Here is a 57,671-nt window from a genome sequence, read left to right on the forward strand (position 1 = left end):
CGACGGCATGTTCTCCGCCATCGGGACGGTGGCGATGACGTCGAGCGGCAGACCGACCTTGGCGGCGAGCACCACCGTGGCGATGACCGCTGCCGCACCGCCCATGTCCGAGGTCATGTTCTCCATGCCGGCAGCAGGCTTGATGGAGATGCCGCCGGTGTCGAACGTGATTCCCTTACCGACGAGGGCAACCTTCTTCGCGCCGCGCTTGCCTCCCGAGTGCGTCAGGCGCACGAGCCGAGGCAGTCGGGACGATCCCTTGCCCACTCCGTGAATGCCGCCGTAGCCACCCTTCTCGAGGGCTTTGTCGTCGAGAATCTCGACCTCGAGGCCGGCCGCCTTGCCCAGCGCCTTGGCCTGAGCCGCGAACTCCTCCGGGTAGAGATGGCTGGGCGGAGTGTTGACGAAATCCCTTGCGACAGCCACTGATTCGGCTATCGCGATCGACCTCTCCAATTCGCGCTTGGCATCCTTGGAGCGAGTGTCGGGCACCAACAACTCGATGCGAGTCACCGGAAGCGCAGACGGCTTCGGTGCCGAGAGAGCCGACTTGAACTCGGCGAACTGGTACGCGCCGAGGAAGAAGCCCTCGGCAGCCGCACCCAGATCGAGCGCCGAGAGCGTCGTGGCCGCCGTCTCGACACCGGACAGCGCGCGAGCCGCGGTGCCGGCCGAGTGACGAATGCGTTCACTGTCGATGTCGGCGGCGTTGCCGAGGCCCACGGCCAACACACTCGCCACGGCCAGACCGGCCGGAGCCGGAATACGCACTACTTCGTCGGCCTTGCCGGTGGCACCGACGGCTTCGAACGCGTCGAGCAATTCGGTGGCGATCGCATCGTCGGAAATGTCGTCGGTGATGGAGAGTTCGAGGCCGTCGTCACTCGTGCTCAATGCGACGACGAGTACGTCGACTTTCTTACCGAGCTTGCCCGCGAGAACCAGGTCGGGTCCGAGAGTGCGGGTGAGCGTCGAGGGGGAAGGCACGTGGCTGCTCCTGTAGGGGTTGACGTGTATGTCCCTCGATCCTAATGACGGTCGGCGGCGTCGACGATCGAGGGACGTACCGGGGCGACCGACCTGAGACGCTCCGCAAGGTGAGCTAGCGTGGCCGCCATGACCGACACCGAGTTGATCGAAGGACCACTCCACGCCGTGCACACCGAACTCGGCGCGACGTTCGCACCGTTCGGTGGATGGACCATGCCGGTCTCGTACGCCGGCGTCGTCGTCGAGCACACGGCAGTGCGTGAAACGGTGGGTCTGTTCGACGTCGGCCACCTCGGCAAGGCGTCGGTGACCGGCCCCGGGGCCGCCGCATTCGTGAACTCCGTCCTCACCAACGACCTGGCCAGGATCGAACCGGGCAAAGCGCAATACACGCTGTGCTGCACCGAGTCCGGTGGCGTCGTCGACGACCTGATCGCCTACTTCGTCTCCGACGAGGACGTGTTTCTGGTACCCAATGCTGCGAACACGGCAGCTGTGGTCGACGCGATGGCTGCCGCTGCCCCCGCCGGGGTCTCGGTGGTGAACCGGCACCGCGAGTTCGGAGTGCTGGCCGTGCAGGGGCCCAAGGCGTCCGAGGTTCTGCAGGAACTGGGTCTACCGACCGATATGGACTACATGGCATTCGAGGACGCCACCTGGAACTCGCTGCCTGTCCGGGTCTGCCGCACGGGTTACACCGGCGAACAGGGCTACGAGCTGATCCCGTCTGCCGACGACGTGAAACCGTTGTTCCTGGCGCTGCTGGCTGCGGTGCGGTCTCGGGACGGTCAGGTGTGCGGGCTCGGAGCGCGCGACACGCTGCGCACCGAAATGGGGTACCCGCTGCACGGACACGAACTGGCGCAGGACATCTCGCCCCTCGAAGCACGATGCGGCTGGGCGATCGGGTGGAACAAGGACTCGTTCTGGGGCAAGGACGCATTGACCGCCCAGAAGGCAGACGGTCCGGCACGGATTCTGCGCGGGCTCAGAGCTCTCGATCGCGGCGTTCTACGCCCCGGTCTCACCGTGCGCGCGTCGGGACGCGATCTCGGAACGACGACCTCCGGCACTTTCTCGCCCACTCTCAAGGTCGGTATCGCCCTTGCACTCCTCGACGCGCAGGCCGCTCCCGCGGTGGGTTCGGAGGTCGAGGTCGACGTTCGAGGCCGCGCCCTGCGCTGCGAAGTGGTCGCACCGCCGTTCGTCGTCGCCAAGACCAGGTGACCGCGTGAGACCGCCACGAACCCCACGATAGGATTCCCGGCATGACAGGTGTTTCCGAATTCACGTATGTGCAGCATCCTTCGCCCGCAACCTCCGCGGCGCGTGACGCGGTACTTGCTGCGCCCGGATTCGGAAAGCACTTCACCGACCACATGGTCAGCATCGACTACACCCGCGACGGCGGCTGGCACGATGCGAGGATCACCCCGTACGGTCCGATCGAGCTCGACCCCGCGGCGATGGTCCTGCATTACGGCCAAGCGATCTTCGAGGGCCTGAAGGTCTACCGCCAGCCCAACGGCGATCTGTCCACGTTCCGGGTGCAGTCCAACGCCGAACGATTCCGTACCTCGGCCAAGCGGCTCGCCATGCCCGAGATGCCGGACGAGTTGTTCATCGGCTCTATCGAGAAGCTGCTCGAGCTCGATCACGAGTGGGTCCCGGCGGCGGGCGGCGAGGACGCGCTCTATCTACGGCCCTACATGTTCTCCACCGAAGCCGGTCTGGGCGTGCGCCCCGCCGACGCGTATCGCTACATGCTGATCGCCTCACCCGCAGGCGCGTACTTCCCACGTGGCGTCAAACCGGTGAGCGTGTGGTTGTCCACCGAATACGTCCGCGCAGCACCGGGCGGCACCGGTGCCGCGAAGTTCGCAGGCAACTACGCCGCCTCCCTCCTCGCGCAGGCGCAGGCCAGCGACGAGGGCTGCGATCAGGTGGTCTGGCTCGACGCCACCGAGCGCCGATACGTCGAAGAGATGGGCGGCATGAACCTGTTCTTCGTCTTCGGCTCGGGTTCCGACGCCCGGTTGGTGACGCCCTCGCTGTCCGGATCGCTGCTTCCCGGAATCACGCGCGACTCGCTGTTGGCCTTGGCGACGGACTCCGGCATCCCCGTCGAAGAACGACGGATCTCCACCGACGAGTGGCGCAAGGGTGCCGAAGCGGGCGAGATCACCGAGGTGTTCGCTTGCGGCACAGCAGCTGTCATCACCCCGGTGGGCAGCGTCAAATCCACCGACGGTTCTTTCGAGATCGCAGGCGGAGAACCCGGTGAGATCACGCTCGCACTGCGAGACACCCTCACCGGCATCCAGCGCGGCACCTTCGCCGATACCCACGGCTGGATGACCAAGCTCCGCTGATCAGCTGCCGATCAACAGGCCCACCGCGGCCGACGCCGTAGTGGTCTCGATTGCGGCACCGAGAACATCGCCCGAGAGGCCACCGAAGCGTCGGACGCAGTGTCGAACGGCAAACACCGACAGTGTCAGGACCGCGACGACGACCAGCGGCCCTTGCCAGGGTCGATCGGGTTGCGCGAAGACCGACGCAGCTGCTGCCGCAATCACCCACAGCGTCAGGACGGCGTTGGACTGCGTTCCGGCCACGAGGGCGCCGAAGCCGCCCGACGTCGATGCGTCGATTCCCTTGCGGCAGGCCAGGACTGCCGCCACCCGGGCAGTCACCGCGACCACGACGACAGCCCACCACAGTCGCTCCTGCGCGAGTTGACCCAGACTCGCGGCCTGAATCGCCGACGTCAAAGCGATGGCCGCCACCCCGAACGGTCCGGCACTACCGGACTTCATGACCTCCCGCGCACGTTCGGGCGGGCCGTAACAGCCGAGCCCGTCGGCGGTGTCGGCCAACCCGTCGATATGCATCCCGCGCGTCAGCAGCGCGGCGGCGGCAACGGCGATGAGGCCGCACAGGATTGCCGACAGCCCGGCAACCGTCGTCGCCCACAGCAGTGCCGAACACACGCACCCGAGGACGAGACCGACCAGGGGAGCGTGCGCTATCGCGCGACCGGCGCGGATCCTGTCGACCTGCGACGGGCCACGCACGGGCAGCACCGTCAACCACGAGAACGCGAGCACCAGACCCTCGGCCCGCAGCCTCACGGTCAGCGGACTTCGGGGTCGCCGGTGCTGACGCCGGCGTCGGCGAACGTTGCCATCGAATTCAACGTGTCGACTCCCGCACGAACGAGCGGCAAGGCCGTCAACGCGCCGGAGCCTTCACCGAGTCGCATCGACAGCTCCACCAACGGCTCGAGTCGCAAGTGCCGCAAGGCAAGTGAATGGGCGGGCTCGGCCGAACGATGCCCGGCGACCCACCAGGCGCTGGCACCGGCCGCACCGTCCTCCGCCACCAGTGCTGCTGCTGTGACGACGAGACCGTCCAGGATCACCGGGGTACGCCGATGCGCCGCCTGCGCGAGGAAGCCGGCGAGGGCAGCGATGTCGGCACCACCGGCCACCCGCAGCAGGTCGGTGGGATTCTTGGCGACCGGCCGAGCCCGCCGCATCGCGTCCCGGATCGCAGCGGTCTTCCTGATCCACCCGGCGTCGTCGATTCCGGTGCCGCGGCCGACGGCAGCGACCGGTTCGGCATCGGTGAGGGTGGCGATCAATACGGTTGCGGGCGTGGTGTTTCCGATGCCCATGTCGCCTGCGACGAGAAGGTCCGCACCAGCGTCGACCTCCTCGTCCGCGATGGCAGCGCCGGCGGCGACGGCGGCGCGCACCTCGTCCTCGCTCAGTGCGTCCTCGCGGTCGATGGAACCACTCGAGCGCCGAATCTTGAAGGCCGACACCGACGGATCGGTGTCGGCGTCGACAGCGATGTCGACCACCCGAACAGTGGCCCCGGCGATGGTCGCGAGGACGTTGACCGCAGCACCGCCCGCGCGAATGTTCTCGACCATCTGCGCCGTGACCTCGGGCGGGTAGGCGGACACTCCATGAGCGGCGACGCCGTGGTCGCCGGCGAAGACGACGACACGGACGCGCTCGAAGGACGTCGGCGGACTGACGTCTTGGCAGGCGGCGATCCACTCGCCGAGCGTCTCGAGACGGCCGAGGCTACCGGCCGGCTTGGTCAACCGACCTTGCCGCTCGGCAGCTTCGTACCGCGCGGAATCGGACGGCGAAGGCACCGGTCGAAACGGTGAGGCTGCCGGGATCTCGTCCACAGGAGTTGTCACACTGGGCCTTTCGCGGTCAGGGAATCCGCCGGTGGTTCTTTGAGGGTCAGCGCGAGGCCCGCGACGACCAGCAGAACCCTGTCACACACGTGCGCGAGACGCGCATTGAGGACACCGAGCTCGTCACGGAACAGTCGACCCGAACGCGACTCGGGAACGACGGACATGCCGACCTCGGGGCTGACAATCACGAGAGTCGACCTGCAGTCCGAGACCGCCGCGATCAAGTCGTCCACGGCCGGAGCAATCGTCCCGCGAGGCAGGTCCCAGGCCGCTGCGTCGTCGAGCATTCCCGTCAGCCAGGTGCCCAGATCGTCGACCATCGTGGTGCCGCCCCAGGGCTGAGCCACCACCGCCGCCAGCCCGGTGACGGTTTCGACCGTGGTCCACTCGGGCGGACGCGACGCACGATGGAGTTCGATGCGCTGCTCCCAGTCTTCGTCGGACGCATCGCGCTGTCCGGTCGCGACGTAACGGACCGGGCGGGTCGTGACCAACGATTCTGCGTGCGCGGACTTACCGGATCTGGCTCCGCCGAGGACGAGCGTTCGAGACGGCACGGCCACCGACGTCAGACGGCCTCGCCGGCGCTCACTCGCGGCTTGGGGGCACGCATCTTCCGAATCTGCGACGCCCGTACGAAGGCGTACCAGCCGATTTTGAAGCCGCCGTCGGGAGTGTCGGGGAACCGGACGCGAATGCGGTTGTTGATCATCTTGCCGAGGTAGATGCCCTCGCCGACCATGAACAGCATCATCACGAACATGCCGAGAGTGACGTACTGCTGTACCTGCGGCTGCAGGAACAGCGCAAAGATGAGAATGAGAGCGAGCGGCATGAACAAGCCGACCAGATTGCGCCGCGCATCGACGATGTCGCGAACGTAGGCACGCACCGGGCCCTTGTCGCGAGGCAGCAGATACTTGTCGTCGCCCGCGAGCATGCGCGCCCGACGCTCCGCAGCTGCTGCACGCCGTTCGTTCGAGGCAGCCTTACGGTCTTCCTTGCTGCCCTTGTTCGCCTTGCGGCGCTCTCGTGCCTCTTTGCTCGTCAGGGGAGCCGGAGCGACCGGCCCGCGGCGGCGGGCCTCGGCGTCACGGCGCTTGGGGGTCGGTCGGCCTTTGCCGAGAGACACCGGCGAGGTCGCCTCGCCGGCGGACACAGTCGACTCGGGCTCGTTCGAGTCCTGTCCGTCCGAATTGTCAGAGTTTCCACGGCGTAGCAGCTTCACGCAACCAGAGTATGGGATGAGCGGAGGCACTCGAACACCGGCCAGGTCAGCGGCGCAGCACCGGATGCTGTTCGGGCACTGCGGTCCTACACTTCCGAGAATGCGAGTGATGATTGCGCCGGACTCCTTCGGGGACACCCTGACAGCCGCAGATGCAGCCGCCGCCATTGCCAGAGGATGGGCGGGCGTCCGGAGCGGTGACGAGCTGGAACTGGCACCCCAATCCGACGGTGGACCGGGGTTCGTCGAGGTACTGGCCTCGCGTATCGGCACAATCCACGTCGCCGACGTGGACGGACCGCTCGGGACGCCGGTGCAGGCCCGCTGGCTGCTCGACGGCACGGTGGCGTACATCGAATCGGCTCAGGCCTGCGGGCTGCACCTCGTCGACGGTCCGCTGACTCCGCAGTCGGCGCTGAAGGCGAACAGCTACGGCGTCGGCCAGCTGCTGAGCGAGGCGTTGAACAGTGGTGCCACGTCGATCGTCGTCGGACTCGGCGGGAGCAGTTGCACCGACGGCGGACGAGCGATGATCCGCGCACTCGGCGGGCTGGGGTCGGCAATCGAACGGTTCTCGGGAATCGACCTCGTCGCCGCGTCGGACGTGGAGAACCCCCTGCTCGGCGATGCCGGTGCTGCTCGGGTGTTCGGGCCGCAGAAGGGTGCCGATACCGAGACGGTCGAGCGACTCGAAGAACTGAACGCCGACTGGGCTGCCGTTCTGTCGGCTGCGGGCCACGACGTGGCAGACCGTCCCGGTGCGGGTGCCGCGGGCGGGATGGGGGCGGCCCTGTTCGCCGTCGGTGGCAGGCAGGTGCCGGGTGCTGCCGTGGTGGCGGAACGAACCGGTCAGCGGGAACTCCTGGACTCCGTCGACCTGGTGTTGACCGGGGAGGGAAAGTTCGATTCGCAGTCGCTGCGAGGCAAGTTGGTGACCAGAATCGCCGCTGCAGGCGGTGCCACCGGAATCGAGACCGTGGTGCTCGCCGGCCAGGTGACGTTGAGCAAGGACGACTTGGCGTCGGCCGGTATCTCGGCCGCTCACTCGATCAGCGAGTTCGCCGGGTCTGTGGAGGTGGCCATGACCGATGCGGCCAATCAGCTCGAAAAGCTGGCCGCGCACGTGGCGGGGAGTGCTGTTGCCGGGCCCTCGAACAGGGGCGGCGCGCGCAAGGAATAGAGCAACCCGGAGTACGGTTGAGTTTGTTCACGGGTTTGGTACGACTGATAGGGAGAGCCCATGACCGTTTCGAATGAGACCACAACGACCGAAACCACGGCGCACAAGGTCACCATGACGGAGACCGCTTCGGCCAAGGCCAAGGCGTTGCTGGATCAAGAGGGCCGCGACGACCTCGCGCTGCGCATCGCTGTACAGCCCGGTGGGTGTGCAGGACTGCGCTATCAGCTCTTCTTCGACGATCGAAGCCTCGACGGCGACCTCGCGGTCGACTTCGGCGGCGTCACCCTCGCAGTCGACCGGATGAGCGCTCCCTACGTGGAGGGTGCATCCATCGACTTCGTGGACACGATCGAGAAGCAGGGCTTCACGATCGACAACCCGAACGCGACCGGATCGTGCGCGTGCGGCGACTCGTTCAACTGAGCTGACTCGCTCTCGACTGTGACCGATACACGTATTCGTGTATCGGTCACAGTCGTGTCTGCTCGTCGATCATCCAGAACTTCACTCCGAAAGGCCCTTCTTCGTGACTCTCGCGGTATCCGGCTCGATTGCAACCGACCATCTGATGCGATTCCCCGGTCGGTTCGCTGAGCAGATCGTCGCCGATCAGCTCGCGAACATTTCGCTGAGCTTCCTGGTGGACGACCTGGTCATCCGTAAAGGGGGAGTGGGCGGAAACATCGCCTACGCGCTCGGGGTCCTCGGCGGCTCTCCGCTCCTCGTCGGAGCCGTGGGGCCGGACTTCGCCGAGTATCGGACCTGGCTCGAAGAGCACGGAGTCGATTGCAGTGGCGTCAGCGTGTCTGCCACCGCGCACACGGCACGCTTCGTCTGCACCACCGACGAGGACATGGCGCAGATCGCGTCGTTCTATCCCGGTGCCATGAGCGAAGCCCGCGACATCTCCATCGATGCGCTGGCCGCGCAGCACAAGCTCGATCTCGTGCTGATCGGGGCCAACGATCCGGATGCGATGACCGCCCACACGGACCAGTGCCGCGCAGCAGGTGTTCCCTTTGCCGCCGACCCGTCCCAGCAACTCGCGCGACTCGACGCCGCACAGGCCACCGACCTGATCGACGGGGCGGCCTACCTGTTCACCAACGAATACGAATGGGCACTGCTCAAGCAGAAGACCGGGATGTCCGACGCCGATATCGCGGACAAGGTGGACCTGCGGGTCACCACGCTGGGCAAGCGGGGCGTGGACATCGTCGAAAAGGGTGGGAAGCACACCCACATCGGTGTCGTGCCCGAGACGAGCAAGGTCGATCCCACCGGAGTGGGCGACGGGTTCCGTGCCGGGTTCCTCACCGGCCACCTCGCCGGAGCGAGCATCGAACGAGCTGCTCAGCTCGGTTCTCTGGTTGCCGTGCTGGTCCTCGAGACCACCGGAACGCAGGAATGGAGTCTGAACCGCGACGACGCGATCAAACGCCTGAGCGCGGCGTACGGTGCCGAAGCCGGCGAGGAGATCGGCGCGTTGCTGCCCGCCTGAGATCGGCTCCCCTCAGCGGGATCAATGCGGCTTTGTTGCAATCTGAGCAACTGAAATCCACATTGATCCCGGGGAGACGGGTGTACCAGTCAGATGTTGACCGGGTACTCCGGCTCGGCGATCTGCGGCACGATGCGCTTCTCCACGAAGATCCCGTGCCACACCATGAAGATGAGCAGCGTCCACAGGCGACGGCTGTGATCCGATTTGCCTGCCCGATGGTCGTCGAGCATGGCGACGATGGCTGCCTTGTTCAGAAGGTGATCGGTCTGTGACTCGGCGATCTGCTGGTGAGCCCAGTCGAAGAGTTCGGTACCGCGCAGCCAGTGGCGCAGTGGCACCGGAAAACCGAGCTTGGCGCGGTGCAGCACATGACCGGGAACGATGCCTTCCAGCGCCTGGCGCAGCGCGTATTTGGTAGTGCTCTTGGTGATCTTCTGGTCCAACGGCAACTTCTCCGCCACGCGATAGACCTCGGAATCGAGGAACGGGACGCGCAGCTCGAGCGAGTTCGCCATGGTGATCTTGTCGGCCTTGACCAGAATGTCGCCGCGAAGCCAGGTGAACAGATCCAGATGCTGCATACGAGCCACGGGATCCCACCCCTGCGACTGCGCGTAGATGGGCGCGGTGACGTCCTGATGCGTCCACTCCGAACGGAACTCACGCAGCACCGATCGCAACTGCGCGTCGTTGAAGCTGCGTGCGTTGCCGTAGTAGCGCTCCTCGAGGGTCATCGATCCTCGGTGCAGCAAGCTCTTGCCGCGCGTGCCTTCGGGAATGCGCTCGCTCAACGATCCGGCTGCGCGGCGTAGAAATGCGGGTAGAGACTCGAACGGCTTCAACGACAGCGGCTCGCGGTAGATGGTGTAGCCGCCGAACAGTTCGTCCGCACCCTCTCCGGACAGCACGACCTTGACGTGTTTGCGAGCTTCTTTGGCGACGAAGTAGAGCGGTACGAGCGCCGGATCGGCCACCGGGTCGTCCAGGTACCAGACGATCTCGGGAATGGACGCCGCGAACTCTTCAGGTCCGACCACTTTCACGATGTGCCGAGCACCTATCGCGGCTGCCGACTCCGCTGCAACGTCGACCTCGGAGTAACCCTCGCGCTCGAAGCCGGTCGTGAAGGTGATCAAGTTCGGATTGTGTCGAATCGCCAGTGCCGCGATGGCCGTGGAATCGATGCCGCCCGAGAGGAAGGAACCGACGGTCACGTCGGCTCGCATGTGCTTGGCGACCGAATCTTCGAGCGCCTCGGCAATCTCCTGGTAGCGAGCCTTCTCGCTGCCGGGAGCGAAAGGCTTCACCGGGAACGTCGGTGTGAAGTATCGGGTGATCTTCGGCGGCGTACCGGGGGAGAGGGTGGCGTAGCAACCCGACTCGAGCCGCCTGATCCCCGCGTGCAGCGTCTCCGGTTCCGGGACGTACTGAAGCACGGTGTAGTGCTCGATGGCCCGCGGGTCGAGATCGAGCTCGACGCCCAGCAGCTCCATCAGTTCGAGAACGCTCTTCTTCTCACTGCCGAACGCGGTTCCACCCGGGCCCGTGGCGTAGAACAGCGGCTTGATGCCGAAGGGATCGCGCGCGATGAACATCTCGCGCGTCTCGGTGTCCCAGATGGCGAAGGCGAACATTCCTCGCAGACGTTGCACGGCGGCAGCGCCCCAGTAGTGGAATGCCGCAACGATCGATTCGCTGTCACCTTCGGTGGCGAATTCTGCACCGTGATCGCGCGCGAGCTCAGCACGCAACTCGAGGTAGTTGTAGATCTCGCCGTTGAACACCAACGCGTACCGGTCGGGTGAACCCGGAGGTCCCCACCGCATCGGCTGATGCGAGTGTTCGATGTCGATGAACGAGAGTCGATTGAAGCCGTACACGACGTCGTCGTCGTGCCAGGTGCCACCGGGCTCGTCCGGGCCTCGATGGCGCATGCAGTGAGTCGCCGAGCTCACCAGCTCGACGCCGGCGGCGGTCGTTCCGTGAGATGTCAGTACTCCGAGCAGTCCACACACAGCGTCTGCTACCTCTTCTCGCAGTTGGGGACAATGCCGGGGGCCGGATCTCCGCGTGTCGTCAGCGGGACGGTCGATCAGGAACCGAGTATGCCGCAGACACGCTCGAACCTAGGTAACGACCCAAGGGTGGCTCCGCGTCAGCTTTGGTCTACGCTGCGTAGTACTCGGGCATCTCCATGTGGAAGCCCTTATTCTTCAGTGGTGGGCAATCAGGAAGGCGTGAACGTGGCGCATAGTCGGATCCTTCGGCGAGCGGGGCTGACAGCATTTCTCGGTGTAGCCGCGTTGATGCTGTCGGGCTGTTCCATCAGCAGTGACAACGTACTCAATTTCGGTTTCGCCTCGGGCGTCACTCCGCAGGGACGACGCATCGGCGACCTGTGGACCTGGTCGGTCATCGCCGCCCTGGTCATGGGCATCGTCGTGTGGGTCTTGATCTTCTGGGTGGTGCTCTTCCACCGTAAGAAGAAGAGCTCCCCGGAGTTCCCGCGTCAGACCGCGTACAACGTTCCGCTCGAGCTGTTCTACACGGCGGTTCCGTTCGTGATCATCGCCGTGCTCTTCTACTTCACCGTCGTGGTTCAGAACTACGTCGACGAGAAGCAGGCAGATCCCGACGTCCAGGTCGACGTGACCGCATACCAGTGGAACTGGAAGTTCGGATACCGGACCATCGACCTCAAGGACGGTGCTGCCAAGTACGAGGGCACCGACGAAGAGGAGCAGGCCGCCGCAGAAGCCGCCGCAACTCCCGGCGAAGGTGCCGAGGGTAGCGAGGACGGCGAGTTCGTACCCGGTGCGATCCACGGTGCCATTCCCCAGGATCTGTCCTACCTGCACTACAACAAGATCGAAACGGTCGGTTCCAGCGCCGAGATTCCGGTGCTCGTCCTTCCCACCGGAAAGCGCATCGAATTCGTGCTGGCATCCTCGGACGTCATCCACGGCTTCTGGGTTCCGGAGTTCTTGTTCAAGCGTGACGTTCTCCCCAACCCCGAGGAGAACCATTCCGACAACGTGTTCCAGATCAGCGAAATCGAGCGCGAGGGTTCGTTCGTCGGTCGATGCACGGAAATGTGCGGCACGTTCCACTCGATGATGAACTTCGAGGTTCGCGCCGTGTCCCCGGACAAGTTCGAGCAGTACATCGAGCTGCGCAAGCCGTTGTCCGAGGGTGGCGAAGCGCTGACCAACGCGCAGGCGCTCGAAGCCATCGGTGAGAGCCCGCTCGCGACCAGCACCTCGCCGTTCGAGACCGATCGCACCGTCCGTACCGCCACCGTCGCCGAAGGCAACTGACCAAGGAAGCATGCTGATATGAAAATCGAAGCGAAGATCTTCGAGATCCTCACGGTCTTCTTCCTCCTGGTCGGCATCGTGTATGCGCTGTTCACAGGATTGAGCCGAACCGGCGTCGAGTGGGCAGGCGTCACGGCGATCTTCCTGTCGGTCGGCCTGACGCTGATCGTCGGAACGTACTTCCGATTCGTAGCTCGACGGCTCGACACTCGGCCCGAAGACTTCGACGACGCCGAGGTAAGTGACGGCGCAGGCGACCTGGGCTTCTTCAGCCCCGGCAGCTTCTGGCCGTTCGTGCTGGCCGTGGCGGCGTCGATCACCGCTCTGGGCTTTGCCTTCTTCCAGCCCTGGTTGATCGCTCTGGGCGTCGTGTGCGTCATCGCCTCGGCCGCTGGATTGGTCTTCGAGTACCACATCGGTGCCGAACGCCACTGACCTGTAGACACCCGGAAAGGGCCCCGATCGTTCACGAGAGCGATCGGGGCCCTTTTCTGTGCTGGGACGTGCACACCGGGGACATCGCTCGAGTGCAGGGGCATTCCGACCGGGTCAGCCGGCGGGGGGGTCGAGTGCTTTTCGGCCAGAACTGTGGCGAGCTGACCGATGCGTTCGCGAGCTGCGGCTGGTGTGAGTACTTCGATTAGGAACCCTCTATGCCTGCACCGAACCTGTTCTTGATCGGCGTCCGGTAGACCCAGGCCGCCACCGCCTTCTACATCGACCTGTTCGAGATCGAACCGACCTTCACGAGTCCCCACTAGGTTGCTTTCGACGTTGCCCCCGGTGTACTGCTCGCGTTGTGGACGGGCTACGCCGAGCACTCTGTACCGAGCACACCCCGCATGAGCGAGATCGGACTCATGGTGCCCGGCCCCTCGGAGGCAGTCGACAACATATTCACCGATTGGGTCGCGAAAGGAGTTGCCCTAGTGCAGAAGCCACACGACGCCGTCTTCGGCCGCACTTTCGTGATCGCGGACCCCGACGGCAACCTCGTCAGGGTCTCGCCGATCGACTGAGAAGCACCACGCCTACCTACTGCGGGTCGCTGAGGGACCGGCCACACCCCAAGGGCCGGTCCTTCGTCATGGACTGGAACGCATGAACGTCCCGGAAGACCACGGCGCGGATCCGAACCAGTCAGGACGCGTCTGCCTCCCGCAGGGTCGACGACACATCCGTCGTGGATTCGAGCAGTGCATCGAGCGAGATCTCCAACGCAGTGCACAGTGCGGCGACGGTAAAGAATGCCGGGGTTGCGATACGCCCGGTCTCGATTTTTCTGAGTGTTTCGACGGAAATGCCTGCGGCGTCGGAAACCTCGGTCATGGTCCGGCTGCCCCGGAAACGGCGCAAAGCTGTGCCCAAGCGAGCACCACGCGCGAGTTCACCGGGACTGAGTGGGATACGGACCATACACCGATACTAATACCGGTCGAGACCGACCGGGCCGATGCTCGTCACCGATGGGTCTGCAGACTACCGGCAGGTGAGTGCCGACTCCGACTCGAGCATTACCGCGCTCTGAATCGGCAGTCCTCGGGCGGGGGAGGGGAGTGGAGCCTGTGAGAGTTGCGGCCTCCGTTCACAGGACTCCCGCGGACCGATGGAGATCCAGCCGGATCGTCTCCGGACATATGTCGAGCGGGTAGCACCGCCACCACACGAAAAAGGGCGGCACCGTTGCCGGTGCCGCCCTTCAGCGGAATGCGTTGTCAGGACTCAGTGATCGCGATCGCTGTCCTGACGACCCGAAGAAATCGAGGTGTCTTCGTGCCCGTCGGCATGGCCGTTGCCGTTGGCGCGGCCATTGGAATGACCGTTGCCGTTGGCGTGACCGTTCGTATGGCCGTTGCCGTTGGTATGGCCGTTGCCGTTCGAGTGGCCATTGCCCAGAATGCCCGCCTGGTAGTTGCGAAGCATTGCCAACTGCTCGTGCTCGCCCTTGTGGAGTGCATCCTCGAGGGCCTTGCTCTGCTCAACGGGGTCCGGGGTGAACAGTGAACCCGAGCCGGGCTTACCGGCAGAACCGAGCTTGTTCATCTTCTTGGGGACCGCTGCACCCTGGTAATCGAGCGGGATCGGGTGACCGTGATCGTCGACCGGTCCGAGCGGCTGGTGGATTTCCACGTACTGGCCGTGCGGGAGTCGCTTGATGATTCCGGTTTCGATGCCGTGCTCGAGAACTGCCCGGTCGCTGCGCTGTAGGCCGATGCAGAACCGGTACGCGACGAAGTATGCGATCGGCGGAGCAATGAGCACTCCGATTCTACCGATCCACGTCATCGCATTGAGCGAGATGTCGAACTTGTACGCGATCAGGTCGTTGACGCACGAGAGCGTCAGAACGACGTAGAAGGCGATGGACATTGCGCCGATCGCAGTACGGACCGGCACGTCGCGGGGACGCTGCAGCAGGTTGTGGTGTGCGTTGTCTCCGGTGAGACGCTTCTCGATCCACGGGTAGGCAATCATCACGGTGAAGACGAGGCCCATGATCACGGCCACCCAGAAGACTGCAGGAATCGTGTAGCGACCAGCGATGTAGATGTCCCATGCCGGCCACAGACGCGCCAGGCCGTCGGTCCACATCATGTAGAAGTCGGGCTGCGAACCTGCGGACACCTGAGACGGGTTGTACGGACCGAGCGCCCAGATCGGGTTGATCTGCAGCAGTCCGCCCATGGCAGCGATCACGCCGAACGTCACGGCGAAGAACGCACCGGACTTGACGGCGAAGACCGGAAGGATACGAACGCCGACGACGTTGGTTTCCGTACGGCCGGGTCCGGGGAACTGCGTGTGCTTCTGGTACCAGACCAAAGCCAGGTGAGCTGCGATCAGCGCCAGGATGATGGCCGGTAGAAGCAGCACGTGCGCCACGTACAGGCGAGGAATGATGATCGTGCCGGGGAAGTCCCCATCGAAGATCAACCAGTGCATCCAGGTGCCGACGATCGGGATGCTCATCGTGATTCCGGAGAACGCGGCGCGGAGGCCGGTGCCCGAGAGCAGATCGTCGGGGAGCGAGTATCCGAAGAAGCCCTCGAACATCGCCAGGATCAGCAGCAGGCAGCCGATGACCCAGTTGGCCTCACGGGGACGACGGAACGCACCGGTGAAGAAGATGCGCATCATGTGCACGATGATCGACGCGGCGAACATCAGTGCTGCCCAGTGGTGGATCTGGCGCATGAACAGACCGCCGCGCACCTCGAACGAGATGTCGAGTGCTGTCGCGTAGGCACGTGACATGGTCACGCCGTTGAGCGGGGTGTACGCGCCCTGGTAGACGACCTCGCTGAGCGAAGGATCGAAGAACAGGGTGAGGAAGACGCCGGAGATCAGCAGGATCACGAAGCTGTACAGCGCGATCTCACCGAGCAGGAACGACCAGTGGGTGGGGAACACCTTGTTGATCTGGCGGCGCAAACCTGGTGCCAAGTGGTAACGACTGTCTACGTCGTCCGCCTGCTTGGCGGCGAGGGTTTGCAGTGAAGGACTCATGAATCACGCTCCGGTCGACGTTCCCAGAAGGCGGGACCCAGTGCTTCGTGGAAGTCGTGCTGTGCCACTAGGTAACCCTCCTCGTTGACTGTGATGGGAAGCTGAGGCAGCGCGCGCGCAGCCGGTCCGAAGATCGGCTTGCCGTACTCGAGCGCGTTGAACTGCGACTGATGGCAAGGGCAGAGAATGCGGTTGGTCTGCTGCTCGAACAACGATGTCGGGCAACCCAGGTGCGTGCAGATCTTGGAGTAGGCGTAGTAATCGCCGTAGTTGTAGCTCTCCTGGCCCTTGCGCTTGATGACCGTGCTTGCGTCGTCGGGACGCAAACGAATGAGCATGACTGCGTTACGGATACCGCGGAGTGACATGAGCAGGTCGTGCTCGCTCTCGCGGTCCGCCTCGCGGAACGGGAAGACAGTTTCCATGGCACCAGCGTCCAAGTCCTCGGGCCGTACGAGAACAACATCTTCCGGTCGCCCGGTGTCTCGTCGGAGGTAGATCGTCTCTCCATCGTAGCGAGGCGTCCAGCCGGATACCCACAACGGAGAATCTTCGCCCTTGGCCCAGGGATTCTTGATGAGGCCGCCGAGGGGGAGCAGTGCCATGACGCCGAGAGCGCCGCCGCCGAACAGAAGCGAACGCTTGATGACCTTGCGTCGTCCGATGGTCGACGTGTCGAGCGAATCGCCCAGCTCGGCGACCAGGGTCTTGCGGTCCGTTTCCGACGAGCTTCCGTCGTGGCGGTCCTGGATGGAGACCTCTTCGGGGATGAACTTCTTGGTGAACTGCACGGCACCGACGCCGACGGCGAGGATCGCAAGACCCATCGTTCCGCCGATCAGCGGCGTGTACAGCGAGTACAGGTTGTAGTTGTCGTCACCGATGCCCGCGTACTGCCAAGGCCAGAAGAGGTAGACGCCGATGAACGCGACTGCCGACAGGCCGGCGATGGCAAACCAGATCGCCACGCTGCGCTCTGCGCGCTTCTCGGCGCGAGTACCTTCCACAGCCCAGCGATTACGACGGAATGCGACATCCACACCGTCGAGATTGGTGCCGAGTTCGACCAACTCGTCCCGGCTGAGCGCTGCCAACTCCTCGTCGGTGTACTTCTTGTCGGGATTCACACCCTCGGCATTGGTGCCGTCGGTGTTGTCGGCGTCCTTACGGCCGGAATCGCCGTCGCTCATGATCTAGCTCCGATCCACAATGTTGCGCCGACGACAGCGGCGATTCCGACAACCCACAGGGCGATCATCTCGGTACCGGGACCGAAGCCACCGAGACCCCAGCCGCCTGCGGCCTTGGTTTCCTGGGCCGACTTGACGTAGGCGATGATGTCCGACTTCTCCTCGATCGTCAGCTGACGGTCGGAGAACTTGGGCATGTTCTGCGGACCGGTGACCATCGCGGTGTAGATCTCCTGCTCGTTGGCAGGCCCGAGGTCCGGCGCGAACTTGCCCGACGACAGTGCGCCGCCCTGGCCGGTGAAGTTGTGGCAGGACGCGCAGTTCAGGCGGAACAGCTCGCTGCCTCGGGCGACGTCGTCGCCGCGAAGCGACTCCTGCGCCACCTCACCGTTCTCGTCGAGAATGACCGTCGGGCCGCCGCCGTTGGCCTGGATGTAAGCACCGAGCGCGTCGATCTGCTTGTCGTCGAACTTCGGCGGCTTGCGCAGTGCCTGTGCCTCGTTGCGAACAGCCGGCATACGGCCACTCGACACCTGGAAGTAGACGGCAGCTTCACCGACACCGATGAGACTCGGTCCGCGATCCTGAACACCCTGCAAATTGGCACCGTGGCACGTCACGCACGACGTGTCGTAGAGCTGCTTGCCTTCGCGGATCAGCGCCGCCGAATCGGTATCGGCTGTTGCAACCTGGGGTGTAGGCGTCAGGGCCGACGCGAGGAAACCCGCGCTCAGAAGGCCCATCATCAGAACGAGTGCACCGGTGACGCGTCGACGCGTCTTACGCTTGCGTCGCGCCTTCGAGGCCGAAGTGTCGTCGGTTGCTGCTGGGGGAGATGTACTCATCTTCTATCCCTTGTCGTGTCGGGACGGGCCGAACGTCGGGGGCTGAATCCGTTCGCTCGATATCTGTGGCTTGCTGACTGTCACTAGCGGATGAAGTAGATCGTCGCGAAGAGGGCAATCCAGACGATGTCGACGAAGTGCCAGTAATACGAAACGACGATGGCGGCGGTGGCCTGCGCGGGCGTGAACTTGCTGACCAGGGTTCTGGTGATCAGGAAGACGAAGGCGATGAGTCCGCCGATCACGTGCAAACCGTGGAAGCCGGTCGTGATGTAGAAGACCGAGCCGTACACGCTGCTCGAGAGCGTCGTGCCCTCGTGGACCAGGTGGTAGTACTCGTATCCCTGACCGGCGACGAAGAACGCGCCCATTGCCAGGGTGACGATGTACCACCGACGAAGCCCGAACACGTCGCCACGCTCGGCAGCGAACACGCCCAGCTGGCAGGTGAACGAAGAAGCGATCAGCACGGCCGTCACCGGAACAGCCAGCCCGAGGTTCAGCTCGGTCGGCTCCGGCGGCCAGTTTCCATTCGCCTGCGCGCGTGCGACGAAGTACATCGCAAACAGCCCGGCGAAGAACATGAGTTCACTCGACAGCCACACGATCGTGCCGACGCTGACCATATTGGGACGGTTCAGCGAGTGCACGCGTTGGGTGATTGCCGATCCTTGAGTCCCTACAGCGCTCGTCACAGAAAGAAGTATGACCCGTCGTAGTACGGAAGGCATATCCGGGTCCGGTCTTGGCGCGTCGCGGAGGAACGATTCCGAGCGCGCCGTTGTTCCCGCGCTGGTGGAGGGGCCTGTACGGGCCGGTAGGGTCCAGTCGTGCAAGGCTGGCCTCATGGCAAAGAGCAGTGCAGGTGGGTGGTTTCGGCGGTTGTTCTCGCGGTCGACCGCGGAACGTCTGGACCCCACGCGCGAAGATCTGGTGGTAGTGGCGAGCTGCTTCGACGACGCGCGGGCGTGCTCCGCCGTTCTCGACGAGGCGGCGAACACAGAACCCACGTGGATCGAGTCCTCCGAGGTGCTGTTGCGGCATCACCTCGTGCTGCCCGCGCACGAAGTCGACGATGCGGCAGCCGTCGCGGCGCAGGATGCGTACGAGGTCGGTCCGCAGGTCGAACTACCGGACGACACCGGGTATCGGCCGCAAGTCGATGACGGTGTCGCTCTGGTCCTGCAGCGGGTACAGGTGCTCGACGCGTTGCACTGTTCGCAGGAGAGGTCTCGCATGGCGGGTCTCGCGCAACGGCGTGGGGGAGCGGTACTGGGGTGGGATGCGCTGCAGCCCGCCTCACCCGCCGACACGTCTGACTAAGCTTCCACCGCACCGCGCGCATCGACAGCAGAAGGGCACGGCACATCCACCATGACCGCAGGGACCAGTGACGAGCAGCCGCGAACGTGGCGTCGAATCCTCGGAGCGTTGACCACGCACGCCGACCTGTCGAGCGCCGATACCGGCTGGGTGATGGACGAGATCATGTCCGACAACGCCACAGCCGCTCAGATCGCTGCCTTCGGGGTGGCACTGAAGATGAAGGGCCCCACTCCCGCGGAACTGGAGGGTCTCGCCGACTCCATGCTCGCGCACGCATTTCTGGTCGAGACCGACCGTGACGCGGTGGACGTCGTCGGAACCGGCGGCGATGGTGCGGACACGGTGAACATCTCCACGATGGCCGCGATCGTCGTCGCTGCCAGCGGAATACGCGTCGTCAAACACGGTAACCGTGCAGCGTCGTCCAAGAGTGGTACGACCGATGTGCTCGAGGCGCTGGGCGTGCGGGTCACCCTGGGGCCCGCCGGGGTGGCGTCGAGCGTCGAGCAGGTTGGGATCGGGTTCTGCTTCGCGCCGATCCACCACCCCGCACTTCGGTTCTCCGGTCCGGCGCGCAAGGAGATCGGAATTCCGACGATCTTCAATGTGCTGGGCCCCCTGACCAACCCGGGCCGCCCACGCGCCGGACTGATCGGCTGCGCATTCGAGAATCTGGTGCCCGTCGTCGCCGGCGTGTTCGCTCGACGCGGTAGTTCGGTTCTCGTCGTCCGTGGTGACGACGGGCTCGACGAAATCACCCTGTCCACCACGACCACCGTGCACGTGGTGTCCGACGGGACCGTCACCGTCGACTCGATCGACCCGGCCGATTACGGAATCGCTCGGGCACCCATCGAGGCCCTCCGAGGCGGGGACGCGAAATTCAATGCAGCAGTGGCACATCGCGTGTTCGCAGGCGAACACGGACCCGTCCGTGACGCCGTGCTACTCAACGCCGCCGCGGCCATGGCCGCGCATCGAGGAGTCTCGGGAAACCTGCACGAGCAAATCGAAGCCGGATTGGCAACTGCGGCAACGGTTGTCGACAACGGTTCCGCGGCCCGCCTGCTTGCCGACTGGGCACGCTGCACCACCGCGCTGGCCGACTGAATCACACCGAACTACTCGCCGATCGAGAATCCTGCATCGACGTCGGCACTCGAATACGACTGAAACGCAATGTGAGTCGTCGTACTGCGAACACCACGAACACGATTGATGTGCTTGGTGATGACCTCGGCGATCGACGCATGATCACGCACCTTGACGATGGCAATCAGATCGACGTCGCCGGCGCACGAATACACCTCCGACACACCGTCCACATCGGCAACGGCCTGCGCCGTCTCCGGAATCAGATCGGCCTCGGCGTCGATCAAGACGATGGCATTGATCATCTGTGCTCCTCACGCGTCTCCGGGCTCACACACGACGCGAGCTCGACCCAACCGAGACAACACTAGTTGCTCGGCCGACTCCACTCTCGCTTCATCGGTCGTTCCGCGGGCTGCACTCCTGCCTCATCGGTCGTTCCGCGGGCTCCACTCCTGCCGCGTTGCTTCTCGGGCCGTTCGACACCACTCCTCCCACGAACCCGCAGACCGAGCAGGGCTGCAGTAGCCACTGCTGGTGCGAACGATGCGCACCCCGTCCGTGTGGAGCCACGACGCGATCAGGCCCACCTCTTCCGGCGGCGCACCGCGAAGTGGCGTCGCATCGGGCATCACCGTCTCGGCCGACGCCGTGATCGCATCGACGACGGGCATCGGGTGCACCCCTCTCGGCGCGACGGCCGCCCCGGCCAAGCGGCCGAAGCGCACCACCATCAGCTCCCAGCCACCGTCGGCCGTCCGCCTGGCCGCCACGAGCTCGGCGATGGCCGCAACGGCGGCTGCTCGGTGCATCCTGCGGAGCACGTTCACCGTCACCGCGATTCGATCGCGGAGACGCGCGGCTGTCTCGAACAGTTCACGGTCCGCGAGCTCGGCGACGCGGCGTCGCATCGCGAACAGCAGCTCGTCGTCGTGTCCACACACGAACGCCAGAAATTTCGCCGGGGCACCCGAGTACTCCTCGGCCGTCAGGGGCCCGGAGAACGCCGCTGGGCAGCCACCGACGTCCGTCGCGGTGCACTCGTCACCGTGTCGAACCGCGCGGCCCAACCGGCGGGTGCATGTACGAAGTCGACAGAATTCTGCGGCGAGGGCGGAGGCCTCCGCCGCGTCCGCCCGAACAGCGAACGGTCCGAGGCTGTTGGGTGCGGGAGTGCGCACGATCGACAGACGCGGAAACGCTTCGTCGGTGAGGGTGACCCACCACCCTTTGCGGGGAAACTTCGATCGGCGGTTGTAAGGCGGGACGTGAGCCGAGAGCAGCCGTAATTCGCGGACTCCTGCCTCGAGTGCGTGCGCACATTCGACGTGGTCCACGCGAGTGGCGAGCGAGACCATCTCCTTCATCCGACCACGTGTCTCGGAACCGGTGAAGTAGTTGCGCACCCGACGCTTGAGGTTGTTCGAGGTGCCTACGTACAGGACCTCGTCCGACGGTCCTCGGAAGAGGTAGACGCCGGGTGTATCGGGCAGGTGTGCGGCCAGGCCGCGTTTGGCTCGTTGCCCCGCCGACACCGCAGGGAGGTAGTCGACCAGTTCCGCGTAGCTGTGTACGCCCTGGTTGCCCACTCGTTCGATCAGGCCGTGCAACACGTCCACCGTGGCACGCGCGTCGTCCAATGCTCGGTGAGTCGGCCGAGTGCTGGATCTGAACAACGTCGACAGGGCGGACAGTTTCACCGAGGGTGCCTCGTCGCGCGTGAGCACTCGCCGGGCGAGTTTGACCGTGCAGAGCACCTGGAAGCGGGGCCAGGCTATGTCGAGTCGACTTGCTGCGGCCTTGAGAAATCCCGTGTCGAACCCGGCGTTGTGTGCCACCAGTACCGATCCGCGAGCGAACTCGAGAAAGCCGGGGAGAACGCGTTCGATGCGGGGAGCCCCGATCAGCATCGCCGTCGTGATGCCGGTCAACTCGACGATGTAGGGCGGGATCGATCTGCCCGGGTCGACGAGGGTAGCGAATTCGCCGATGATCTCGCCGCCTCTGACCTTGACTGCCCCGATTTCGGTGATTGCCTCCGTGTCAGCGCTGCCACCAGTGGTTTCGAGGTCGACGACGACGAACGTGGTGGCGTGAAGCGGGGTGTCGAGTTCGTCGAACGTCAGCTGGATCGGCAGGCTCACTGCGACGACGTTAGGGCCGACCTCCGACAAGAACGCCGAACACGGCGTCGGAGGGCATCGTGTCGGTAGGTGCCGATTGTCGAGTCGCGGAACCTGTCGGTGGCTGGCGCTACCTTTCGTTCGATCGGCCGATTACACCGTCCGACGCGACAAAGAGACAAGGATCACAATGATCATCGACTGCAGTGACTGCCTGGTTCGTGACATCGCCTGCGCCGACTGCGTTGTGACGGTGCTTCTGGGGGCTCCCGGGATGCCCGCGAGATCGGATGGGCAATGGGTCGGTTCACCGTCTCGTATCACCCTCGAGCAGGAAGAACTCGGTGCCATGGGTGTGCTCGCCGACGTCGGTATGGTGCCCGCACTCAAGCTCGTCGTGAACGACGACGGCACCGCGGATGTTCCCCTGTTATCGACTCGTGACACACCGGGCGATCAACGCGCCGGGTAGCGAGAACACGGCCGAATTCGGTCCGTTCGGCGCGTTGGGGTCGACACAGGGGTATGCCATTTCGTAACCTTCCTGAGACCTTGCGGAGTCTTGCCAGTCCAAACCGGAGTGGCGTCGCAAGTCACCGCCTAATCGATCACTCGCGAGAGTGTTCGTACCGGGAACCCGATATTTACTGGGGTGAATCCCGCCGAGTCACCGATGGTGGCCGGTGGGTAGGGCTGCTCTTCCCAGCCCGAACCCGTCAGCTAACTCGGTCGGCGGACGAGTGGAAGAAACGGAGCACCATCTTTCGTGGCGTCACAACTTTCCAACCGAACATTGCGGCGAGCTCTCGTAGCCGGAGCGCTCACGGCAGGCGTGGTGATTCTCCCCGCTGCACCGGCAATGGCGGCCCCAGTCACCATCCCCGGCGTCGGAACCTTCGAGATTCCTGACATCCCGGGTCTCCCTCCCCTCAACATTCCGGGCATGCCCGCTCCGGGTGCGCCCCTTGCTCCGCAGGTCACCCCGGCTGCCAAGGCCGTCCAGGCGGCGGAGTCCAAGATCGGCGCTCCGTACGTGTACGGCGCATCGGGTCCGGATTCGTTCGACTGCTCGGGCCTGATCCAGTGGGCCTACAAGCAGGCCGGCGTCAGCCTGCCCCGTACGAGCTACGACCAGGCAGCCGCGGGCACCCCGGTCTCGCGTGACAGCCTGATGCCCGGCGACGTCGTCTCGTTCTACGGCGGCTCGCACTCGGGTATGTACATCGGCGACGGCAACGTCGTGCACGCATCCACGTCCGGCGTGCCGGTCAAGGTTGCTCCCGTGGACTCCATGCCGTTCGACGGTGCTCGGCGCTACTGAGCCGAGCGCTCCGACCGGAGTTGTGTACCGACCGACAGGGTCGATCCGTTTCGACGGTTCGGCCCTGTTGTCGTTTCCAGGGACGGTTTCCGGGCGACACGCCGGTACGGTGGACAGCAGAGCGTCCAGTTCGTAATCTGATCGAGACCTCTCCGACGTTTGGTTTGTGATCTGTCACGTGCAGACTGCGTCGATTTCGGACCGTGTTCACGTCCGCGCCCAGCTGAGCATGGGTATCGTTCGGTTCCGGTCACTTTTTCCAACCGCCACTCCAGCTGGAATGGCATATGTCAGGACGGAGAGTCGCTTTCCGTGGCGATATCGAGAACCACCCGAGTTCTACGGCTAGTAGGTAGCTCGGTGACCACAGCCGTTGCGGCCGCGTGCATCATGGTGGTGCCGATCACGACGGCGACCGCCGATCCGGGCTTCGGCTCGGCTTCCGACGCGCAGGCGAAGCTGGCGGAGCTGTCCAGAGAGTCGGAACAGACCAACGAGTCGCTGCACAACGCGCAGATCGATCTCGACGCTCGGGCTCGCGAGCAGCTCGATGCGCAAACCGCCGTCGATGCCAGTCGGGCGGCCCTCGACGCCGCCCAGTCGCAGCTGGCGCAGCTCAAACCCGCCATGGACAAGGTGGCCAATGTCAACTACCAGGGCGCTCGCACCAACCGGTTGTTCGCGGTCATGGTCAGCGACTCCCCGCAACAGTTGCTCGACCAAATGTCGGCCCTCGATGTCATCTCCGCCGAGACAGCCGGCCAGGTAGCTCGGTTCCAGCAGGCCAGCGCGGATGCATCCGCGGCAGAGCAGGCCGCCGCGACCGCCGCAGAACAGGCCAGAGTCGCCGCCGAGCAGGCCAAAGCAGTCAGCGACGATCTGCAGGCGAAGCAGAGTGAACTTCAGGGCCAGATCGCCGAAGTCATGGCCGCGTACAGCGCGCTTTCCTCGTCCGAGCAGCTGGCCCTCGCGGGATCGGCGCTTCCCGAAGGTTTCGACCCCTCCACGATTCTGAAGAACTTGACGCCGGGATCCGGTTCCAGCGCATTGCAAGCCGGTCTCACACAGATCGGCAAGCCGTACGTCTGGGGAGCGACCGGCCCCGACGGTTTCGACTGCTCCGGGTTGGTCGTCTGGGCTTACAAGCAGGTCGGAAAGACGTTGCCGCGGTCGAGTCAGGCTCAGGCTGCCGGCGGAACTCCCGTCGATCAGAAGGATCTGCAGCCGGGAGACGTCGTTCTGTTCTACCCGGACGCATCACACGTCGGTATCTACGCCGGTAACGGCAACGTTCTGCATGCCTCCACCTTCGGGGTACCGGTGAAGGTCCAGTCGATGGCGTCGTTCCCGTTCTACGGGGCCCGTCGATACTGACTGTGCCGCGAACGACGACTGACGCCTGAATGAGCGGTACGGAACGGCCGTCCGTTGTCCACGCTCTCACCGCGTCGGGGCGGGCGCGATGGATGGCAGTCCTGGTCGTTCTGGCAGTGGCGTCGACGCTGCTGTTGGTTCATCGTCACGACGGTCCTGCATCGGGAGCGGCGACATCGAGCGCATCGACTTCGTCCGATCCGTCGGCTTCGCAGAATCCGCCGACCTACGACGAGCAGCGCCGCGCCGAAGTGACCGAGCTGCTCGAGCGCTGGGCGGCTGCCCTCCGTTCCGGCGACGAATCGGCGCTGCGTGGGTTGCTCGACCCCCTCGCGGATCCGACGTTCGTGGATGCGCAGGTCCGCCGGGCGACTGTCGTTCCGACGGTTCCTTTCTCGGACTTCGACTACGAGATCGGTGACGAACCCGAGACCCCCGTGCCGTCGTCGATTGCCGAGCAGCTGGATGCCACCGATGTGTGGGCTCCACCGGTGTACCTGCGGTACGCCGTGCAGGGCCCGGATGCCTCGCCGACCCGCCGGCCGGTTTCGCTGGTGGTCGCCGAACGCGACGGCCAGTGGCGACTGGTCGACGACGCCGACTTGCCGACCTACCGTCGCCACACCTGGCGTGGTCCGTGGGATTTCGGGCCCGTGACGGTGCGCTCGGTCGCCACTGCATCCGGCACGTCGGTGGTGTTGGGACATCCCGACCGTGAGCAGGTCGTGGCAGATGTGGCCGCCGAGCTGCCCGCGGCGACCGCTGCGGTCACCGACTTCTGGGGAGCCGACTGGGCCCGGGACGGACTGGTGTTCGTCAGTTCGACGGCCGAGGAGTTCGACGAATCGACGGGGTCCTCGCCCTCGACGGACGTGGCCGCAGTGACCGTGTCCGACGCCGTGGCCGGCGGGTCGCGTCCGGCGGGTCAGCGCGTCGTGTTCGGTCCCGATGCCGCGTCGCGGCTGACTCCGTTCACTCTTCGTTCGGTGCTTCGGCACGAGTTGACGCATGTGGCGGCGCGGGCGAAGACGGCGGAAGGCACCGCGTTGTGGGTGGCGGAGGGTTTCGCCGACTATTCCGGGTATCGCAGTTCCGGTGCCGACTTCCGGCAGCTGGCACCTACTCTGGCATCGATCGTGGCTGCCGGTGGCCCGCCGACCGTGTTGCCGAAAGACGAGGATTTCGGTGCAGGCGGCACCCGCTCCAACGTGGCCTACGAGTCAGCCTGGTCGGTCTTCGCGTTCGTGGCCGACCGGTACGGCGAGTCCACGTTGCGCAGGTTCTACGAGGCGCTGGCGGCCGGACCCGGGTCGGACGGAGTCGTCGACGCAGCGATCACCTCGGTCCTTAGTTCGAGCCGAACCCGGTTCGTCGCGGAGTGGGGCAACTGGGTGGCCGCTCGGTCACGCTGACCCGGACGTGCGCGTCGTCGACACGAGCTGTCCGATCGGGAGCGCTACGGTTGTCGTCATGCGTCGGACTCTTCTGGTGACGAACGACTTTCCGCCCCGGCCGGGCGGAATCCAGTCCTATTTGCACAGCTTCGCCTCGCAGTTGCCCGCCGACGAGCTCGTGGTCTACGCGCCGCGGTGGCGTGGGGATTCGCACGTGAAGTTCGATGCGAAACAACCCTTCGAGGTCATCAGGCATCCGACCACGTTGATGCTGCCTACTCCGTTGGTGGCTCGCCGCGCAGCACGCATCGTGAAGACCCGAGGGTGCGACTCGGTGTGGTTCGGTGCCGCGGCCCCGCTGGCGGTGATGTCGTCACACCTGCGCAAAGCCGGGGCGGATCGCATCGTGGCGAGCACGCACGGCCACGAGGTGGGGTGGTCGATGGTGCCCGGTGGTCGCGCGACGCTGCGCACTATCGGGGAGAACACCGATGTGGTGACCTACGTGAGCAAGTACACGCGGAGCCGATTCAGCTCGGCGTTCGGGGCGTCGGCGGCACTCGAGCATCTGCCGCCGGGGGTCGACACCGATCGCTTCGTGCCCGACGATGCCGCGAGGACGGAGTTACGTGCTCGGTACGGCCTCGGTGACCGACCGACGGTTCTGTGTCTGTCGCGGCTGGTGCCGCGAAAGGGCCAGGACTTTCTGATCCGGGCGCTACCTGAGATCCGGCGCGCGGTGGACGGGGCGGTTCTGGTGATCGTCGGCGGCGGTCCGTACGAGAACACGTTGCGCGAACTCGTTCGCTCCACCGGGATGGAGCAGCACGTGGTGTTCACCGGGACAGTACCGTCGGCGGAACTGGCTGCCCATCACACGATTGCCGACGTATTCGCGATGCCGAGCCGCACCCGAGGCGCGGGCCTCGACGTCGAGGGGCTCGGAATCGTCTACCTCGAGGCGTCGGCCTGTGGCGTTCCGGTGGTTGCCGGGATGTCGGGAGGCGCGCCGGAAGCTGTGCAGCACAACAAGACCGGGCTCGTCGTCGACGGGACTTCGGTGTCGTCCATCGCCGACGCGATCGTGACGATCCTGTCCGATCGAACACTGGCGACGCAGATGGGCAACGCCGGTCGGGCATGGGTCGACGCGGAATGGCGCTGGGACGTGCTGACGGAGAAACTGCGGTCGCTGATCTGACCGGGCGGTCCGCTCGCACCACGGCTTACGCCACGCGTGTCACCTCGCGTAGATCGCCTCGATCTCATCGGCGTACGCCTTGGTGATGACATTGCGCTTGAGCTTCATCGTCGGCGTCAATTCGCCGCTCTCCTCCGAGAAGTCGTGGGGGAGCAGGCGGTACTTCTTGATGGATTCCGCGTGCGACACCGACTTGTTGGCATCGGCGACGGCGGCGTCGATCTCGGCGACGAGATCGGGGTCGGCCTGCAGATCCGCTGCCGTGGCGTCGGAGTCCTTGCCGTGTGCGGACTTCCACTTGTCGAACGCATCCGGATCCAGGGTGATGAGGGCACCGATGAAGGGCTTCTGGTCACCGACCACCACGGCCTGACTGATCAGTGCTCCGGCACGAAGGTGATCTTCGAGGCCCGCGGGGGAGACGTTCTTGCCGCCGGCGGTGACGATCAGTTCCTTCTTGCGGCCGGAGATCGTGATGTATCCCTCCTCGTCGACGGATCCGAGATCGCCGGTGCGGAACCACCCGTCGTCGAGGGATTCCGCGGTCGCCTTCTCGTTTCGCCAATATCCGTCGAACACAACGGGTCCGCGTAGTTGGATCTCACCGTCGCCGGCGATGCGGACGGTGTTCCCGGGTAGCGGGCGTCCGACGCTGCCCACACGTTGGAATCCGATCGTGTTCACCGCGAAAGCCGCAGTGGTTTCTGTCAGGCCGTAGCCCTCGTAGATGGTCACGCCGATGCCGCGGTAGAAGTGACCGAGTCTCGCTCCCAGTGGTGCGCCGCCCGAGATGGCGAGTTCGCACTTGCCGCCGAGAGCGGTCCGCAGCTTCGCGTAGACCAGCTTGTCGAACACGAAATGCTTGGCGCGCAACACGATCGACGGGCCACCGGAGTCCTGCGCCTGGCTCCACGCCACTGCGCACTCGGTCGCGAGATCGAAGATCTTGCCCTTGCCGTCGCTGTGTGCCTTCTGCTTCGCAGTGTTGAAGACCTTCTCGAACACGCGCGGCACGGACAGAATGAAGTCCGGTCGAAATGTCCCGAAGGTCGCGACCAGGTTGGGAATGTCGTTGGTGTGGCCGAGGGTGACTCCGGCATCGAACGACGCGATACTCACCGCGCGAGCGAGGACGTGCGCCATCGGAAGGAACATCAACGTACTGCGGCCCTGTGTCAGAAGAGCTTTCAACGACGTCTGGCGAATGCCGCGAGATTCCGCAAGGAGGTTCGCATGCGTCAATTGCACACCTTTGGGGCGGCCGGTAGTGCCCGAGGTGTAGATCAACGTGGCCGGATCGGACGAGCGAAGTGTCGAGACTCGTTCGTGCACAACGTCTTCGGAGACGTCCGCGCCGTTGTCGATCAGAGCCTGCACTGCGCCCGTGCCGGAAGCGTTGTCGATCACGAACGTTCGACGTACCGACGGCGCCGCAGCTACGACGGCTTCTGTCTCCCGTACGTGCGCGTCGTTCTCGAGGACCAACAGAACCGGCTCGGCGTCTTCGAGAATCCACTCGACCTGGCCCGCCGACGACGTCTCGTAGATCGGCACGGTCACTCCGCCCGCGGCCCAGATCGCGTAGTCGATGACCGACCACTCGAATCGCGTGGACGACATGAGCGCGACGCGATCGCCCTGCTCGATACCTGCCGCGACGAGGCCCCTGGCCACGTCGACGACCAGTCGCTCGAATTCTGCGGCACCGACATCGGTCCATCGGCCGTCGTCGAGCCGACGGAACACCACGGCATCCGGCGACGTCCGAGCGCGGGCGAAGACGCTGTCGACAGCCGAGTCGGTGTCCGCGATGTCGTACTCGGCGGAAACAGTGAACTCGCGCACGGGATTACCTCCGGATCGAACGGGTTGGAGAAAGTCGATAGCTCGGCTTCACAGATACTCTAGACCCGGGGCGCGCGGTCCCGAATGTGCCTCGGCGGTCCTGGTCTCGGACCCGATATGTGAAGCTCTGACGATGAGCAGTATTCAAGTTGCGGATCAGACATTCGTGGCAGCGCCCGGTGCGGCGGTGGCGCAGGCGTTCGTCTCGCCGGAGCGGTGGCGGCGGTGGTGGCCGGACCTGTCGCTGACCGTGACCGAGGATCGCGGCGAGAAGGGCATTCGGTGGTCGGTCCGCGGCGGCGTCGTCGGAACGATGGAGCTGTGGCTCGAGCCCGTACTCGACGGCGTCATCGTCCACTACTTCCTGCACGCCGAGCCGGCCTCACCAAGTGAGTCGGCCACCGAGCAGCATGCGCGTCGGGTGGCCGGCCGCGCCATGACCTTCGAGCTGAAGCGGGAGCTCGAGGCCGGGAGGTCAGCGGGCGAGGCACCCCACCACGTAGCGTCGAGTTCAGCTCCCGAATGAACCGCGCGGTACGGTCGGCCGGTTCGCGTTGTGCGTCGGCGGTTCGATCGTGTGAGATAGGCCTGCCGCGGGTTACACAGCAGGCAGCGAACGAAGCGGATCGAAGTACCCGAGAGGAAGCGGACCAGTAGTCATGGCGGAGAAAACCCAGAGGTCGATCGTCGTCGAAGCCCCACCGAGTCGGGTCATGGACGTCATCGCCGATTTCGACGCGTATCCCACGTGGGTGTCCGCCGCGAAGTCCGTCGAGGTCCTCGAAGTCGGTGCGGACGGACGGGGAAAGCGGGTCAAGTTCGTGCTCGACGCCGGAATGGTGAAAGACACGTACGAACTCGAGTACGACTGGGCCGCGGACGGCAATTCGGTGTCGTGGAATCTCGTCTCGGGCGAAATGCAGAAATCTCAGAACGGGTCGTACTCGCTGCGTGAGACCGGCAACGGCACCGACGTGACGTACGAGCTCACTGTCGATCTGAACATTCCGATGATCGGCCTGTTCAAGCGCAAAGCAGAGAAGGTCATCACCGACACTGCGCTCAAGGAATTGAAGAAGCGGGTCGAAGGCTGACCGACGCTCGCCCCGAACCCCGCACCACGGTATCGCTGTTCATCGGCAAAGGTGGCGCGGGGAAGACCACCCTGGCGTCTGCGTCGGGTCTTGCGCTCGCGGCCTCGGGCCGGGAGGTGCTGATTGCCTCCCTCGACCAGGCGCACTCGCTCCGCGACGCCCTCGGCGCACAAGGTGACACCGACCAGGACTCGGGCATCGGAGCGGTTGCTCCGAACCTGGACGTCGTCGAGATCGATACCTCGCGGCTGCTCGAAGAGCGGTACCGCGGTCTGGGTTCGATGCTGTCGGTGGCTTCGGCAGGCCACGAACACGGCGTGAGTTTCGGCGCGATCGAGCCGGAGGAGCTGATGGGGTTCCCGGGTATCGAGGAGCTGTTGGGATTGCACGAGGTGTCCCGGCTCGTCGACGAAGGTCGTTGGGACACAGTGATAGTCGATCTTCCGGCATCGGGGGATGCGCTGCGAACCCTGCAGCTGCCCGACACCGTCTCGTCCTATTTCGAGCGCGTGTGGCCGCGCCACGATCGCATGGTCGCCGGCACCGGAACCGACGTGCGGCTCACGCTCGTGGTGGCCATGATCGAGCGGATCCTCGGACAGATCGAATCGGTCCGGGCGCTGATCACCGATCCCGACCGGACCGGGGCAACCGTGGTCCTGACCCCCGAGCACCTGTCCATCGTCGACGCCGAACGCACGCTCTCCGCAGCGGCTCTGTTCGGCGTTCGCGTCGACCGACTGCTGGTGAACCGGATGCTCCCGGCTCTCAATTCTTCGTCGATCGGTCTGGTCGGAGCTCATCCTGCGGTGTTCTGGTTCGAGCGATGGCGGGCCGCGCAGCTCGACGCCGTGGCCGAACTCCGAGGACGCGTCGGCGCGGTTCCGATCGTGGAGGTGGAGCACTGTGAAGTGGAACCGGTAGGGTTGGGCCCCTTGCAGGATGTGGCCGAGCACCTGGCACCGCACTCCCTCGAACGACGTGCGTCGAGCCCGGCCGGTCGACCGTCGGTCGAACTCGAGTCGGGGAGCGGACTCGAATCCGTGTACGCGATGAGAATGCTTCTGCCGGTAGTCGATTCGACCACCTTGGGTCTGGGGCGAGTGGAGGACGACTTGATAGTGAGTGCCGACGGTAGGCGGCGACGCGTCACGTTGGCGTCGGTGTTGCGTCGGTGTATTGCCGATTCTGCGGAACTCGACGGCCCGTTCCTGGTGGTGCGTTTCCGACCCGACCCCGATGTGTGGCCGCTGTGAGCGGCCGAGCCATGACCGTAAGAGCTGTGAGCGGAGAGACGCTGTGACGGCCGGGCATTCGGAGTTGGGCGCGGACCTGCTGGCGTTGGCCGACACCGTCCTGACACGTCTCGAGCCCATCCTGCGCCGAGTTGCCGAGACACAGCAGGACCGCGATCAGCAGGGCTGCAGCTGGTGCCCGGTGTGTGCGCTCGCGGCGTTGGTGCGCGGTGAACGGCACGATCTCGTCGAACTCGTTGCCTCGGAAGGGGCCGTCGTCGTCGCACTGCTACGCCAGTTGTTGATCGACCACACCGCGCCGGGCACCGAACACGCCGCTGGGGGTAGCAGCGAGCCAGGTACCGAGTCGACCGCGTCCGCTGCCGACCGGGTCGACGCCGACGCGGACGTGTCGGAGGACACCTCTGCGCCGTCCGTTCGTCGACCGGCGTTCGTACCGATTACCGTTCGGGTCAAGGAGTGACCATCGCCGTGGGGGGACGGCCGAGGAAGGCATGAACGAATGAAGCGTCATCATCAGCGATTGACGGTCGGGATCGACGTGGGCGGCACGAGCCTGCGCGCCTCGGTTGTCGACGCGGACGGTCAGGTGCTCGACTCGACCGCAGCACCCACGCCCCACACTGCTCGTGCACTCGAGCGTGGTCTCGACCGCGCCGTGCAGGAGCTGGCCGGCAGGCACGACATCGCTGCCGTCGGTCTGGCGGTGGCGGGTTTCATCGATTCCGACCGCACGACGGTCCGGTTCGCTCCGCACCTGCCGTGGGTCGACACGCCGGTCGCAACCGAGATGAGCGAACGCATCGGACTACCGGTCCTGCTCGAACACGACGCCAACTCCGCCGCATGGGCGGAATACCGTTTCGGAGCGGCATCGGGTGGCCGCAACGTGGTGATGGTGGCGATCGGAACGGGAATCGGTGCGGCGCTGCTGATCGACGGCCGAATCTATCGAGGGAGCCACGGGGTGGCACCCGAACTCGGTCACATTCAGGTGGTGCCCGACGGACGCGCGTGTCCCTGCGGCAAACGCGGGTGCTGGGAACGGTATTGCAGCGGTACTGCACTGGTGGATACGGCGGTGGAGTTGTTGGCCGCAGACCCGTCGTCCTCGACGAGGTTGGCGCGCGAGGTCTTCCTCGATCCCGGCTCGTTGACCGGGCGTCGGATCGCGAGCGCCGCGCACGACGGCGACTCGATCGGCCGACGCACCATGGAGGATTTCGCACACTGGCTCGGCGTCGGACTCTCGATGGTCAGCGATGTGTACGACCCCGACCTGATCGTGTTGGCCGGCGGTGTGGCCACTTCGTCGAGCCAATTCCTCGCTCGTGCCACGGACAAGTACGCCGAGCTCGTCACCGGCGCGGGGCATCGCCCGCTGGCACGGATTCGCAGCACCGAACTGGGCGAGGCCGCGGGGATGATCGGTGCGGCCGAGCTCGCGCGAGCACAGTTCGTCACCACCGCACGATGACGGTCCGGACCGACGCCGTGTGATGTCGCACGACGACTCCTCGTCGATGTGGCTGGTGTCATAAACCCTGGGTACAGTTCACTACGCGGCACGGTTCGAGAACGCACGGCCGCAGTCGGTTCGCCCCGCGCGAGCCGGCACACCAACGATTGCCGACCATGATCAGGGAGCACGTCAATGTGGTACTGGCTGTTCAAATACATCATCGTGGGGCCCCTGCTCATTGCCCTGGGTCGGCCCACGATCGAGGGTGCGGAGAACATTCCGACGCACGGCCCGGTGATCCTGGCCAGCAACCACAAAGCGGTTCTCGATTCGTTCTATCTTCCGCTCAAGACCCCGCGGCGCATCACCTTCCTCGCCAAGAGTGAGTACTTCACCGGCTCGGGTCTCAAGGGTGCGTTCCAGAAGTGGTTCTTCACCGCGGTGGGTCAGGTGCCCATCGACCGCACCGGAGCCGACGCGGCACAGGACGCACTGAACGCCGGGGCCCGCGTGATCGAAGCCGGCAAGGTGCTCGGTATCTACCCCGAAGGCACCCGGTCGCCGGACGGCCGGCTCTACAAGGGCAAGACCGGAATGGCGCGCCTGGCATTGCAGACCGGCGTTCAGGTGGTGCCGGTCGCCATGATCGGCACCGAGAAGATGAACCCGATCGGTTCGCGCGTGTGGCGTCCGGCAAAGGTCACCATTCGCGTCGGCAAGCCCATCGACTTCTCCCGGTTCGAGGGAATGGCAGGCAACCGATTCGTCGAGCGCGCCGTCACCGACGAGGTGATGTACGACCTGATGCTGCTCTCGGGCCAGGAATACGTCGACGTGTACGCGGCCTCGCTGAAGAAGGTTGCGACACCCGAAGATTCGGCTCCGTCCGCGCGCCGTATCCCCGACTCGAAGGCCAGTTGACGACGGCGGTCAGTGAACCGCGGTGTCGCTTTCCTTCGGGGTGACCCGAGGCGAGAGTTTCACGGCCGCGACGGCGACCACAGAGACCAGAGCCCACCACACGTAGGCGGACGCGGCGAACTGATCGACCAGCGGCCAGTCGAGTCCACTCCATCGACCTTCACCGAGTTTCCAGTGCGGTGCGTACACCATGATCGCCAGTCCGACGGCAACCAGAGCGAGTAGCAGTGCGCTTCGACGGCGGTATCCGACGGCGGCCAGCACCAACGCGAACGGTACTGCCCACACCCAGTGGTGTGACCAGGAGACCGGCGAGACCAACAGGCCGAACATCGCGTTCACGGTCAGCGCCAGGGCGATCTCACCGGCGGCGAACGCTTTGCGCATCGCGATTCCCGCAACGAGCAGTACTCCTACCGACAGCGCGATCCACAGAATCGAACGGGGGAGCTCGTCCATTCCGAGGCGGGCCAGTACACCTGTGATGGACTGATTCGCCGGGTACGCCGGGCCGCCGATCCGATCGGAATCGATGATCGTCTCGGTCCAGTATTTCACCGAGTCCGACCACGTGAGCGCAAACCCGAACGCTGTGAACACCGCGAAGCTCAGTGCCGATACCACCGCAGCACGAAAGTCTTTGCGCAGCAAGAAGAACAAGACGAAAACTGCGGGAGTGAGTTTGACGGCCGCGACCAGACCGATCAGCACACCTCGAGGCCACGGAGTCTTCTTCGGCAAGCAGTCGAGCGCGACGAACATCATCAGAACGATGTTGATCTGCCCGTAGTTCAACGTGGACGTGACCGGCTCCAGTACGAGGACGGACACCGCGAACACCGCGCCAGCACCCCACCACACGAGCGTGCGAGGGCGAACCCCCAACGAGATCAGCGTGAGCACAACGGTCGCCAGCAACGCGAGCATGGACAACGACGTCACCGTCATCGACGCGGCGTACAGCGAGACCTTCGAGAGCGGGCTGAACAGAGCGGCAGCAATCGGGGGATACGTGAACGGCAACGTGGTACCGGTCGCGATGGGAGGAAGCTGGCCGTACAGATCCCCGCCCCGAGCGAACACCTCACCGCCGAGCCGGTAGACATCGAGATCCAGTCGGTAATGCTCACCCAACGTTCGCAGCCCGGGAAACCCGTTGAGATGGAAGAGCACACCGACCGCCGCGGCGACGACAACGACGACCCTGCTCGACGCCACCGCCCAACGCGGCCACCGGCGTCGCGTCGGGCCGGCAGGCTCCGACGCTTCGGCGACCGGACGGTTGGTGTCGGACGAAGTCACAACGTTCCCTTTCAGGGCTTGTTCGGCTCGGTTCTGCGGTGTGTGGGGGACGTGCCGGGGCACGCGCTAGGGTGAGCCGCGTGCGCTACTTCTACGACACAGAGTTCATCGAGGATGGTCGCACAATCGAGTTGGTGTCGATCGGTGTGGTGTCGGAGGACGGTCGCGAGTTCTATGCGGTGTCCTCCGAGTTCGACCCCGAGCGGGCGGGCCGGTGGGTCCGGCGCAACGTCTTACCCAAGCTGCCACCGTACTCGTCGCCGTTGTGGATGAGCCGATCCCGAATTCGCGACGAACTGCTCGAATTCCTCGTTCCGCACTACGGTGCCGAGGTCGAATTATGGGCATGGGTGGCGGCGTACGACCACGTGGCGCTCTGCCAGCTGTGGGGATCGATGACCGAATTGCCGCGTTCCCTGCCTCGATTCACCCGTGAGCTCCGTCAGCACTGGGAGGATCGCGGCAGTCCCGAGCTTCCCGCGGTGCCCGACGACGCCCACGATGCCCTGGCCGACGCGCGCCACAATCTGGCCAAGTTCCAGGCGATCGAGGAGTACTCGTACCGCGGTTGAACACCCGTTGTCCTGCGGTGACGGCGGTACGAATATCCTGTAGCGGTGAACTGGACTGTCGACGTACCCATCGATCGCTTGCCCGACCTGCCGCCGCTGTCTCCGACACTGCGCACTCGATTGGACGACGCGTTGGCCAAGCCGGCTGCGCAGCAGCCGCAGTGGGATCCCGAGCAGGCCGGCGAGATGCGCAAGGTGCTCGAGAGCGTTCCGCCGATCACCGTCGCAGGTGAGGTCGAGGCGCTGTCGGACAAGCTCGCTGCCGTCGCCCGCGGCGAGGCGTTTCTGCTTCAGGGTGGCGACTGCGCCGAGACGTTCGTCGACAACACCGAACCGCACATCAAGGGCAACATTCGCACGCTGCTGCAGATGGCCGTCGTACTCACCTACGGGGCGAGCATGCCGGTGGTCAAGGTCGCGCGCATCGCCGGCCAGTACGCCAAGCCTCGCTCGTCGAACATCGATGCGCTCGGCCTGCAGTCCTACCGCGGCGACATGATCAACTCGCTGGTGGCCGACGAGAGCGTGCGCGGCCACGATCCGTCACGGCTGGTGCGCGCTTACGCCAACGCGAGTGCGGCGATGAACCTGGTTCGGGCACTGACCGGAGCCGGGATGGCGGACCTGCACAAGGTGCACGACTGGAACCGTGAATTCGTCGCGCAGTCACCCGCCGGAGCACGCTACGAGGCGTTGGCCGGGGAGATCGACCGCGGCCTGCGGTTCATGGACGCCTGTGGCGTCTCCGACCCCAATCTGCACACCGCCCAGATCTTCGCGAGCCACGAAGCACTCGTCCTCGACTACGAACGCGCGATGCTGCGGCTCGACAACACCGACGATCACCCCAAGCTCTACGATCTGTCGGCTCACTTCCTGTGGATCGGCGACCGCACGCGCCAGCTCGACGGCGCGCACATCGCGCTCGCCGAACTGATCTCGAACCCGATCGGGCTCAAGATCGGACCCACCACGACCCCCGAGATGGCCGTCGAATACGTCGAGCGCCTCGACCCGACCAACAAGCCGGGCCGCCTGACGCTGATCTCGCGCATGGGCAACGGCAAGGTTCGGGACATCCTGCCCGCCATCATCGAGAAGGTGCAGGCCACCGGACACCAGGTGATCTGGCAGTGCGACCCGATGCACGGCAACACACACGAGGCGTCCACCGGATACAAGACCCGGCATTTCGACCGCATCGTCGACGAGGTGCAGGGCTTCTTCGAGGTGCACAACGGCCTCGGCACCCATCCGGGCGGAATCCACGTCGAGCTGACCGGTGACGACGTCACCGAATGCCTCGGCGGAGCCCAGGACATCTCTGATCTCGACCTGGCCGGGCGCTACGAAACTGCCTGCGACCCGCGACTGAACACTCAGCAGAGCATCGAGCTGGCATTCCTCGTCGCCGAGATGCTTCGCGGCTGATCGCCGGCACCGCCCTGGCGGGTCAGGGCAGCGGTGGTCAGGGCAGTGAGACGACCATGACCTCGGAGTCCGGTTCCACCCGTGAACCGGCTCCGGGGCTCTGGGAGATGACCAACGAGCCGTCCGTGTCGACCACCTGACGAACATCGATCGTCAGTCCCAGCGAGTCCAGAGTCGTGCGTGCGGATCCCACCGAACGGCCGAGGAGCGACGGCACGGTGACTGCCGTCGACACGTCGAGGACGGCGGTGGTGCCGGACTTGACGGTCTGGCCGGCCTTCGGATTCGTGCCGATCGCTTTTCCGCCGTCGGTGTCCTCGTCGAACGTCTCGCGGACCTCGTCGACGGTGATGCCGACCGATTCGAGAGTCGTCCGTGCCTGATCGACGCTCTGTCCGCGGACGTCGGGAACCTGCACCGGCGGTGCACCTTTGCTGCGCAGCACGGTGACTGCGGCACCGGTGTTCAACACCGTTCCCGGCGGGGGATCGAGCGCCGCGACGCCGCCGATCGGTGCGGTGGTGCTGAATGCCTCGCCGCCGTCGACCGGGGTGAAGGTTCTGTCGCGCAATTGCTGCTGCATGTCTTCGACGGAGGCGTCGGAGTCGATGGAGGGGACGGTCGGGCTGCCCAGTGAGACGAGCAGGAAGACGGTGTCGCCCTTGGCGATTCGGGAACCACCGACGGGGTCGGTGCCGATGAGCAGATCGGTCGAGACGGTGTCGGAGTACGTTCCCCGAACCGTTGCTTCCAAGCCCGACGCTTCGATCGCGCTCGTGGCACCGGTGGTGTCGAGACCGTCGACCATCGGAACTGCGGTGTATCGGCCCGAGCCCATCCACCAGCCGCCGAAACCGACCAACACGGCCAGCAGTGCAACGACCACCAACCAGACGACGATGGCCCGCCGGGACCGTTGGCGATCGGCGGCGAAGTCGGGAAATTCGTAGTGTCGCCGGCCCAGGGGTGCCGCCGGCTGCGGGTCGTCCGGTTGCGGTTCGTACTCGATTTCGCGGGATGTCGGTGACGTGACCACTCGGGTGTGGTGCACGCCGTCGGGCGGTGGTACCGGGGGAGCGCTCTGCACCACCTGGGTGCGGGTGGGCGGCTGTCGATCGCCGGCGACTGTCGTCGGTGCGCCCGCAGCCGCCGAGCTCAGGTGCTGTGCCGAACGCTGGGGAGCGGGCACCCGGTACGCGGGAAGTGCCAGCGCCGACGCGGCGGTGCGCAGCGCGCGGGCCATGTCGTCGGCGTTGCGGTATCGGTGTTCCGGGTCGCGGACGGTGGCGTGTTGGACCACGTCGTCGAACTGTGGTGGCACGCCTGCGATGAGGGTCGACGGGAGCGGAACGTCGTTGTCGATGCGCTGGTAGGCGATGGACAGGGATGTGTCGCCGGTGAACGGGGTGCGTCCGGTGAGCAGCTCGAACAGTACGATTCCGACGCCGTAGACGTCGCTGCTCGCGGATGCGGAGCCGGTGGTGACCTGTTCGGGGGACAGATACGCGGCCGTGCCCAGAATCACACTGCTCGAGGTGACGGTGGATGCGGCGACGGCTCGGACCAGCCCGAAGTCGGCGATCTTGACGTCTCCGTCGTCGCTGATCAGGATGTTCTCCGGTTTGATGTCTCGGTGCACCAGACCGGCGCGGTGTGCGACGGCGAGAGCTTCGAGCACGGGGCGAACCACGGCGACTGCGGCGTGCGGCGGCATGGGCCCGCGCTCCCGCAGCAGCTCGCGCAGCGTTCCGCCCTCGACGAGCTCCATGACCAGGAATGCGTGATCGCCGTCCCGCCCGTGGTCGTACACGGCCACCAGGCCGGGGTGGCTCAGCCTGGCCACCGCGCGTGCCTCGAACTCGAATCGCTGAACGAACTGCGGGTCCTCGGCGAACTTCGGATCCATGATCTTCACCGCGACAGGTCGGTCGAGCCTGGTGTCGAGTCCGCGGTAGACCGTCGACATTCCGCCCCGTGCGATCGGTGCGTCTATTCGATATCGACGATCGAGCATCGAACCCGGTATCACCGAACCTCCCCTCGTCGTCCTCGATGTGTCCGCTCGAAATCCGGACGCCTGACGACGATGGTATCGGCGCCGTGGGAGCTCACCGACGATCGTGGTTCGTGTCTTCGGTCTCCGTGGCGGGCCGCGTCACTTTTGAAGTCTGGACGCCGGACCCGTTAACGTTACCCGCGTGAGTGCCATTCCCTACGCCGACGACGTGCTCGATCCGTCGGTTTCTCTGCTGCAGTTCGCCGACGTCGCCAAGATCCTGGACGTCCCCAAGACGCGCGTCGAGCAGCTCGTGCGGGATCGTCAGCTGTTGGCTCTCAAGCGTTCCCGCGTCCCCGGCGTGCCCGAGCAGTTCTTCGATACGACCAAGGGCGAAATCGTCAAGGGTCTGCCCGGCCTGCTGGCGGTGCTGCACGACGGCGGCTACGAGGACGAAGAAATTCTGCGGTGGTTGTTCGCCGAGGACGACAGTCTGCCCGGCACCCCGGTCGCAGCGTTGCACGGTGACCTGATGCGCGAAGTGATCAGACGCGCTCAGGCAATGGCCTTCTAGCAGCTGGAACAGCGGTCGTCAGCGGACCGTGGCGCGCTTCCAGCCGGTGACGGCGAACTGCGGCAGCGCGACGCGTGCGCGAGTCCACTGCGGCACGGTCGCACGCTGGGAGAGCACCCGGTAGCCCTGCGCCTCGACCTCGTCGAGAATGCGGCCGTACAGAATGGACGCCGTTCGCATGGACGGACGCACTCGCGGATCCAACATGTCGATCCCGGCGTCCGACGTCCGGTAGATCGACCGGGTGACGGCGATCGAGTGGGCGAGGGCGCGGGTGACTCTGGCATCGACCGAGCCGGTGGTCCGGCACCACCGCAACAGATCCTCGTCGACCCCGAAGGCCGCCAGCTCGTCGGTCGGGAGATAGATGCGGTCGCGGTCGAGGTCCTCACCCATGTCGCGGATGAAGTTGGTCAGCTGAAACGCCTCGCCCAACGCCGCAGCCGACGGCTCCGCCTCGGCTCGCGGAACCACAGTTCCGAGAATCGGCAACATCTGCAGTCCGATGACTGCGGCCGATCCGTACATGTACTCGTTCAACTGCTCCATCGTTCGGTACCGCGAGACGAACATCGCGCTGCCCGGGATGTCCATGCGCATCGAATGCATGAACGCGAAAAAGTAGTCGTGGGGGATCTCGTACCGAGCGACCGTGTCGCACAATGCGCTCAATACTTGATCGGACGTGCTGTCGGACAGAGGTTTTCCGGCCAAGGCGTCGCGCACCCGGGATTCGATGATGTCGAGTTCGACGATTCTGCGGGCGTTCAGTTCGTCCGAACCGACCGCGATGTCGGTGCCTTCGAGGTCGACGATGTCGTCGACCATCCGAGCGAAACCGTACAGAGCGTGCACGGCTGCGCGCTTGTCGACGGGCAACAGCCTGGTTGCCAGAAAATAGGTCTTGCCGTGCTGGGCGTTCAGTTCGCGGCAGATGCGATACGCCTCGTGCAGAGCAGGATCGATGTCGGTCAGTTCTCTCGATACGCGGGCACTCATGGCGCGGGACCTCACGGTGTGGCGTCGTCTTCGGTGGAGACGGGCGCGGTCTTGGGGGCGTTGGGTACGGCACGGTGTTCCCGGGAGCGGTCCGATCGCAAACGCAACGGGTCGACTCGGGTCAGCGCCAGCGCGGCAACGACTGCAGCGAAAACTGCGAGGGCCACGTGCACGAACGTGTACAGGCCGATGGATCCGTCGGGTTGGAACACCAGCATCAGCCAGGTCGACAGGCCGGTGAGAACCATCAGCGTTCGGCGGGACAACGCAAAGCCGGCCGCGATCGCCAACGGCCACGAGTAGTACCAGGGCAGCGCGGCGGGGGAGAGAACGACAGTGGCGACGAGAGCGATCAGGATGCCCTTGACAGCGTCCCGTTCGGATCGGCGGCCCAACCACCACGCCCCGGCCAGGATGACCACCAAGGCGATCGCGCACAGCAGCCGGGTGACGTCGAGAACCGGTCCGAGGCGCAGATCGAGGAACCACGAGGTGCTGACGGTCACCAGATGCGCGAGGATCGTCGGCAGTGACAGCCAGTTGATGATCTTCGCCGAGCCGGACAACGCCGTGAGCCAGCCGATGCCGACTCCGGCGATCACGGACGCGACGGCGAACACCGCGACGAAGACGGCCGCTCCGATGCCCGCGGTCTTCGTGAACGCCAGAATCGGTGCAGGCGGTGTGCGGCCTTCTTCGCGCGCCTTGTCTCGGAGGTGCAGCATCCAGATCCACACCAGGAACGGCAGAGCGAGACCGGCAGTTGCCTTGATGGCCACGGCGATCGCCACCAGCGCGATGCCGGCCACGTGGCGACGCTCGAGCGCGAGCACGATGCCCGCGGTCATCAGGCCGACCATGAGCAACTCGTTGTGCACTCCGCCGATGAGGTGGATCAGCACCAGGGGATTGAGCACGGCGAGCCACACCGCCGTTGTGGCGCGCCCGCCCAGATGGGTGGCCAGTCGCGGGACGGCCCACATCATCAGAGCTAGCCCGGGGAGCATGGTCAGGCGAAGCAGCATGGTTCCGGCTATCACATTGTCACCGGTCAGGCTCGTGATGCCGCGACCGAGGAGTAGGAACAGCGGCCCGTACGGGGCAGTGGTCGTGGTCCACACGTTGCTGACGTTGTCGAGCAGGATTCCCGGATTGGCCACGGGCCCAACGGCATACGGGTCGAAGCCGTCCCGTAGCAACGCACCTTGAGCGAGGTAGGAATAAGCGTCGCGGCTGAACATCGGCACCGAGAGCAGCAGCGGTGCCGTCCACGCGGGCACGATCCACCGGAGCTCGCCCACCGTGGTGCGGCCGTGCAGCGTGGCTCGGCCGAGCCTGACCCAGGCGGTGATCATCAACAGCACACCGGCCCAGACGATGACGGTCGACAGCACGAAGCCGTGACCGAATCGCAGCCACGACAGATGCATCTCTTCGAGCAGAGGGTCACGACGGCGCACGCTGCCCGCGCCGAATCCACCGAACATGATGCAGACCGCACCGAGAACCCCGAGGATCGCTGCTTTGCCCTCGGGACTTCGCAGGAAGTTTCCGGTGGTCGTCAGTCTCGACGGATGCCGCGCAGGCACCGGTGCAGACCCGTCCGACGAGCGCCCTTCGGAGGTGGAGTGCGACGAAACCGAAGACATTGCCGCCTGCTCCTCCTCTGCTGCGAGTCGTATGTGTCGAGATGTGGCTCCGCGCCGACGCGTTCTCGCTGTCGGCCGAAGGATCATGGTCGCAGCAAAGATCGCGACCGGCAAACGATCGCGCTCAGCTTAGTTGGTCGACGCAGTCGATCGGACGAACCTACCGCCCTCGCGGCCCTGTCACCCGTTCTGCCGCCAGCTTGCCCGAGACCAAGACGGTCGGCACGCCCACACCCGGAGTGGTTCCGGAGCCGGCGAGAACCACGTTGTCGAGGCCGGCGACCATGTTCTTTCTCCGGAACGGCCCGGTCTGCCGGAAGACGTGCGCGGACGAGAACGGCGAGCCCGACAACATGCCTTTGTCCGCCCACGTCTGCGGTGTGTCGATGTGATCGAGCACGAAGGCGTCGGCGAGTCCGGTGTATCCGCGGCCCTCCAGCGTCGCCAGAATCTCTCGGAGGTACGGCTGAGCCAGTTCGGCCCAGGCGAGGGGAGCGCTGTCGAGGTTGGGGCACGGGGCAAGGATCGAGACCGGCTCGCTGCGGACCCCGTCGCGCACGACCTCGAGGCCCGAATCGCTCACCGACGGCCGCGTGATCAGCAGAGACGGATCGGCCATCAGAGATCCTTTGCCGGAGCGGGCGGTGATCCGGCGGAAGGTCTCGGCCCATTCGTCGCCGAAGTCGATGGTGTGGTGCGCCCGCGCAGGCCACGACGCCGTGAGTTCGACCGGAACCGTTCCGTGGGCCACGACGGCGGACGGCGACACGACGCCGTACCCGTTGCGCCTGCCTTTCTTCGACACCGAGGCGCGATCGAGCAGGCGATCGACGACGGGCAAGTCGGCGGTGAGAATCAATGCGTCGCAAGCGATTCGACGTCCATCGGCAGTGAGGACGGCATCGGCACGGCCGCGGTCGACGGTGATGTCGACGATGTCGGTGCCCAGTTCGAGCGTGCCGCCCGCCGTCACGAACGCGTCGGCCATGGCCCGCCCGATAGCCGCCATGCCTCCCTCGGGGAAGAACACCCCGAGGGAGGTGTCCATGTGTGCGATCGCACCGTAGACGGCCAGCGCCTTCTGCGGTGCCATGCCGGCGTAGAGGGCCTGGAACGTGAACACTCGGCGCAGACGGGTGTCCTTCAGGAAACGATCGACCCGTGGCCCGAGGCGACCGAAGCCGCCCAGCTTCGTCAGCGTTGCGGTATCGGTGATCGCGGCCTTGGATCCCACGAGGTCCAGCGGCGAATCGAAGTTCGAGTCGATGAAGCGGTCGAATTCGGCATCGAAGATGTCGGCGAGCCAGCGCCGGAGATCGCGGTAGCCCTGCGCCTCGGCCGTACCGCAGGTCCGCTCGACCTCGGCGGCCATTGCCTCCGGGTCCGAGTAGACGTCGATGGCCGTGCCGTCGGCGTACCGCGTGTGGTACGACGGCGACAGGGACGTCAGCCGAATCGGCGGCGTCGTGGACTCGAAGTCGGCACCCACGGCGGCCAACGCTTCGAGCACCAGGTTCGGCATCGTGAGTACGCTCGCACCGTTGTCGATGTCGTAGAGATGCGTTCCGTCGGAGTCGGTCACCGGATACACCCCCACGCGGCCGCCCACGGTGTCGTCGCGCTCGACGATCGTGACCTTCTTGCCTGCGCCCAGTAGGTGGAGCCCCGCGGCCAGGCCGGCCAATCCAGCTCCCACGACGACGACCGAGTCGGTGCGGCCGGGAACGGTTCGGATCGTAGACATGACGCTCTCTTTCAGTACTGCCGTTGGATGGCGGCGGTGGCCATGGCACGAAGGTGTTCGGCGGCGATCGGATCGATGGAACTGTCGTCCAGCGCGGCAACGGCCCGGGTGCCCAGTTCGTCGATCTGTCGTTCGACGGCGTCGACGGCGCCCAGTTCGGTGAGTATCGATCGGATGTCGGCGACCTCGCTCTCGCTGAGCTCGGTACCGAGACTGGCTCGAATCTTCGCCGCGTGATCGGGACGGCTCGCGTCCGCTTGTTGCAAGGCCACGGCGATGAGCACCGTGCGCTTGCCCTCGGTGATGTCGTCACCCGACGGCTTGCCGGTGATCTCCGGGTCGCCGAACACGCCGAGCAGGTCGTCGCGCAGCTGGAAGGCAATGCCGATGTCGGCACCGAAGCTGCGGTACGCCGCAGTCAGCGGTTCGCCGGCCCCGGCAAGAACGGCCCCGAGGTGCAGCGGGCGTTCGACTGTGTAGGCGGCGGTCTTGTACCGGTTGACGCGCATGGCTGCCGCGACGCTCTCGTCCGTCCCGGCTTCGGCCTCGATGTCGAGGAGTTGACCGCCGAGCACCTCGGTACGCATCGCGGACCACACGGGCTGCGCCCGCCGCGCCGCGTCCGTGTCGATACCCGACTCGCGCAGCATGTCGTCGGCCCAGCACAGCGCCAGGTCGCCGACGAGAACGGCAGCGGAGACACCGAAGTGATCTGCCGAGCCCGACCACCCCGCATCGCGATGTCGCTGAGCGAAGCCGACATGCACGGTCGGAAAGCCTCGGCGGGTGCGGGACGAGTCGATGATGTCGTCGTGGATCAATGCGCAGGCCTGGATCAACTCGAGTGCCGAGCACGCACGCAGTACTGCGTCGGCGCGGTCCCCGGTGGGCTCACCGCCCGCGCCGAGCCACGCGGTCCACGCGAAGGCTGGGCGCATGCGCTTGCCGCCGCGTAGTACGAACGCCTCGAGGTCGGCCACTGCGGCCGGGTAGCCACCGCCGACGCTGTCGACGACCGCACGACGCGAGGCGAAGAACTCCGCGAGCTTCGCATCGACGGAATCCCGTAGCGACGTCGCATTCACGGACACAGAGTTGGTGGGCGCGGACAGGTCTCCGGACAGGACGATCCTCCAAGGTCTTCGTGGGAAAGACGCGTTACAGTCCCACAGTAATAGGCACCCGAACCCGGCACCGACGAGCAGCGCACTACGCCGTCGGGGGATGCCCAGCGGGCCGGCGGCGCAGCGCAACCTATGATCTTCGGGTGAGCGAAGATTCCGTCAGGGGGCGGTCGAGCCGAGGATTCGTGACGAGGACGCCGTCGATCGTCGACCGATTGCGGACCGAACCCGAAGCGAGGATCCCGTTCTCGGTGGAGTTCTCGCCCCCGCGCGACGAGGCTGCCGAGGCCAGGTTGTGGCGAGCAGTGCGAGAGTTCGAGCAACTCCAGCCCGCGTTCGTGTCGATGACGTACGGCGCAGGTGGTTCCACCCGCGATCGAACGGTGCGCGTCACCGGTCAGATCGCCGAGGAGACGACTCTGCTGCCAGTGGCGCATCTCACTGCCGTGTCGCACAGTGTCGCCGAGTTGCGCTCGATGGTCGGGTCGTACGCCGACCGCGGCATCACCAACATCCTCGTTCTTCGCGGTGACCCCCCGGGAGATCCACTCGGCGAGTGGGAGAAGCATCCCGAGGGAGTCGAGTACGCGGAAGAGCTGGTGCGTATGGTCCGCGAACTGGGCGACTTTCACGTCGGAGTGGCGTCGTTCCCGGAAGGCCATCACCGCGCCGACGATCTCGAGCAGGACACCAGGTGCCTCGTCGGGAAGCTGCGTGCGGGAGCGGAGTATTCGATCACGCAGATGTTCTTCGACGTGGACGACTACCTGCGGCTGCGTGATCGTGTCAGCGCATACGACCCCGAGCAGGGTGCCAAGCCGATCATCCCCGAGATCATGCCCATCACCTCGCTGCGTTCGGTGCGCCGGATGCTCGAGCTCTCGGGCACGACATTGCCGTCGCATCTGGACGAGAAGTTCACTCGCGCAGCAGGATCCGGAGCCGAGGAAGACAAGGCCGCGGTTCGAGAGGTGGGTATCGAGCTCGCCACGAACATCGGCGAGCGGCTCATCGCCGAAGGTGCGCCCGGGCTGCACTTCATCACGTTGAATTTCGCGCGCGCGACACGTGAGGTCCTGAGCAACCTGGGTCTGGCAGCGGCGCGCGTCTGATCTGTGATCGGCGTTACGACGTCGGCATCGGACGCGACTTCCAGCTCAGCGCGCCGCGGCGTCGTCGCACGTGGGATTCCGCAACGAGCCCGACGAAGGCGAGAATCGACAGCGGGTGCACCGCGGCATCGACGACGTCGCGAGCGCCGAATCGGGGTCCCGACTCGCGCCGACGAGATGCCACGCGCGATACAGTCCCGGCGAGGTAACCGACGAGACCCAGTCGCCGCGTCGAACCAGAACCGAAGACCGCCGCGACCGGCGGCAACAGGTAGACCGTACCCAGCGCAAGGGCAGCCGTGGCCGAACCGACGGGCCCACCGAACTCGTTCCACAGCCATCGGCTGTAACCCGCCCGAACATCGGCGGCCGAGCGGTACATCCGGCACCGTACGAACCCGGCACCGGAGGCAACCGACGTCGAGAACCCGCGTCGACGCAGGACACGCGCGATGTCCAGATCCTCGGTGGCACTCGACGCGACGCAGCTGTGGCCGCCGACGACGCGATACGCGGCGGCATCGAACGCCATGAACTGCCCACAGGCGACGGCCATCGACGGCAGCAGCGTTGCATTGCCGACCAGCACGGGCAACGTCGACATCCACGACCACGCGAGCAGCGGTTGAACGAGGCGTTCGGCGAGACCACCCGCCACCTGCTCGGGCCAGGGGCACATCAGAGCGTCGCCGCGGCGGCGCAACCTCCTCGCCGCGGCGGCGACGGCCTCGGGTTCGAGCCGGACATCCGCGTCGACGAACATGACGATCGTCGTGTCCACGTCGACCGAGTCGGCCAGTTCGGCGCACGCGGCGGCTTTACCCGTCCACCCGGGCGGCGGCGACGCGTGGGAGGTCACGACGCGGAATCGCGGATCGCCGTTCGCCGCGGTGACGGCAGCGGCTGCCGTTCCGTCGGTCGAATCGTCGTCGAGGACGACGACCTGCAGGTCGGTGCAGAATCGTTGACGCGTGAGATCGCCGATCAACGCAGGTAGCGTGTCGACTTCGTTGCGCGCCGGGATGCACACTGCGACCCGTTCGGTGACGTCACGGCTCGGTCGACGCAAACCCGGCACGAACAGCGCATTGAACACCGCGACGGCAGCGGAAGTGGAGGCGAGAACGGCAGTCGCCCGAGTCGCCCGGGTCAGGACCGTCATTCGGCGAGATCTGTCGTGCGGGACGAGATGGGGGTGATCACACCGACGTTCGGTCGTTCGACTCGCCCGTCTCGGCAGCGCGCTTACGACGGTTGCCCAACGGTGGGTTCCGCGACACCCAGGCCATGGCACCGACGATAGCGGCCACTCCGACGGTCACGCCGCCCACGATGCCCGCCCAGCCGGCGAAGCTACGAGTGTTGGGGTCCGGGTAGTTGACCTCGGCACGCACCGAGGTGACTTCGCCTGCCGGCAGCTTCCACGAGATCGAGTTGTCGCTCTCGCGAGTGCCGTTGGTGGTCCCGATACGGGCGGGAAATGCAATAGTGAACTGCACGTCGGACCCCTGGACCGGTACCGACGACAGGTCGGCGTTACCGGCGAGCGTCACGGTGTCGCCCGAACGCTGCAGGGTCAGCTGAAACGATCCGGCCGCGTTCTGGAAGATCGAACCGAGTGTCTGAACATCACCGAACGAGAGGTCGTCGAAGATGGCCTGCGACCCGACGTACCCGTCCTGGTTGTACGGCTCGACGCGGACCTTGTCCTCGATCGAGGAGGGCACCACGAGTTCGGGGCCGGTGTCGGTGTCGGAGGTGGGGACCGTCGCCGCGACGATCTGACCCGCCACCCGGTCGTTGGCCGACACACCCATCGTGACCTGGACCCGCAAGCAGCCGGCCAGCATCGGCACGACCAGCAGCGTCAGGGCGAGCACCGAGAGAACTCGGCGTCGGCGGGTACGAGCGGATGTTCGTGATGTCGACTGCACAGCGACATCGTGCCAGGGCGTCGCGTCGGTGTCAGTCGGCAGGGGTTGCCATCGGTGCGTGTCGGCTACGTAGAGATCCGCGACGACGTGCGATCCACAGCAACGGGATTCCGACACTACCCATGACGACGAATCCGTAGACGGCCGAGAATCGTAGTTCGGGGCCGTCGAGGAACACCGCGTGCGCGAGCGCCGAACCCAGCCACGTCCACAGGAACAGCCCGAGGGGAACGACGTCGTCGGACGCGCGCGGGGCCACCACGCGGTTCACCGCTTCCATGACTGCGGCCATCAATGTCGCCACCAACAGCCAACCCGCGTAGTTGGTCAACGGGATCGACGACACACCCGGCAGTCCGACGGCACCGGACGTCCAGGTCCACTGGCCGTCGGTGACCATCTGAGGATCGAGATACAGGTCCCAGCCCACCATCCCGACGGCGACTGCGGCGATTCGGAATGCAGACGCTCGGAGCCGTGTCGCACCGAGATGGCCGACGATGAACGTGACCGCGCACCAGATCGGATAGAACCCCGCCGTCCAGGCGAGTGGAACCACCACGGGGACCTCGAACAGGCTGGGGCCGAGTCGATTCTGCGCGTAGAAGTACTCGCCGAAGGGAAACCCGGTGGCCGTGCCGACGAGCTCGGACACGAATCCCGTTCCTGCAGTCAGGATCACGAGAGCCGCCGCCCACAGCTTTCCGCGGTACAGCACGGCGTGCGCGATCGACGCCAGCGCGAGTAGCGCGACCACCGCGATGGTCACCGCGTCCCGCGTCGAACCCGATACGAGCGGATAGCAGATCTGGGCGGCGACGGCACCGATCGCGAAGACCGTCGGGGCAATCTTCATGCTCGTCTCCTGCTGAAGAATGCGCGACGACGCCCCGCGCGTGCGTCCGCGAGTGCGATTCTCGCCGCCGAACGGCCGCTGGCCGCTGTGACGCCGCCTCCCGGGTGAGTCGACGCGCCGGTGAGATAGAGACCGTCTGCTCCGGGAACGCGGTGGCCGGCCAGTTGGGGATGAGGACGCCACATCATCATCTGGTCCAGTGACATGTCCAGGTGCATGATGTTGCCTCCGATCAGTCCGAGTTCCTGCTCGATGTCCGGCGGCGACTGTACGTACCGATCGAGGACCGACGCGGCGAATCCAGGGGCGTAGCGATCGAGCTCGGCGACGATTCGATCACCCTCGACCTCGGCCAAAGAACGTTGCCCCGGTACGTTCGAGCGCCACCGGCGGCCATCGGCGAGAGTGTGCGGATGCCACTGCGACCACAGGGAGATCTGATGCTGACCCGGCGGCGCGATCGTCGGATCGAGGGCGCTGAACGACATGCCGAGAACAGCGGGTTTCGGCGGCAGCTCCCCGGCGAGAGCGTGCCCGTGAGCCAACCGCAATTGCGCGCGGTCGCGGACGAGCAGCGCGAGACCGTGGGTACCGTCCTCGATGCAGTCGGCGCTCGGGTACTGCGGCAGCGCGTCGGTGGCCAACCGAACCGCGGTACCGATCCCCGGACCCACCCGAATGGTGGAGCGCCACCGGGCCAGCTGCGCCGCGTCGTGTCCGCCCTCCGCCAGCAGGTCGAGCGTGGTCAGGATGTGACACCCGGCCACGACGATCGTGCTGTCGATCTCCCGTCCCGACGCGGTCCTCGTCGTCCAGCCATGCGCGCGACGCGTCAGCGATACGGCGGCATCGCCGAGCGTCAGCGCTGCCCCGTCCCGGTGCAGCCGGGCGATCATCGCCTCGGTCAGTGCGCCGCTACCGCCGACGGCGCGGCCCGGTGGGAGCGTGTGCATCAGAGCCGCGAACCCGACCATCGGGGCGGTGCCGGGCTCGGACATCGGCGGGCCGGACTGCGCTCCGAACCATGCCAGCGCAGCCTTGAGTCGCTCGCTCGTGAACATTTCGTCCAGCAGGGAATCGCCGGTGGCAAGAAACTCGCGCGAGAGCGCGCTGCCGCCGTCGGGCGCACCGAGTCCCCAGAAGGATCGGAGCAGTTTGGACCCGGTGGGCGGCCCACCGAATGCGCGCATGGTGCGTTCGCTGCGCGGACCCCACACCGAGACGAAGGAACGGTAGGCGCGCGCATCGGCGGGCCCGCAGGCGGCAGCGATGGACTCGCACGTTCGATCGAGGCTGCGATGGAAGACGATGGCGCGTTCGGCGGTGTCGACGTCGCCCGGGGCGAATGCCCACGGATCGCAGTCGATGTAGCGCAGCCCGAACTCCTCGAGTCCGAGCTCTTCGACGATCCCGGTGTGCCTGATCATGATGTGCGCGGACGAGCCGCGGTCGACTCGATGGCCGGGGAAGCGCTCCACCGTCGACACCGCACCGCCCGCGACGGTGTCGCGTTCGACGATCTCCACCGACATTCCGGCATCGGTCAGGTAGCAGGCAGAAGTCAGGGCATTGTGGCCGGAGCCCACCACCACAGCATCGATCACACCTTCAGGCTACGGGCCCGTCGAGCGGCAACCGGCGGCCCAGCACCGCGAAGGGGCGCCGGTCGCCGGCGAACGTGAAGTGCCGCAGTACGTCCTCGAAGCCGAGCCGTCGATACAACCGCCAGGCGCGGTTGTCCTCCTGCGCGACCTCGGGTGTGGACAACATCACAGAGTGCGCTCGAACACCGTCGAGCAGCCTGCGACAGAGACGCCCGCCGAGTCCGTGTCCTTGCGCGCTCGGTAGTACGTGCAATTCGGTCAGTTCGAAGTAGTCGCCGAGGGTGGCGTCGACGTGCTGTGTCGAGTGTCCGGCGCGGCGCAATCCGTCGCGGACCTGCTGATGCCACCACTGATGGTGCGCGCCGTGATACCCGTACGCAACGGCGACCAGCGTGTCCGGCTGCGTCTTGTCGGGATTGGGCACCATGGCTCCCACCGCTCGCCAGCCCGGCCGGTGCAGATGCTCCGTCCACATCGGTGCGCGGCTGTGCTCGGTTCCGCGGGGATATCCCATGGCCTCGACGTAGATCGCCAGAGCTTCGAACAAGCGCCGACGGAATTCCTGGGGCGTCAGATCGACCACGTAGGGGGTTGTCTGCGCATCGGTGACGACGGTTCTCACCCTTTCTTCGGCAACTTGTCGGTGGGCACAGCTATATTGAATGTGTCGAACGGGTGTTCGATGATCGGGGCCGAGCGCGCCGGTGGATCACCTCGACGAACGAGGCGGATTCTCCCGGAGTTCGACTGTAAGGCTTCATCACGGTTCCAGGCGTGTCGGTAGCGCGCCCGGAGATTCGAACTGGAGGTGTTCGAGTATGACGATGACGAAGACATTCGATGTCGGCGTGCGGTCGCCGGTGTCGCGTCAGGCGCAGGTCCTGCTCGGTCGAGCCGATGCGTTGCTGTCCGAATCCATCGGTGAGCGCGATGCGGGGGACCGCTTCCTCGGAAGCTACATCGCCGCACTCAAGGGTGCTGCCGCAGTCCTGGCATCGCTGCCCGATTCGATCGGCTCGCGGCCACGTTCACGCAACGCCTGGGTTCTGATGGCGAAGGCTGCGCCGGATCTGGCGATCTGGTCCGAGTACTTCTCGTCCTTCTCCGCAACCCGCGCGGCAGTCGAGGCGGGTGCCTCGTCCGCTGTCGGAGACGTCGACGCCGACGACTTCTATCGACACGTCAGTCGTTTTCTGAACGCGGTCGAGGACCGGTTGGGCGGTCAGTCGAGGTTCCAGCCCGTCGATCCGATGGCGGCACCGCTGTCCGCATAGCCCGCCGCGTCGATTCCTCGAGTTCGAACGGACGTGAACGGCCACGTCACACGGTGTTCGACAAGTGTTTCCGAGACGTCCGTCTCGAAAACTTGGTCGTTTCTCAGGAACACATAGTGCGAGTAGGTGGTAAGCGGCCGATTCAGCTCGTATCATCGTCAGTAGGTAGCCGCCAAGGTCAGCTTCCCGTCGCTTCTGAACCGAAACGACTCTCATTATCTGTGCAGGGGGAGGTACCGTGCCACTCTCCGAGCACGAGCAGCGCATGCTCGATCAAATCGAGAGCGCTCTCTACGCCGAGGATCCCAAATTCGCGTCCCATGTGAGGGGCGGTCGCGTTCGCGCGGCGTCGAGCAAGAGGCGTTTTCAGGCTGCCGCGTTGTTCGTCGTGGGACTCGTGTTGCTCGTCGCCGGTGTAGCACTGTCGACGAACAGTCTGGGTTTTCTCGTCGTCAGCCTCATCGGCTTTCTCTTCATGTTCGGTGCCGGGGCACTGTTCTTGTTCGGCGGCTCCAAGAAGGGAGCTGCCGCGACCGGCGAAGAAGGTAGCGCAAGCGACCGAGCCGGCACGCAAGGTCGTAGTGCTCAGCCGAAATCGAGTGGTGGCCGCAAGGGCGGCAGCTTCACCTCTCGAATGGAAGACCGTTTTCGTAAGCGGTTCGATCAGGAGTGATATGACTCCGCCGTCCGGATCTCCCTGGGCCTGACGGTCACCCACCACAACTTCACCGATTCGACAGCAGCGCCTCACCCTCGGGTGAGGTGCTGCTGTCGTTCCACGGCTCTTCGATACGGCGAGCATTCCGTAGCCCCTGTCGCGCGGCGTGCTCGATCAAGTGCGCCCCAGCGACGACGCGGGGCGATCGTTCCCGTGCGGTGGTTCCGGGGTGGTGGTTCCCGGGTGGTGGTTCCGGGGCGAACTCCCCACTTCCCCCCACAGCCGCCATTGTCCCCACTTCACCCCACCCAGTCCCCACTTTCAGGGTCCAGCTGCGCTTGTCAGGCGGGTTGTCGCACAAAGTGCCTGCTCGCGACGCCGCGCGCCCCGGGGGATTGCGTCGGCCAGATCAGGGCCGACGTCGAACGCGGCAACCTGAACGGGCAATCTTCTTGCGTCTGAGCTGCGGATATGTGGTTGTCCACAAAGTTTTCGGGCTGTGAATGGTTCGAAGTGGGGGAGAGTGGGGTAAAGTGGTCCGCAGCGGAGAGTCGAGGCTGGAGGTGGCGAGTGTTTCTCGGTACCTACACGCCGAAGCTCGACGACAAGGGTCGACTCACGTTGCCGGCCAAGTTTCGGGACGCGCTTGCGGGAGGTGTCATGGTGAGCAAGGGGCAGGATTTCAGCCTTGCTGTCTACACCGCGGCAGACTTCGCAGAGCGTTCTCGAAAGTTGACGGCGGCCTCTCGTGCCAACCCCAAAGCCCGTGCCTATGTGCGCCAGTTCTTTTCGGGAACCGACGAACAGCGGCCGGACGGACAGGGCCGTATCACCATCAGTCCCGAGCACCGTCGGTATGCGGGACTCGAACGCAACTGCGTGGTGATCGGATCGATGGACTTCATCGAGATCTGGAACGACGAAGCCTGGGCCCGCTACTCCGCCGAGAACGAGCAGGATTTCTCCGACGCGTTCGACGAATCCCTCGGAGGGATCTTGTAGACCACCGAGGCCGGCTGCGAGTGCAGCGAGGCCTCTGCCCGATCAGAACCCTGACGTTCTTCCCCAACGCCAGGTTTCGCAGATCAGGACCCTGACGTTCTTCCCCAACGCCAGGTTCCCTATCGGACAGGGACCTCGAAGCATTCGCACCGGCCGCAATGGACGACCCGCAGGGCCCGGACCCGGGCGAGAAGTACGTATACGCAACCGGGAGGGACCATGACGGAGGGAGCCGGGCCGGACGAGAACGACGCGTCCGCCGACCGCACTCACCGTCGCTCCGGCGGCCCGATCCACGTCCCCGTTCGACTCGAGCGTGCCGACGAGCTTCTCGGGCCCGCAGTGGAATCGGCGGACGACCCCGACACGACTCGGGTCATGATCGACGCCACGCTCGGACTCGGCGGTCACGCCGAACACTTTCTACGGAAGTATCCCGGTCTGCACCTCATCGGACTCGATCGCGATCCTGACGCGCTCGACAAGGCGGGTGCCAGACTGGCCCCGTTCTCGGATCGAACGACTCTGGTGCACACCACATACGAGGGCATTGCCGCCGCCCTAGACGAGGCCGGACTTCCCGCGACCTATTCCGTTCACGCCATCCTGTTCGACCTCGGTGTGTCGTCGATGCAGCTGGACGAGTCGGACCGCGGCTTCGCGTATTCCGTCGATGCACCGCTGGACATGCGGATGAATCCGACGCAGGGCATCACGGCAGCCGACGTGCTCAATACGTACTCGCACGGCGATATCGCTCGCGTGCTCAGCACCTACGGAGAAGAGCGGTTCGCAGGCAAGATCGCGTCCGCAATTCTGCGGCGACGTGAGCACACGCCGTTCACGACGAGCGGCCCGTTGGTCGAATTGCTGTATGCCGCAATACCGGCCGCGACTCGCCGCACCGGTGGGCATCCGGCAAAGCGAACTTTCCAGGCGCTGCGTATCGAGGTCAACGGGGAGCTCGATTCGCTCAAAGCCGCGGTGCCGGCCGGACTCGACGCCTTGGCCGTCGGCGGCCGCGTCGTCTTCATGTCGTATCAGTCGCTCGAAGATCGAGTTGTCAAGCAGGAGTTGGCCCCTCGGATCAAGTCTCGAAGTCCCGAGGGGTTGCCGGTCGAACTTCCCGGGATGGGTCCGGAATTTCGGCTGTTGACCAGAGGTGCGGAACGCGCCTCGGACGAGGAAATCGAAGTCAACCCACGCTCGGCCCCGGTGAGGTTGCGCGCCGCCGAACGGATTGCAAGGAGAGCGGAATGACGGTTCCAGGCACAACTGTTGGAACACAACGCAATCGGGTTCCGGCTACTCGACCCGAGCGGGCCGGCCGCGGTGGTCGGTCCGGAGCCGCATTGCGCGCCTACGAGCGCAGGCAGCAGCGTGCCTCGATACATACGTCGGATTCTGCTCGCGGTTCAGCGGCCTCACTTCGTCCGACGCTCAACGGCAGTGCCATTGCGGCTCGAATCCCGTTCGTAGCCTTGGTCATCGGTCTGCTTGCCCTCGGGCTCGGCTTGACGTTGTTGTTGACGACGCGCTCGGCGGGCGACTCCTACGACCTCAGTGCCGCCAAGGCCGTCAACGCCGAGCTCGCACAACAGCGTGCCTCCTTGCAGCGTGACGTCGAGCTCGCGGAATCTGCGCCCGAGCTCGCGCGCAAAGCCGCCGCGATCGGAATGGTCCCCGCCAAGAACCCCGCCCGCCTCGTCGTAGCCCCCGAGGGCGGTGTGCAGGTCGTCGGCACGCCCGCTCCCGCCGACGGTGCGCCGGTTGCACCCCTCGATCCGCCTCCCGCCACCGGCTCGGGGGAGGGCTCGGTTCCGAGTGCGTCGACACAGAATCCCGCACGACAGTCGGCGCAGTCGCAGACTCCGAGGAGTGCGTCGCAGCCCACCAGGCCGACGGGCGCAGGTGACACCCGTGCCGCCACGCCGAGTGCGCCCAATGGTGCCGGAACTGCCGCGCTTGCTGAACAATTGGTTCCCATGAGCACCCCCTCGGCTCCCGCCCCCGGCGAATCCTCCGGTGACGAGCAGTGACCAGGCCGTCGCCTGCGTCACGTCCCCGGCCCGCAGATCGAGCGCGGCCGGGACGAAAGCGTTTGGACTCGTCCACATTTCGTTTTCGGCACGGTACGGGCCGCATCTTGATGTACTTGGCTTTGGCGGTCGTCGCGGCACAGTTGCTCTGGATTCAAGGATTCGATGCGCCGACACTGTCGGCCGAGTCCGCCTCGCAGCGCACCACCACCCTCGTCGATCCGGCGATGCGCGGCTCGATCCTCGATCGCAACGGAAACCCGATCGCTTTCACCATGGAAGCGAAAGCGCTGACGTTCCAGCCGGTCCGGGTTCGTAGAGAACTCGACGAGGCACGCGCGAAGGATCCGACGAAGCCGGAAACCGACAAGTACCTCGACGACATCGCCGAGCGGATCCACAGCGATCTCGGTGACGTCGTCAGCAAGAAGGATCTGCTCGCGAAACTGAAGAGCAACGACGAATTCACCTATCTGGCACGGGGTGTGGACGCCACCGTGGCGTCGAACATCAGCAAGGAATTCAAGCAGGTCGGGCTCGAACGTCAGGACATCCGCGAGTACCCGGGTGGCTCGCTCGCCGCGAACATCGTCGGGGCCACCGGGTGGGACGGACACGGCCTGCTCGGGCTCGAGGATTCGCTCGACGCCACGCTCGCCGGTACCGACGGATCGCAGACCTACGATCGCGGTTCCGACGGGGCCGTCATTCCCGGCAGCTGGCGCGACAAGCAGCCCGCGGTCAACGGCTCGAACGTGGAACTGACCATCGACGCGGACCTGCAGTACTACGTACAGCAGCAGGTGCAGCTGGCGAAAGATCTGTCCGGGGCCAAGAATGCGTCTGCCTACGTTCAGGATTCGCACACCGGCGAAGTGCTGGCCATGTCGAACGACAACACGTTCAACCCCGGAATCGGCGTCGGAAACAACGAACGGACCAAGGAGATGGGCAATCTGCCCGTCACGACGCCGTTCGAGCCCGGTTCGGTCAACAAGATCATCACTGCTGCAGCCGCTATCGAGTACGGGCTCACCACACCCGACGAGGTGCTGCAGGTACCGGGCAACATCTTCATGTCCGGTGTCTCGGTCCGGGACGCCTGGGAACACGGAGTTGCGCCGTACACCTCCACCGGAGTGTTCGGTAAGTCCTCCAACGTGGGGACTCTGATGCTGGCCCAACGTGTCGGCGAGGATCGGTATGCCGACATGCTGAACAAGTTCGGCCTGGGCCAGCGCAGCGACGTCGGCCTCCCCAATGAGAGCGCAGGCAGCGTGCCCAGCCGCGATCAGTGGTCGGGCGGTACCTTCGCCAACCTGCCGATCGGGCAGGGTCTGTCGATGACGCTCCTGCAGATGACCGGGATGTACCAGGCGATCGCCAACGACGGTGTGCGCATCCCG

The 57,671-nt window shown here is 65.4% G+C and carries 56 protein-coding genes and 1 riboswitch (2 of these 57 only partly in view); of the genes, 31 read left to right on the top strand and 25 right to left on the bottom strand.

Features of this window, described 5'->3' with window-relative positions; genetic code table 11:
- Nucleotides 1–987, bottom strand: partial view of a leucyl aminopeptidase gene (locus ASH04_RS09795; RefSeq protein ID WP_027497398.1) — the 5' portion only. It extends 537 nt beyond the left edge of the window; only the first 987 of its 1,524 coding nucleotides appear in the window; its start codon is at nt 985–987; its stop codon lies beyond the left edge, outside the window.
- A gap of 129 nt (nt 988–1,116) precedes the next feature.
- Here ASH04_RS09795 and gcvT point away from each other — a divergent pair, with 129 nt between their 5' ends.
- Entirely contained in the window at nt 1,117–2,217 is a 1,101-nt protein-coding gene (gene gcvT, locus ASH04_RS09800) for a glycine cleavage system aminomethyltransferase GcvT (protein WP_027497397.1), read from the top strand.
- Between the two features lie 41 nt (nt 2,218–2,258).
- Entirely contained in the window at nt 2,259–3,362 is a 1,104-nt protein-coding gene (locus ASH04_RS09805) for a branched-chain amino acid aminotransferase (protein ID WP_027497396.1), read from the top strand.
- On the opposite strand, the gene ASH04_RS09810 is transcribed toward ASH04_RS09805, so the two are convergent.
- Genes ASH04_RS09810 through ASH04_RS09825 form a run of 4 tightly spaced genes read right to left on the bottom strand, consistent with a single transcriptional unit; the run spans nt 3,363 to nt 6,440 of the window.
- Nucleotides 3,363–4,124: an adenosylcobinamide-GDP ribazoletransferase gene (locus ASH04_RS09810; RefSeq protein ID WP_027497395.1), complete on the bottom strand. Its 762-nt coding sequence runs from the start codon at nt 4,122–4,124 to the stop codon at nt 3,363–3,365. It abuts the gene before it with no gap.
- A 2-nt stretch (nt 4,125–4,126) separates the two neighbouring features.
- Nucleotides 4,127–5,161, bottom strand: coding sequence for a nicotinate-nucleotide--dimethylbenzimidazole phosphoribosyltransferase (gene cobT / locus ASH04_RS09815; protein ID WP_230074370.1), 1,035 nt, complete (start codon nt 5,159–5,161; stop codon nt 4,127–4,129).
- A gap of 44 nt (nt 5,162–5,205) precedes the next feature.
- Nucleotides 5,206–5,775, bottom strand: coding sequence for a bifunctional adenosylcobinamide kinase/adenosylcobinamide-phosphate guanylyltransferase (cobU, locus tag ASH04_RS09820; protein ID WP_032368122.1), 570 nt, complete (start codon nt 5,773–5,775; stop codon nt 5,206–5,208).
- Between the two features lie 5 nt (nt 5,776–5,780).
- On the bottom strand, nt 5,781–6,440 hold the full coding sequence (locus tag ASH04_RS09825; RefSeq protein ID WP_027497392.1) for a DUF3043 domain-containing protein: 660 nt from the start codon (nt 6,438–6,440) through the stop codon (nt 5,781–5,783).
- A gap of 100 nt (nt 6,441–6,540) precedes the next feature.
- On the opposite strand from ASH04_RS09825, the gene ASH04_RS09830 reads away from it, so the two are divergent.
- The 3 genes from ASH04_RS09830 to ASH04_RS09840 all read left to right on the top strand — a co-directional run bounded on the left by ASH04_RS09830 (nt 6,541) and on the right by ASH04_RS09840 (nt 9,124).
- Nucleotides 6,541–7,620: a glycerate kinase family protein gene (locus ASH04_RS09830; protein WP_057473482.1), complete on the top strand. Its 1,080-nt coding sequence runs from the start codon at nt 6,541–6,543 to the stop codon at nt 7,618–7,620.
- Between the two features lie 60 nt (nt 7,621–7,680).
- On the top strand, nt 7,681–8,046 hold the full coding sequence (locus ASH04_RS09835) for a HesB/IscA family protein (protein WP_027497390.1): 366 nt from the start codon (nt 7,681–7,683) through the stop codon (nt 8,044–8,046).
- Nucleotides 8,047–8,149: 103 nt separating this feature from the next.
- Entirely contained in the window at nt 8,150–9,124 is a 975-nt protein-coding gene (locus ASH04_RS09840) for a carbohydrate kinase family protein (RefSeq protein WP_027497389.1), read from the top strand.
- Nucleotides 9,125–9,213: 89 nt separating this feature from the next.
- On the opposite strand, the gene asnB is transcribed toward ASH04_RS09840, so the two are convergent.
- The gene (gene asnB / locus ASH04_RS09845; RefSeq protein WP_032387839.1) at nt 9,214–11,142 is read right to left on the bottom strand and encodes an asparagine synthase (glutamine-hydrolyzing); all 1,929 of its coding nucleotides are present in this window, start codon (nt 11,140–11,142) and stop codon (nt 9,214–9,216) included.
- Nucleotides 11,143–11,364: 222 nt separating this feature from the next.
- On the opposite strand from asnB, the gene ctaC reads away from it, so the two are divergent.
- From ctaC to ASH04_RS27155, 3 genes are all read left to right on the top strand, one after another.
- Nucleotides 11,365–12,444, top strand: a complete 1,080-nt coding sequence (gene ctaC, locus ASH04_RS09850; protein WP_027497387.1) for an aa3-type cytochrome oxidase subunit II — start codon at nt 11,365–11,367, stop codon at nt 12,442–12,444.
- 18 nt (nt 12,445–12,462) lie between these two features.
- Entirely contained in the window at nt 12,463–12,879 is a 417-nt protein-coding gene (locus ASH04_RS09855) for a cytochrome c oxidase subunit 4 (RefSeq protein WP_027497386.1), read from the top strand.
- A 407-nt stretch (nt 12,880–13,286) separates the two neighbouring features.
- Nucleotides 13,287–13,463 (top strand): VOC family protein, encoded by a 177-nt coding sequence (locus tag ASH04_RS27155; protein ID WP_235579978.1) that lies wholly within the window; start codon nt 13,287–13,289, stop codon nt 13,461–13,463.
- 121 nt (nt 13,464–13,584) lie between these two features.
- Here the strand turns inward: ASH04_RS27155 and ASH04_RS09865 are convergent, their stop codons facing one another.
- The 5 genes from ASH04_RS09865 to ctaE all read right to left on the bottom strand — a co-directional run bounded on the left by ASH04_RS09865 (nt 13,585) and on the right by ctaE (nt 18,681).
- Nucleotides 13,585–13,860, bottom strand: coding sequence for a helix-turn-helix domain-containing protein (locus ASH04_RS09865; RefSeq protein WP_032370291.1), 276 nt, complete (start codon nt 13,858–13,860; stop codon nt 13,585–13,587).
- Between the two features lie 306 nt (nt 13,861–14,166).
- Nucleotides 14,167–15,951 (bottom strand): cytochrome bc1 complex cytochrome b subunit, encoded by a 1,785-nt coding sequence (gene qcrB / locus ASH04_RS09870; RefSeq protein WP_057473403.1) that lies wholly within the window; start codon nt 15,949–15,951, stop codon nt 14,167–14,169.
- Entirely contained in the window at nt 15,948–17,141 is a 1,194-nt protein-coding gene (gene qcrA / locus ASH04_RS09875; RefSeq protein ID WP_230074373.1) for a cytochrome bc1 complex Rieske iron-sulfur subunit, read from the bottom strand. The genes qcrB and qcrA overlap by 4 nt, the downstream gene beginning before the upstream one ends.
- Nucleotides 17,138–17,986, bottom strand: coding sequence for a cytochrome bc1 complex diheme cytochrome c subunit (gene qcrC / locus ASH04_RS09880; protein ID WP_057473404.1), 849 nt, complete (start codon nt 17,984–17,986; stop codon nt 17,138–17,140). Before qcrC ends, qcrA begins: the two co-directional genes overlap by 4 nt.
- An 83-nt stretch (nt 17,987–18,069) precedes the next feature.
- Nucleotides 18,070–18,681 carry an aa3-type cytochrome oxidase subunit III gene (gene ctaE / locus ASH04_RS09885; protein ID WP_027497380.1) on the bottom strand — a complete coding sequence of 204 codons (612 nt, stop codon included), beginning with the start codon at nt 18,679–18,681 and terminating at the stop codon, nt 18,070–18,072.
- A gap of 151 nt (nt 18,682–18,832) precedes the next feature.
- On the opposite strand from ctaE, the gene ASH04_RS09890 reads away from it, so the two are divergent.
- Both ASH04_RS09890 and trpD read left to right on the top strand, forming a co-directional pair.
- Complete coding sequence (locus ASH04_RS09890; protein WP_032370292.1) at nt 18,833–19,309, top strand: hypothetical protein; 477 nt, start codon at nt 18,833–18,835, stop codon at nt 19,307–19,309.
- Nucleotides 19,310–19,360: 51 nt separating this feature from the next.
- Entirely contained in the window at nt 19,361–20,422 is a 1,062-nt protein-coding gene (gene trpD / locus ASH04_RS09895; protein ID WP_057473405.1) for an anthranilate phosphoribosyltransferase, read from the top strand.
- A gap of 11 nt (nt 20,423–20,433) precedes the next feature.
- On the opposite strand, the gene ASH04_RS09900 is transcribed toward trpD, so the two are convergent.
- Together ASH04_RS09900 and ASH04_RS09905 are read right to left on the bottom strand one after the other, a co-directional pair.
- Nucleotides 20,434–20,709 carry an Lrp/AsnC family transcriptional regulator gene (locus ASH04_RS09900; RefSeq protein ID WP_032370294.1) on the bottom strand — a complete coding sequence of 92 codons (276 nt, stop codon included), beginning with the start codon at nt 20,707–20,709 and terminating at the stop codon, nt 20,434–20,436.
- A gap of 123 nt (nt 20,710–20,832) precedes the next feature.
- Complete coding sequence (locus ASH04_RS09905) at nt 20,833–22,548, bottom strand: DEDD exonuclease domain-containing protein (RefSeq protein ID WP_032370295.1); 1,716 nt, start codon at nt 22,546–22,548, stop codon at nt 20,833–20,835.
- A gap of 169 nt (nt 22,549–22,717) precedes the next feature.
- Between ASH04_RS09905 and ASH04_RS09910 the strand changes: the two genes are divergently transcribed.
- From ASH04_RS09910 to ASH04_RS09930, 5 genes are all read left to right on the top strand, one after another.
- Nucleotides 22,718–22,999, top strand: coding sequence for a hypothetical protein (locus tag ASH04_RS09910; RefSeq protein ID WP_032384652.1), 282 nt, complete (start codon nt 22,718–22,720; stop codon nt 22,997–22,999).
- 115 nt (nt 23,000–23,114) lie between these two features.
- Nucleotides 23,115–23,277: riboswitch (cyclic di-AMP (ydaO/yuaA leader) on the top strand.
- A 16-nt stretch (nt 23,278–23,293) separates the two neighbouring features.
- Complete coding sequence (locus tag ASH04_RS09915) at nt 23,294–23,848, top strand: C40 family peptidase (RefSeq protein ID WP_027497375.1); 555 nt, start codon at nt 23,294–23,296, stop codon at nt 23,846–23,848.
- Between the two features lie 390 nt (nt 23,849–24,238).
- Nucleotides 24,239–25,222, top strand: a complete 984-nt coding sequence (locus tag ASH04_RS09920) for a C40 family peptidase (RefSeq protein WP_080735560.1) — start codon at nt 24,239–24,241, stop codon at nt 25,220–25,222.
- Nucleotides 25,223–25,251: 29 nt separating this feature from the next.
- Entirely contained in the window at nt 25,252–26,634 is a 1,383-nt protein-coding gene (locus tag ASH04_RS09925) for a hypothetical protein (protein WP_057473406.1), read from the top strand.
- 58 nt (nt 26,635–26,692) lie between these two features.
- Nucleotides 26,693–27,817 (top strand): glycosyltransferase family 4 protein, encoded by a 1,125-nt coding sequence (locus ASH04_RS09930; RefSeq protein ID WP_027497373.1) that lies wholly within the window; start codon nt 26,693–26,695, stop codon nt 27,815–27,817.
- A 39-nt stretch (nt 27,818–27,856) separates the two neighbouring features.
- Here ASH04_RS09930 and ASH04_RS09935 read toward each other — a convergent pair whose 3' ends face one another.
- Nucleotides 27,857–29,662, bottom strand: coding sequence for an AMP-dependent synthetase/ligase (locus ASH04_RS09935; protein WP_032370297.1), 1,806 nt, complete (start codon nt 29,660–29,662; stop codon nt 27,857–27,859).
- Nucleotides 29,663–29,795: 133 nt separating this feature from the next.
- Here ASH04_RS09935 and ASH04_RS09940 point away from each other — a divergent pair, with 133 nt between their 5' ends.
- The 6 genes from ASH04_RS09940 to ASH04_RS09965 all read left to right on the top strand — a co-directional run bounded on the left by ASH04_RS09940 (nt 29,796) and on the right by ASH04_RS09965 (nt 34,395).
- Complete coding sequence (locus ASH04_RS09940) at nt 29,796–30,188, top strand: hypothetical protein (RefSeq protein WP_027497371.1); 393 nt, start codon at nt 29,796–29,798, stop codon at nt 30,186–30,188.
- Between the two features lie 133 nt (nt 30,189–30,321).
- Nucleotides 30,322–30,756, top strand: a complete 435-nt coding sequence (locus ASH04_RS09945; RefSeq protein ID WP_027497370.1) for an SRPBCC family protein — start codon at nt 30,322–30,324, stop codon at nt 30,754–30,756.
- A gap of 41 nt (nt 30,757–30,797) precedes the next feature.
- Entirely contained in the window at nt 30,798–32,012 is a 1,215-nt protein-coding gene (locus ASH04_RS09950; RefSeq protein WP_256991814.1) for an ArsA family ATPase, read from the top strand.
- A gap of 43 nt (nt 32,013–32,055) precedes the next feature.
- Nucleotides 32,056–32,475, top strand: a complete 420-nt coding sequence (locus ASH04_RS09955; RefSeq protein ID WP_032374360.1) for a hypothetical protein — start codon at nt 32,056–32,058, stop codon at nt 32,473–32,475.
- A gap of 39 nt (nt 32,476–32,514) precedes the next feature.
- Nucleotides 32,515–33,489 (top strand): ROK family protein, encoded by a 975-nt coding sequence (locus tag ASH04_RS09960; protein WP_027497367.1) that lies wholly within the window; start codon nt 32,515–32,517, stop codon nt 33,487–33,489.
- 177 nt (nt 33,490–33,666) lie between these two features.
- The gene (locus ASH04_RS09965) at nt 33,667–34,395 is read left to right on the top strand and encodes a lysophospholipid acyltransferase family protein (RefSeq protein ID WP_032374359.1); all 729 of its coding nucleotides are present in this window, start codon (nt 33,667–33,669) and stop codon (nt 34,393–34,395) included.
- 9 nt (nt 34,396–34,404) lie between these two features.
- Here the strand turns inward: ASH04_RS09965 and ASH04_RS09970 are convergent, their stop codons facing one another.
- Entirely contained in the window at nt 34,405–35,613 is a 1,209-nt protein-coding gene (locus tag ASH04_RS09970; RefSeq protein WP_230074384.1) for a glycosyltransferase 87 family protein, read from the bottom strand.
- 164 nt (nt 35,614–35,777) lie between these two features.
- Between ASH04_RS09970 and ASH04_RS09975 the strand changes: the two genes are divergently transcribed.
- Nucleotides 35,778–36,269: a polyadenylate-specific 3'-exoribonuclease AS gene (locus tag ASH04_RS09975; RefSeq protein ID WP_032370301.1), complete on the top strand. Its 492-nt coding sequence runs from the start codon at nt 35,778–35,780 to the stop codon at nt 36,267–36,269.
- Nucleotides 36,270–36,314: 45 nt separating this feature from the next.
- On the top strand, nt 36,315–37,700 hold the full coding sequence (locus tag ASH04_RS09980) for a class II 3-deoxy-7-phosphoheptulonate synthase (RefSeq protein WP_027497364.1): 1,386 nt from the start codon (nt 36,315–36,317) through the stop codon (nt 37,698–37,700).
- A 37-nt stretch (nt 37,701–37,737) separates the two neighbouring features.
- Here the strand turns inward: ASH04_RS09980 and pknB are convergent, their stop codons facing one another.
- On the bottom strand, nt 37,738–39,714 hold the full coding sequence (pknB, locus tag ASH04_RS09985) for a Stk1 family PASTA domain-containing Ser/Thr kinase (protein WP_052053201.1): 1,977 nt from the start codon (nt 39,712–39,714) through the stop codon (nt 37,738–37,740).
- Nucleotides 39,715–39,898: 184 nt separating this feature from the next.
- Between pknB and ASH04_RS09990 the strand changes: the two genes are divergently transcribed.
- The gene (locus ASH04_RS09990; protein WP_027497362.1) at nt 39,899–40,270 is read left to right on the top strand and encodes an Rv2175c family DNA-binding protein; all 372 of its coding nucleotides are present in this window, start codon (nt 39,899–39,901) and stop codon (nt 40,268–40,270) included.
- Between the two features lie 18 nt (nt 40,271–40,288).
- Here ASH04_RS09990 and ASH04_RS09995 read toward each other — a convergent pair whose 3' ends face one another.
- The 4 genes from ASH04_RS09995 to ASH04_RS10010 all read right to left on the bottom strand — a co-directional run bounded on the left by ASH04_RS09995 (nt 40,289) and on the right by ASH04_RS10010 (nt 45,786).
- Complete coding sequence (locus ASH04_RS09995) at nt 40,289–41,269, bottom strand: phytoene/squalene synthase family protein (protein WP_032368109.1); 981 nt, start codon at nt 41,267–41,269, stop codon at nt 40,289–40,291.
- Nucleotides 41,270–41,280: 11 nt separating this feature from the next.
- On the bottom strand, nt 41,281–42,918 hold the full coding sequence (locus tag ASH04_RS10000; RefSeq protein ID WP_032374357.1) for an alpha-(1->6)-mannopyranosyltransferase A: 1,638 nt from the start codon (nt 42,916–42,918) through the stop codon (nt 41,281–41,283).
- 160 nt (nt 42,919–43,078) lie between these two features.
- On the bottom strand, nt 43,079–44,662 hold the full coding sequence (crtI, locus tag ASH04_RS10005) for a phytoene desaturase family protein (protein ID WP_200937306.1): 1,584 nt from the start codon (nt 44,660–44,662) through the stop codon (nt 43,079–43,081).
- Between the two features lie 11 nt (nt 44,663–44,673).
- Nucleotides 44,674–45,786 carry a polyprenyl synthetase family protein gene (locus tag ASH04_RS10010; protein WP_426376040.1) on the bottom strand — a complete coding sequence of 371 codons (1,113 nt, stop codon included), beginning with the start codon at nt 45,784–45,786 and terminating at the stop codon, nt 44,674–44,676.
- 185 nt (nt 45,787–45,971) lie between these two features.
- Between ASH04_RS10010 and metF the strand changes: the two genes are divergently transcribed.
- Nucleotides 45,972–46,898: a methylenetetrahydrofolate reductase [NAD(P)H] gene (metF, locus tag ASH04_RS10015; RefSeq protein WP_032368108.1), complete on the top strand. Its 927-nt coding sequence runs from the start codon at nt 45,972–45,974 to the stop codon at nt 46,896–46,898.
- Between the two features lie 13 nt (nt 46,899–46,911).
- On the opposite strand, the gene ASH04_RS10020 is transcribed toward metF, so the two are convergent.
- The 5 genes from ASH04_RS10020 to ASH04_RS10040 are packed head-to-tail and all read right to left on the bottom strand — an operon-like array spanning nt 46,912 to nt 51,914.
- On the bottom strand, nt 46,912–48,060 hold the full coding sequence (locus ASH04_RS10020; RefSeq protein WP_057473408.1) for a glycosyltransferase: 1,149 nt from the start codon (nt 48,058–48,060) through the stop codon (nt 46,912–46,914).
- Nucleotides 48,061–48,097: 37 nt separating this feature from the next.
- Entirely contained in the window at nt 48,098–48,832 is a 735-nt protein-coding gene (locus ASH04_RS10025) for an LppM family (lipo)protein (RefSeq protein WP_057473409.1), read from the bottom strand.
- 31 nt (nt 48,833–48,863) lie between these two features.
- The gene (locus ASH04_RS10030; protein ID WP_032368106.1) at nt 48,864–49,688 is read right to left on the bottom strand and encodes a carotenoid biosynthesis protein; all 825 of its coding nucleotides are present in this window, start codon (nt 49,686–49,688) and stop codon (nt 48,864–48,866) included.
- Entirely contained in the window at nt 49,685–51,292 is a 1,608-nt protein-coding gene (locus ASH04_RS10035) for a phytoene desaturase family protein (RefSeq protein ID WP_027497356.1), read from the bottom strand. Before ASH04_RS10035 ends, ASH04_RS10030 begins: the two co-directional genes overlap by 4 nt.
- A gap of 4 nt (nt 51,293–51,296) precedes the next feature.
- A complete protein-coding gene (locus ASH04_RS10040; RefSeq protein ID WP_027497355.1) occupies nt 51,297–51,914 on the bottom strand; it encodes a GNAT family N-acetyltransferase in 618 nt (205 codons plus the stop codon).
- A gap of 202 nt (nt 51,915–52,116) precedes the next feature.
- Between ASH04_RS10040 and ASH04_RS10045 the strand changes: the two genes are divergently transcribed.
- The 6 genes from ASH04_RS10045 to ASH04_RS10070 all read left to right on the top strand — a co-directional run.
- On the top strand, nt 52,117–52,566 hold the full coding sequence (locus ASH04_RS10045) for an SAV_6107 family HEPN domain-containing protein (RefSeq protein WP_235579979.1): 450 nt from the start codon (nt 52,117–52,119) through the stop codon (nt 52,564–52,566).
- Between the two features lie 238 nt (nt 52,567–52,804).
- Nucleotides 52,805–53,239 (top strand): DUF3040 domain-containing protein, encoded by a 435-nt coding sequence (locus ASH04_RS10050; protein ID WP_027497353.1) that lies wholly within the window; start codon nt 52,805–52,807, stop codon nt 53,237–53,239.
- 555 nt (nt 53,240–53,794) lie between these two features.
- Nucleotides 53,795–54,226, top strand: a complete 432-nt coding sequence (mraZ, locus tag ASH04_RS10055; RefSeq protein ID WP_027497352.1) for a division/cell wall cluster transcriptional repressor MraZ — start codon at nt 53,795–53,797, stop codon at nt 54,224–54,226.
- Between the two features lie 219 nt (nt 54,227–54,445).
- Entirely contained in the window at nt 54,446–55,486 is a 1,041-nt protein-coding gene (gene rsmH / locus ASH04_RS10060; protein WP_027497351.1) for a 16S rRNA (cytosine(1402)-N(4))-methyltransferase RsmH, read from the top strand.
- A complete protein-coding gene (locus ASH04_RS10065) occupies nt 55,483–56,265 on the top strand; it encodes a hypothetical protein (RefSeq protein ID WP_230074472.1) in 783 nt (260 codons plus the stop codon). Before rsmH ends, ASH04_RS10065 begins: the two co-directional genes overlap by 4 nt.
- Nucleotides 56,262–57,671, top strand: partial view of a peptidoglycan D,D-transpeptidase FtsI family protein gene (locus ASH04_RS10070; protein WP_057473411.1) — the 5' portion only. 462 nt of this gene lie beyond the right edge of the window; 1,410 of the gene's 1,872 nt are visible here — the first part of the coding sequence; the start codon lies at nt 56,262–56,264; its stop codon lies beyond the right edge, outside the window. The genes ASH04_RS10065 and ASH04_RS10070 overlap by 4 nt, the downstream gene beginning before the upstream one ends.

The organism is Rhodococcus sp. Leaf233 (assembly GCF_001426165.1).
In the GTDB taxonomy this organism is placed as follows: Bacteria; Actinomycetota; Actinomycetes; order Mycobacteriales; family Mycobacteriaceae; genus Rhodococcoides; species Rhodococcoides fascians.

What these genes read in the sequence shown, in the direction of transcription:
- ASH04_RS09995 (WP_032368109.1), bottom strand. Translation starts at nt 41,269, where the DNA reads ATGAGTGCCCGCGTATCGAGAGAACTGACCGACATCGATCCTGCTCTG.
- ASH04_RS09805 (WP_027497396.1), top strand. Translation starts at nt 2,259, where the DNA reads ATGACAGGTGTTTCCGAATTCACGTATGTGCAGCATCCTTCGCCCGCA.
- ASH04_RS09925 (WP_057473406.1), top strand. Translation starts at nt 25,252, where the DNA reads ATGAGCGGTACGGAACGGCCGTCCGTTGTCCACGCTCTCACCGCGTCG.
- ASH04_RS09930 (WP_027497373.1), top strand. Translation starts at nt 26,693, where the DNA reads ATGCGTCGGACTCTTCTGGTGACGAACGACTTTCCGCCCCGGCCGGGC.
- ASH04_RS09960 (WP_027497367.1), top strand. Translation starts at nt 32,515, where the DNA reads ATGAAGCGTCATCATCAGCGATTGACGGTCGGGATCGACGTGGGCGGC.
- crtI (WP_200937306.1), bottom strand. Translation starts at nt 44,662, where the DNA reads ATGTCTACGATCCGAACCGTTCCCGGCCGCACCGACTCGGTCGTCGTC.
- qcrA (WP_230074373.1), bottom strand. Translation starts at nt 17,141, where the DNA reads ATGAGCGACGGCGATTCCGGCCGTAAGGACGCCGACAACACCGACGGC.
- ASH04_RS09835 (WP_027497390.1), top strand. Translation starts at nt 7,681, where the DNA reads ATGACCGTTTCGAATGAGACCACAACGACCGAAACCACGGCGCACAAG.
- gcvT (WP_027497397.1), top strand. Translation starts at nt 1,117, where the DNA reads ATGACCGACACCGAGTTGATCGAAGGACCACTCCACGCCGTGCACACC.
- trpD (WP_057473405.1), top strand. Translation starts at nt 19,361, where the DNA reads ATGACCGCAGGGACCAGTGACGAGCAGCCGCGAACGTGGCGTCGAATC.
- ASH04_RS10000 (WP_032374357.1), bottom strand. Translation starts at nt 42,918, where the DNA reads ATGTCTTCGGTTTCGTCGCACTCCACCTCCGAAGGGCGCTCGTCGGAC.
- ASH04_RS09940 (WP_027497371.1), top strand. Translation starts at nt 29,796, where the DNA reads ATGAGCAGTATTCAAGTTGCGGATCAGACATTCGTGGCAGCGCCCGGT.
- ASH04_RS09910 (WP_032384652.1), top strand. Translation starts at nt 22,718, where the DNA reads ATGATCATCGACTGCAGTGACTGCCTGGTTCGTGACATCGCCTGCGCC.
- ASH04_RS09945 (WP_027497370.1), top strand. Translation starts at nt 30,322, where the DNA reads ATGGCGGAGAAAACCCAGAGGTCGATCGTCGTCGAAGCCCCACCGAGT.
- ASH04_RS09900 (WP_032370294.1), bottom strand. Translation starts at nt 20,709, where the DNA reads ATGATCAATGCCATCGTCTTGATCGACGCCGAGGCCGATCTGATTCCG.
- ASH04_RS10045 (WP_235579979.1), top strand. Translation starts at nt 52,117, where the DNA reads ATGACGAAGACATTCGATGTCGGCGTGCGGTCGCCGGTGTCGCGTCAG.
- ASH04_RS09830 (WP_057473482.1), top strand. Translation starts at nt 6,541, where the DNA reads ATGCGAGTGATGATTGCGCCGGACTCCTTCGGGGACACCCTGACAGCC.
- qcrC (WP_057473404.1), bottom strand. Translation starts at nt 17,986, where the DNA reads ATGAGTACATCTCCCCCAGCAGCAACCGACGACACTTCGGCCTCGAAG.
- ASH04_RS10020 (WP_057473408.1), bottom strand. Translation starts at nt 48,060, where the DNA reads ATGACGGTCCTGACCCGGGCGACTCGGGCGACTGCCGTTCTCGCCTCC.
- pknB (WP_052053201.1), bottom strand. Translation starts at nt 39,714, where the DNA reads ATGCTCGATCGTCGATATCGAATAGACGCACCGATCGCACGGGGCGGA.
- ASH04_RS09890 (WP_032370292.1), top strand. Translation starts at nt 18,833, where the DNA reads ATGGCAAAGAGCAGTGCAGGTGGGTGGTTTCGGCGGTTGTTCTCGCGG.
- qcrB (WP_057473403.1), bottom strand. Translation starts at nt 15,951, where the DNA reads ATGAGTCCTTCACTGCAAACCCTCGCCGCCAAGCAGGCGGACGACGTA.
- ASH04_RS09920 (WP_080735560.1), top strand. Translation starts at nt 24,239, where the DNA reads ATGGTGGTGCCGATCACGACGGCGACCGCCGATCCGGGCTTCGGCTCG.
- ASH04_RS09865 (WP_032370291.1), bottom strand. Translation starts at nt 13,860, where the DNA reads ATGGTCCGTATCCCACTCAGTCCCGGTGAACTCGCGCGTGGTGCTCGC.
- ASH04_RS10065 (WP_230074472.1), top strand. Translation starts at nt 55,483, where the DNA reads ATGACGGTTCCAGGCACAACTGTTGGAACACAACGCAATCGGGTTCCG.
- ASH04_RS09965 (WP_032374359.1), top strand. Translation starts at nt 33,667, where the DNA reads ATGTGGTACTGGCTGTTCAAATACATCATCGTGGGGCCCCTGCTCATT.
- ASH04_RS10030 (WP_032368106.1), bottom strand. Translation starts at nt 49,688, where the DNA reads ATGAAGATTGCCCCGACGGTCTTCGCGATCGGTGCCGTCGCCGCCCAG.
- ASH04_RS09855 (WP_027497386.1), top strand. Translation starts at nt 12,463, where the DNA reads ATGAAAATCGAAGCGAAGATCTTCGAGATCCTCACGGTCTTCTTCCTC.
- ASH04_RS27155 (WP_235579978.1), top strand. Translation starts at nt 13,287, where the DNA reads ATGAGCGAGATCGGACTCATGGTGCCCGGCCCCTCGGAGGCAGTCGAC.
- rsmH (WP_027497351.1), top strand. Translation starts at nt 54,446, where the DNA reads ATGACGGAGGGAGCCGGGCCGGACGAGAACGACGCGTCCGCCGACCGC.